At 71.5% G+C, this 53,595-nt stretch carries 58 protein-coding genes (2 of these 58 only partly in view); 30 read left to right on the top strand and 28 right to left on the bottom strand.

Annotated features, from left to right (window positions below):
- Window positions 1-747 carry the 5' portion of a ribosome small subunit-dependent GTPase A gene (rsgA, locus tag ACZ61C_RS38615; protein ID WP_465312873.1) on the bottom strand. Its footprint begins 276 nt before the window's first position, so 747 of the gene's 1,023 nt are visible here — the first part of the coding sequence; its start codon is at window positions 745-747; its stop codon lies beyond the left edge, outside the window.
- Between the two features lie 105 nt (window positions 748-852).
- Here rsgA and ACZ61C_RS38610 point away from each other — a divergent pair, with 105 nt between their 5' ends.
- From ACZ61C_RS38610 to ACZ61C_RS38600, 3 genes are read left to right on the top strand one after another with little or no spacing between them, the layout of a single operon-like run.
- Complete coding sequence (locus ACZ61C_RS38610) at window positions 853-1,611, top strand: SOS response-associated peptidase (protein ID WP_465312872.1); 759 nt, start codon at window positions 853-855, stop codon at window positions 1,609-1,611.
- The gene (locus tag ACZ61C_RS38605) at window positions 1,608-2,216 is read left to right on the top strand and encodes an alpha/beta hydrolase family protein (protein WP_465312871.1); all 609 of its coding nucleotides are present in this window, start codon (window positions 1,608-1,610) and stop codon (window positions 2,214-2,216) included. Before ACZ61C_RS38610 ends, ACZ61C_RS38605 begins: the two co-directional genes overlap by 4 nt.
- A 10-nt stretch (window positions 2,217-2,226) precedes the next feature.
- Window positions 2,227-2,985, top strand: coding sequence for a phosphotransferase (locus ACZ61C_RS38600; RefSeq protein WP_465312870.1), 759 nt, complete (start codon window positions 2,227-2,229; stop codon window positions 2,983-2,985).
- A 9-nt stretch (window positions 2,986-2,994) separates the two neighbouring features.
- Here ACZ61C_RS38600 and ybaK read toward each other — a convergent pair whose 3' ends face one another.
- Window positions 2,995-3,471: a Cys-tRNA(Pro) deacylase gene (gene ybaK, locus ACZ61C_RS38595; RefSeq protein WP_465312869.1), complete on the bottom strand. Its 477-nt coding sequence runs from the start codon at window positions 3,469-3,471 to the stop codon at window positions 2,995-2,997.
- Between the two features lie 194 nt (window positions 3,472-3,665).
- Between ybaK and ACZ61C_RS38590 the strand changes: the two genes are divergently transcribed.
- The gene (locus tag ACZ61C_RS38590; protein WP_465312868.1) at window positions 3,666-4,289 is read left to right on the top strand and encodes a sigma-70 family RNA polymerase sigma factor; all 624 of its coding nucleotides are present in this window, start codon (window positions 3,666-3,668) and stop codon (window positions 4,287-4,289) included.
- Window positions 4,286-4,606: a mycothiol system anti-sigma-R factor gene (gene rsrA / locus ACZ61C_RS38585; protein WP_465312867.1), complete on the top strand. Its 321-nt coding sequence runs from the start codon at window positions 4,286-4,288 to the stop codon at window positions 4,604-4,606. The genes ACZ61C_RS38590 and rsrA overlap by 4 nt, the downstream gene beginning before the upstream one ends.
- Before the next feature lie 63 nt (window positions 4,607-4,669).
- On the opposite strand, the gene ACZ61C_RS38580 is transcribed toward rsrA, so the two are convergent.
- Entirely contained in the window at window positions 4,670-4,744 is a 75-nt protein-coding gene (locus ACZ61C_RS38580; protein ID WP_370444718.1) for a 50S ribosomal protein bL37, read from the bottom strand.
- 101 nt (window positions 4,745-4,845) lie between these two features.
- Here ACZ61C_RS38580 and ACZ61C_RS38575 point away from each other — a divergent pair, with 101 nt between their 5' ends.
- Together ACZ61C_RS38575 and ACZ61C_RS38570 are read left to right on the top strand one after the other, a co-directional pair.
- The gene (locus ACZ61C_RS38575) at window positions 4,846-5,058 is read left to right on the top strand and encodes a biotin/lipoyl-binding carrier protein (RefSeq protein WP_465312866.1); all 213 of its coding nucleotides are present in this window, start codon (window positions 4,846-4,848) and stop codon (window positions 5,056-5,058) included.
- Between the two features lie 2 nt (window positions 5,059-5,060).
- On the top strand, window positions 5,061-6,581 hold the full coding sequence (locus tag ACZ61C_RS38570) for a sensor histidine kinase (RefSeq protein WP_465312865.1): 1,521 nt from the start codon (window positions 5,061-5,063) through the stop codon (window positions 6,579-6,581).
- A 304-nt stretch (window positions 6,582-6,885) separates the two neighbouring features.
- Here the strand turns inward: ACZ61C_RS38570 and ACZ61C_RS38565 are convergent, their stop codons facing one another.
- Together ACZ61C_RS38565 and ACZ61C_RS38560 are read right to left on the bottom strand one after the other, a co-directional pair.
- Window positions 6,886-7,140: a WhiB family transcriptional regulator gene (locus ACZ61C_RS38565; RefSeq protein ID WP_072481920.1), complete on the bottom strand. Its 255-nt coding sequence runs from the start codon at window positions 7,138-7,140 to the stop codon at window positions 6,886-6,888.
- Between the two features lie 275 nt (window positions 7,141-7,415).
- Window positions 7,416-8,405: a diacylglycerol/lipid kinase family protein gene (locus ACZ61C_RS38560; RefSeq protein WP_465312864.1), complete on the bottom strand. Its 990-nt coding sequence runs from the start codon at window positions 8,403-8,405 to the stop codon at window positions 7,416-7,418.
- A 312-nt stretch (window positions 8,406-8,717) separates the two neighbouring features.
- Here ACZ61C_RS38560 and ACZ61C_RS38555 point away from each other — a divergent pair, with 312 nt between their 5' ends.
- Entirely contained in the window at window positions 8,718-9,188 is a 471-nt protein-coding gene (locus tag ACZ61C_RS38555) for a hypothetical protein (protein ID WP_465312863.1), read from the top strand.
- 156 nt (window positions 9,189-9,344) lie between these two features.
- Here ACZ61C_RS38555 and ACZ61C_RS38550 read toward each other — a convergent pair whose 3' ends face one another.
- Together ACZ61C_RS38550 and ACZ61C_RS38545 are read right to left on the bottom strand one after the other, a co-directional pair.
- Window positions 9,345-9,827, bottom strand: a complete 483-nt coding sequence (locus ACZ61C_RS38550; protein ID WP_465312861.1) for a GNAT family N-acetyltransferase — start codon at window positions 9,825-9,827, stop codon at window positions 9,345-9,347.
- Window positions 9,828-9,829: 2 nt separating this feature from the next.
- The gene (locus ACZ61C_RS38545) at window positions 9,830-10,420 is read right to left on the bottom strand and encodes an acid phosphatase (protein WP_465312859.1); all 591 of its coding nucleotides are present in this window, start codon (window positions 10,418-10,420) and stop codon (window positions 9,830-9,832) included.
- A gap of 83 nt (window positions 10,421-10,503) precedes the next feature.
- Between ACZ61C_RS38545 and ACZ61C_RS38540 the strand changes: the two genes are divergently transcribed.
- Complete coding sequence (locus ACZ61C_RS38540) at window positions 10,504-10,977, top strand: hotdog fold domain-containing protein (RefSeq protein ID WP_465312858.1); 474 nt, start codon at window positions 10,504-10,506, stop codon at window positions 10,975-10,977.
- Here the strand turns inward: ACZ61C_RS38540 and ACZ61C_RS38535 are convergent.
- Entirely contained in the window at window positions 10,974-11,642 is a 669-nt protein-coding gene (locus ACZ61C_RS38535) for a hypothetical protein (protein ID WP_465312857.1), read from the bottom strand. The two genes, ACZ61C_RS38540 and ACZ61C_RS38535, sit on opposite strands and share 4 nt — an antisense overlap.
- 135 nt (window positions 11,643-11,777) lie before the next feature.
- On the opposite strand from ACZ61C_RS38535, the gene ACZ61C_RS38530 reads away from it, so the two are divergent.
- A complete protein-coding gene (locus tag ACZ61C_RS38530; RefSeq protein WP_465312856.1) occupies window positions 11,778-13,388 on the top strand; it encodes a GMC oxidoreductase in 1,611 nt (536 codons plus the stop codon).
- Here ACZ61C_RS38530 and ACZ61C_RS38525 read toward each other — a convergent pair.
- The 3 genes from ACZ61C_RS38525 to ACZ61C_RS38515 form a co-directional block, all read right to left on the bottom strand.
- On the bottom strand, window positions 13,378-13,812 hold the full coding sequence (locus ACZ61C_RS38525) for a MarR family winged helix-turn-helix transcriptional regulator (RefSeq protein ID WP_465312854.1): 435 nt from the start codon (window positions 13,810-13,812) through the stop codon (window positions 13,378-13,380). The genes ACZ61C_RS38530 and ACZ61C_RS38525 overlap by 11 nt on opposite strands.
- On the bottom strand, window positions 13,809-14,234 hold the full coding sequence (locus ACZ61C_RS38520) for an SRPBCC family protein (protein ID WP_465312853.1): 426 nt from the start codon (window positions 14,232-14,234) through the stop codon (window positions 13,809-13,811). Before ACZ61C_RS38520 ends, ACZ61C_RS38525 begins: the two co-directional genes overlap by 4 nt.
- A gap of 64 nt (window positions 14,235-14,298) precedes the next feature.
- Window positions 14,299-14,904 carry a dTDP-4-dehydrorhamnose 3,5-epimerase family protein gene (locus ACZ61C_RS38515; protein ID WP_465312852.1) on the bottom strand — a complete coding sequence of 202 codons (606 nt, stop codon included), beginning with the start codon at window positions 14,902-14,904 and terminating at the stop codon, window positions 14,299-14,301.
- 374 nt (window positions 14,905-15,278) lie between these two features.
- Between ACZ61C_RS38515 and ACZ61C_RS38510 the strand changes: the two genes are divergently transcribed.
- Window positions 15,279-16,460, top strand: coding sequence for an NAD(P)-dependent malic enzyme (locus ACZ61C_RS38510; protein WP_465312851.1), 1,182 nt, complete (start codon window positions 15,279-15,281; stop codon window positions 16,458-16,460).
- 86 nt (window positions 16,461-16,546) lie between these two features.
- On the opposite strand, the gene ACZ61C_RS38505 is transcribed toward ACZ61C_RS38510, so the two are convergent.
- Window positions 16,547-17,953: a bis-aminopropyl spermidine synthase family protein gene (locus tag ACZ61C_RS38505; protein ID WP_465312850.1), complete on the bottom strand. Its 1,407-nt coding sequence runs from the start codon at window positions 17,951-17,953 to the stop codon at window positions 16,547-16,549.
- A gap of 93 nt (window positions 17,954-18,046) precedes the next feature.
- Here ACZ61C_RS38505 and ACZ61C_RS38500 point away from each other — a divergent pair, with 93 nt between their 5' ends.
- Genes ACZ61C_RS38500 through ACZ61C_RS38485 form a run of 4 tightly spaced genes read left to right on the top strand, consistent with a single transcriptional unit; the run spans window position 18,047 to window position 21,385 of the window.
- Window positions 18,047-19,132, top strand: coding sequence for an ABC transporter ATP-binding protein (locus tag ACZ61C_RS38500; RefSeq protein ID WP_465312849.1), 1,086 nt, complete (start codon window positions 18,047-18,049; stop codon window positions 19,130-19,132).
- A complete protein-coding gene (locus ACZ61C_RS38495) occupies window positions 19,129-19,812 on the top strand; it encodes an ABC transporter permease (RefSeq protein WP_465312847.1) in 684 nt (227 codons plus the stop codon). Before ACZ61C_RS38500 ends, ACZ61C_RS38495 begins: the two co-directional genes overlap by 4 nt.
- A complete protein-coding gene (locus ACZ61C_RS38490; RefSeq protein WP_465312846.1) occupies window positions 19,809-20,501 on the top strand; it encodes an ABC transporter permease in 693 nt (230 codons plus the stop codon). The genes ACZ61C_RS38495 and ACZ61C_RS38490 overlap by 4 nt, the downstream gene beginning before the upstream one ends.
- On the top strand, window positions 20,498-21,385 hold the full coding sequence (locus ACZ61C_RS38485; protein ID WP_465312845.1) for an ABC transporter substrate-binding protein: 888 nt from the start codon (window positions 20,498-20,500) through the stop codon (window positions 21,383-21,385). Before ACZ61C_RS38490 ends, ACZ61C_RS38485 begins: the two co-directional genes overlap by 4 nt.
- Here ACZ61C_RS38485 and ACZ61C_RS38480 read toward each other — a convergent pair.
- Complete coding sequence (locus tag ACZ61C_RS38480) at window positions 21,382-21,900, bottom strand: GNAT family N-acetyltransferase (protein WP_465312844.1); 519 nt, start codon at window positions 21,898-21,900, stop codon at window positions 21,382-21,384. The two genes, ACZ61C_RS38485 and ACZ61C_RS38480, sit on opposite strands and share 4 nt — an antisense overlap.
- Before the next feature lie 111 nt (window positions 21,901-22,011).
- On the opposite strand from ACZ61C_RS38480, the gene ACZ61C_RS38475 reads away from it, so the two are divergent.
- Window positions 22,012-22,689 (top strand): hypothetical protein, encoded by a 678-nt coding sequence (locus ACZ61C_RS38475; RefSeq protein ID WP_465312843.1) that lies wholly within the window; start codon window positions 22,012-22,014, stop codon window positions 22,687-22,689.
- 54 nt (window positions 22,690-22,743) lie between these two features.
- On the opposite strand, the gene ACZ61C_RS38470 is transcribed toward ACZ61C_RS38475, so the two are convergent.
- Window positions 22,744-26,460 carry a multifunctional oxoglutarate decarboxylase/oxoglutarate dehydrogenase thiamine pyrophosphate-binding subunit/dihydrolipoyllysine-residue succinyltransferase subunit gene (locus ACZ61C_RS38470; protein WP_465312842.1) on the bottom strand — a complete coding sequence of 1,239 codons (3,717 nt, stop codon included), beginning with the start codon at window positions 26,458-26,460 and terminating at the stop codon, window positions 22,744-22,746.
- A 258-nt stretch (window positions 26,461-26,718) separates the two neighbouring features.
- On the opposite strand from ACZ61C_RS38470, the gene ACZ61C_RS38465 reads away from it, so the two are divergent.
- Window positions 26,719-26,991, top strand: coding sequence for a hypothetical protein (locus tag ACZ61C_RS38465; RefSeq protein ID WP_465312841.1), 273 nt, complete (start codon window positions 26,719-26,721; stop codon window positions 26,989-26,991).
- Here the strand turns inward: ACZ61C_RS38465 and ACZ61C_RS38460 are convergent.
- The 4 genes from ACZ61C_RS38460 to ACZ61C_RS38445 form a co-directional block, all read right to left on the bottom strand.
- Window positions 26,988-27,533: a DUF4291 family protein gene (locus ACZ61C_RS38460; protein ID WP_465312887.1), complete on the bottom strand. Its 546-nt coding sequence runs from the start codon at window positions 27,531-27,533 to the stop codon at window positions 26,988-26,990. The genes ACZ61C_RS38465 and ACZ61C_RS38460 overlap by 4 nt on opposite strands.
- An 86-nt stretch (window positions 27,534-27,619) precedes the next feature.
- Window positions 27,620-31,363 carry an ABC transporter ATP-binding protein gene (locus tag ACZ61C_RS38455; RefSeq protein WP_465312840.1) on the bottom strand — a complete coding sequence of 1,248 codons (3,744 nt, stop codon included), beginning with the start codon at window positions 31,361-31,363 and terminating at the stop codon, window positions 27,620-27,622.
- Between the two features lie 96 nt (window positions 31,364-31,459).
- Entirely contained in the window at window positions 31,460-32,347 is an 888-nt protein-coding gene (locus ACZ61C_RS38450) for an ABC transporter permease subunit (protein ID WP_465312839.1), read from the bottom strand.
- Entirely contained in the window at window positions 32,347-33,402 is a 1,056-nt protein-coding gene (locus ACZ61C_RS38445; RefSeq protein WP_465312838.1) for an ABC transporter ATP-binding protein, read from the bottom strand. The genes ACZ61C_RS38450 and ACZ61C_RS38445 overlap by 1 nt, the downstream gene beginning before the upstream one ends.
- 459 nt (window positions 33,403-33,861) lie before the next feature.
- Between ACZ61C_RS38445 and ACZ61C_RS38440 the strand changes: the two genes are divergently transcribed.
- Genes ACZ61C_RS38440 through ACZ61C_RS38430 form a run of 3 tightly spaced genes read left to right on the top strand, consistent with a single transcriptional unit; the run spans window position 33,862 to window position 37,030 of the window.
- Window positions 33,862-34,527, top strand: a complete 666-nt coding sequence (locus ACZ61C_RS38440; protein WP_465312837.1) for a response regulator transcription factor — start codon at window positions 33,862-33,864, stop codon at window positions 34,525-34,527.
- Window positions 34,520-35,872 (top strand): sensor histidine kinase, encoded by a 1,353-nt coding sequence (locus ACZ61C_RS38435; protein ID WP_465312836.1) that lies wholly within the window; start codon window positions 34,520-34,522, stop codon window positions 35,870-35,872. Before ACZ61C_RS38440 ends, ACZ61C_RS38435 begins: the two co-directional genes overlap by 8 nt.
- 45 nt (window positions 35,873-35,917) lie before the next feature.
- Window positions 35,918-37,030, top strand: coding sequence for an acyltransferase family protein (locus tag ACZ61C_RS38430; protein ID WP_465312835.1), 1,113 nt, complete (start codon window positions 35,918-35,920; stop codon window positions 37,028-37,030).
- A 1-nt stretch (window position 37,031) separates the two neighbouring features.
- Here ACZ61C_RS38430 and ald read toward each other — a convergent pair whose 3' ends face one another.
- A complete protein-coding gene (ald, locus tag ACZ61C_RS38425) occupies window positions 37,032-38,147 on the bottom strand; it encodes an alanine dehydrogenase (protein ID WP_465312834.1) in 1,116 nt (371 codons plus the stop codon).
- A 173-nt stretch (window positions 38,148-38,320) separates the two neighbouring features.
- Between ald and ACZ61C_RS38420 the strand changes: the two genes are divergently transcribed.
- Entirely contained in the window at window positions 38,321-39,259 is a 939-nt protein-coding gene (locus tag ACZ61C_RS38420) for a zinc-binding dehydrogenase (RefSeq protein WP_465312833.1), read from the top strand.
- A gap of 1 nt (window position 39,260) precedes the next feature.
- Here ACZ61C_RS38420 and ACZ61C_RS38415 read toward each other — a convergent pair whose 3' ends face one another.
- Window positions 39,261-39,866 carry a GNAT family N-acetyltransferase gene (locus tag ACZ61C_RS38415; RefSeq protein ID WP_465312832.1) on the bottom strand — a complete coding sequence of 202 codons (606 nt, stop codon included), beginning with the start codon at window positions 39,864-39,866 and terminating at the stop codon, window positions 39,261-39,263.
- Between the two features lie 36 nt (window positions 39,867-39,902).
- Entirely contained in the window at window positions 39,903-41,459 is a 1,557-nt protein-coding gene (locus ACZ61C_RS38410; protein WP_465312831.1) for a PucR family transcriptional regulator, read from the bottom strand.
- A 50-nt stretch (window positions 41,460-41,509) separates the two neighbouring features.
- Between ACZ61C_RS38410 and ACZ61C_RS38405 the strand changes: the two genes are divergently transcribed.
- Window positions 41,510-42,130, top strand: coding sequence for a class I SAM-dependent methyltransferase (locus tag ACZ61C_RS38405; protein WP_465312830.1), 621 nt, complete (start codon window positions 41,510-41,512; stop codon window positions 42,128-42,130).
- Here the strand turns inward: ACZ61C_RS38405 and ACZ61C_RS38400 are convergent.
- Together ACZ61C_RS38400 and ACZ61C_RS38395 are read right to left on the bottom strand one after the other, a co-directional pair.
- The gene (locus ACZ61C_RS38400) at window positions 42,127-42,564 is read right to left on the bottom strand and encodes a VOC family protein (RefSeq protein ID WP_465312829.1); all 438 of its coding nucleotides are present in this window, start codon (window positions 42,562-42,564) and stop codon (window positions 42,127-42,129) included. The genes ACZ61C_RS38405 and ACZ61C_RS38400 overlap by 4 nt on opposite strands.
- Window positions 42,561-42,890, bottom strand: a complete 330-nt coding sequence (locus ACZ61C_RS38395) for a PadR family transcriptional regulator (protein WP_465312828.1) — start codon at window positions 42,888-42,890, stop codon at window positions 42,561-42,563. Before ACZ61C_RS38395 ends, ACZ61C_RS38400 begins: the two co-directional genes overlap by 4 nt.
- Before the next feature lie 58 nt (window positions 42,891-42,948).
- Here ACZ61C_RS38395 and ACZ61C_RS38390 point away from each other — a divergent pair, with 58 nt between their 5' ends.
- Window positions 42,949-43,263, top strand: a complete 315-nt coding sequence (locus tag ACZ61C_RS38390) for a VOC family protein (protein WP_465312827.1) — start codon at window positions 42,949-42,951, stop codon at window positions 43,261-43,263.
- Between the two features lie 5 nt (window positions 43,264-43,268).
- Here the strand turns inward: ACZ61C_RS38390 and rdmE are convergent, their stop codons facing one another.
- Window positions 43,269-44,813, bottom strand: a complete 1,545-nt coding sequence (gene rdmE / locus ACZ61C_RS38385) for an aklavinone 12-hydroxylase RdmE (RefSeq protein ID WP_465312826.1) — start codon at window positions 44,811-44,813, stop codon at window positions 43,269-43,271.
- A gap of 162 nt (window positions 44,814-44,975) precedes the next feature.
- On the opposite strand from rdmE, the gene ACZ61C_RS38380 reads away from it, so the two are divergent.
- From ACZ61C_RS38380 to ACZ61C_RS38365, 4 genes are all read left to right on the top strand, one after another.
- Window positions 44,976-46,286 (top strand): bifunctional o-acetylhomoserine/o-acetylserine sulfhydrylase, encoded by a 1,311-nt coding sequence (locus ACZ61C_RS38380; RefSeq protein ID WP_465312825.1) that lies wholly within the window; start codon window positions 44,976-44,978, stop codon window positions 46,284-46,286.
- Window positions 46,283-47,398 (top strand): homoserine O-acetyltransferase MetX, encoded by a 1,116-nt coding sequence (metX, locus tag ACZ61C_RS38375; protein ID WP_465312824.1) that lies wholly within the window; start codon window positions 46,283-46,285, stop codon window positions 47,396-47,398. The genes ACZ61C_RS38380 and metX overlap by 4 nt, the downstream gene beginning before the upstream one ends.
- 64 nt (window positions 47,399-47,462) lie before the next feature.
- The gene (locus tag ACZ61C_RS38370) at window positions 47,463-47,873 is read left to right on the top strand and encodes a DUF2306 domain-containing protein (RefSeq protein WP_465312823.1); all 411 of its coding nucleotides are present in this window, start codon (window positions 47,463-47,465) and stop codon (window positions 47,871-47,873) included.
- A complete protein-coding gene (locus tag ACZ61C_RS38365; protein WP_465312822.1) occupies window positions 47,873-48,127 on the top strand; it encodes a hypothetical protein in 255 nt (84 codons plus the stop codon). Before ACZ61C_RS38370 ends, ACZ61C_RS38365 begins: the two co-directional genes overlap by 1 nt.
- On the opposite strand, the gene ACZ61C_RS38360 is transcribed toward ACZ61C_RS38365, so the two are convergent.
- A complete protein-coding gene (locus ACZ61C_RS38360; RefSeq protein ID WP_465312821.1) occupies window positions 48,055-48,273 on the bottom strand; it encodes a hypothetical protein in 219 nt (72 codons plus the stop codon). The two genes, ACZ61C_RS38365 and ACZ61C_RS38360, sit on opposite strands and share 73 nt — an antisense overlap.
- A 13-nt stretch (window positions 48,274-48,286) precedes the next feature.
- The gene (locus tag ACZ61C_RS38355; protein ID WP_465312820.1) at window positions 48,287-49,165 is read right to left on the bottom strand and encodes an AurF N-oxygenase family protein; all 879 of its coding nucleotides are present in this window, start codon (window positions 49,163-49,165) and stop codon (window positions 48,287-48,289) included.
- Window positions 49,166-49,244: 79 nt separating this feature from the next.
- On the opposite strand from ACZ61C_RS38355, the gene ACZ61C_RS38350 reads away from it, so the two are divergent.
- Entirely contained in the window at window positions 49,245-49,874 is a 630-nt protein-coding gene (locus ACZ61C_RS38350) for a TetR/AcrR family transcriptional regulator (protein ID WP_465312819.1), read from the top strand.
- On the opposite strand, the gene ACZ61C_RS38345 is transcribed toward ACZ61C_RS38350, so the two are convergent.
- Both ACZ61C_RS38345 and ACZ61C_RS38340 read right to left on the bottom strand, forming a co-directional pair.
- Entirely contained in the window at window positions 49,871-50,368 is a 498-nt protein-coding gene (locus tag ACZ61C_RS38345) for a hypothetical protein (RefSeq protein ID WP_364728160.1), read from the bottom strand. The two genes, ACZ61C_RS38350 and ACZ61C_RS38345, sit on opposite strands and share 4 nt — an antisense overlap.
- A 46-nt stretch (window positions 50,369-50,414) precedes the next feature.
- Window positions 50,415-51,005, bottom strand: coding sequence for an SACE_7040 family transcriptional regulator (locus ACZ61C_RS38340; RefSeq protein WP_465312818.1), 591 nt, complete (start codon window positions 51,003-51,005; stop codon window positions 50,415-50,417).
- A gap of 139 nt (window positions 51,006-51,144) precedes the next feature.
- Between ACZ61C_RS38340 and ACZ61C_RS38335 the strand changes: the two genes are divergently transcribed.
- Together ACZ61C_RS38335 and ACZ61C_RS38330 are read left to right on the top strand one after the other, a co-directional pair.
- Window positions 51,145-52,587 carry a hypothetical protein gene (locus ACZ61C_RS38335; RefSeq protein WP_465312817.1) on the top strand — a complete coding sequence of 481 codons (1,443 nt, stop codon included), beginning with the start codon at window positions 51,145-51,147 and terminating at the stop codon, window positions 52,585-52,587.
- Between the two features lie 147 nt (window positions 52,588-52,734).
- A protein-coding gene (locus tag ACZ61C_RS38330) for a protein kinase domain-containing protein (RefSeq protein ID WP_465312816.1) crosses the window boundary here: on the top strand, window positions 52,735-53,595 show its 5' portion. It continues 408 nt past the right edge of the window; the window shows 861 of its 1,269 coding nt (coding positions 1-861); its start codon is at window positions 52,735-52,737; the stop codon falls past the right edge of the window.

The following is a 53,595-nucleotide window of genomic DNA, read 5'->3' as shown; positions in this document are numbered from 1 at the left end:
GAGCGGCAGCGCCACCGCGGCGACGGACGTGTGCCGCCCCTTGCCGACCGCGCTCACCACGCCGGTGGCCAGCTCGGCGTCCGGCACCAGGCGGTTGACCAGCGTGGACTTGCCGACGCCGGAGTGCCCGACCAGCGCCGTCACGCGGTCCTTCAGCATCTCCGCGAGGCCCTCGGGCGCTTCGTCGTAGCGGGTCACGATCGCCGGGATGTCGAGGCCCGCGTAGCCCGCGAGGAGCTCGTCCGGGCTGGCCAGGTCGGCTTTCGTCAGGCACAGCACCGGCTCGACGCCGCCCGCGTAGCAGGCGACGATGCAGCGGTCGATGAAGCCGGTGCGCGGCGGCGGGTCGGCGAGCGCGGTGACGATCAGGAGGCGTTCGGCGTTGGCGACGACCAGCCGTTCGTACGGGTCGGTGTCGTCGGCCGTGCGCAGGAGGGAGCTGCTGCGCTCGTCGACGCGGATGATGCGCGCGAGCGTGTCCGGCTTGCCGGAGACGTCACCGACGATCCCGACGCGGTCACCGACCACCACCGGCGTCCGGCCCAGCTCGCGGGCCCGCATCGCGGTGATCACCCGTCCGGGGTCGGCGTTGACCGCGCAGGTCCAGCGGCCGCGGTCCTTGCCGATGACCATGGCGTTGACGGCGTCGGCGTGCTCGGGACGGCGCTTGCTGCGGGGCCGGGTGCCCTTGCCGGGGCGCACGCGGACGTCGGACTCGTCCAGCTTGCTCCAGTCGTTGCGCGCCAACCCGTCGTCCTCTCGTGCACCGGTGCCCACCCGAATGATCCCACGCCGCTCGCCACGGCCCTGGCCTGCGTGTAACGATGGCGTTCCCGGTACCCGGAGGTGACCATGTGCGGCCGCTATGCCGCGACGAAGGACCCGGCGAAGCTGATCGAGGAGTTCGACGCGATCGACCTCACCGAAGGCCACGCGCGCGCCGACCACAACGTCGCGCCGACGAAGACCGTGGTCACGGTCGTCCAGCGGCACCCGCGTGACGACGAGGGCCAGGTGCTTGAGGACGAGCCCGCCGAGCGCTCGCTGCGGATGATGAAGTGGGGCCTGGTGCCGTTCTGGGCCAAGGACCCGTCGGTCGGCTCGCGGATGATCAACACGCGCGCCGAGACGGCCGCCGAGAAGCCCGCCTTCCGCCGCGCGCTCGTGTCGCGACGCTGCCTGGTGCCCGCCGACGGCTGGTTCGAGTGGCGCCGCACCGGCAAGGAGAAGGAGCCGTTCTACATGACGGAGCCGGACGGCTCCTCGATCGCGTTCGGCGGGATCTGGGAGAGCTGGCACCCGAAGGACGACAAGGACGCGTCGCCGCTGATCACCTTCTCGATCATCACGACCGACTCCGCCGGGCAGCTCACCGACGTCCACCACCGGATGCCGCTGATCGTGCCGAAGGCGCACTGGGACGGCTGGCTGGACCCGGACCGCGAAGACGTCAAGGACCTGCTGGTGCCGACGCCAGACGACATCGTGTCGTCGCTGGAGCTGCGGCCGATCTCGAGCCGGGTGAACAACGTCCGCAACAACGGCCCGGAGCTGCTGGAGCGCGTCGACCCGGCGCAAGAGGGCGCGTTGTTCGACGTGCCGAAGTCATGACCGCCCTCGCGATCGAAACCGCGTACGGCCCGGCCCGGGTCTACCTGCACTGCGCCGAGGAAGGGGTGGCGGTGCTCATGCTCGGCCACGGCGCGGGCGGCCGCCTCGGCGCGGCGGACCTGGTCGCGGTGACGCGCGCGGCGCAGGGCGCCGGCGTGCACGTGGCGCTGGTCGAGCAGCCGTACCGGGTGGCCGGCCGCCGCGCGCCGGCCCCGGCGAACCAGCTGGACACGGCGTGGCTGACGATCGCGGACGAGCTGTCGGAGCGCTTCGACTCCCTGCCGCTCGTGTTCGGCGGCCGCTCCTCGGGCGCCCGCGTCGCCTGCCGGACGGCGGCGGCCGGGCAGGCGGTGGCGGTGCTGTGCCTGGCGTTCCCCGAGCACCCGCCGGGCCGCCCGGAGAAGACGCGCCAACCGGAGCTGGACGCGGTCGAGGTCCCGGTGCTGGTCCTGCAGGGCGAGAGCGACCCGTTCGGCCGCCCGAAGGCGGGCCCGCACCACGAGATCGTCCTGGTCGACGGCGACCACAGCCTGTCGAAGGACCTGGACACGGTGGCACGGGCGGCGACGGAGTGGCTGTCGCGGGTGCTGCGCCCGCTCGGCTGAGGCCTCGGTCGTGGAGGAGATCCCGCTCACCGGCGGAAACGTGAGCGCCGGCGTGGTCCGGGTGGGGGACACCGTGCGCCGGCCGGCCGGGCCGTGGACACCGTCGGTGCACGCCCTGCTCGAGCACCTGCACTCGGCCGGCTTCGGCGGCGCGCCCCGGCCGCTGGGCCTGGACGAGCGCGGCCGCGAGGTGCTCGAGTTCATCCCGGGGGAGGTGCCGTGGCCCGGCCGGATCGACCTGCTGGAACCGGACGCGGCGGTGGTCGCGGTAGGCCGCCTGGTCCGCGGCTTCCACGACGCGGTCGCCGGCTTCGTGCCGCCGCCGGGGGCGTCGTGGCAGGTGCTCATCCCCGCGAACGGCGCCGAGATCATCGCCCACCACGACCTCGCGCCGTGGAACCTGGTGGCCGGCCCCCGCTGGGCGTTCATCGACTGGGACACCGCGGCGCCCGGCACCCGGCTGTGGGACCTCGCGTACCCGGCGAACGACTTCGCCCTGCTGGCCGGCGGGGTGGCACCGGCCGAAGCGGCCCGGCGGATGCGGCTGCTCGCCGACGCCTACGACCTGGCCGAAGCCCAGCGCTGTGAGCTGGTGAGCCTGCTGGGCCCGCGCGCCCGCGCGATGCACGACTTCCTGGCCGCGCAGGCTGCCGCGGGGACCGAGCCTTGGCTCCGGCTTTGGAACGAGGGCCACGGCACGCACTGGCGCCGCCGTGCCGACTACCTCGAGCAGCGCCGTGACGTCTGGCTGCGTGCGCTGCTCGCGTGAAACCTCAGGTCAGGCCGCGATCGGCGCCACAACAGCGCCGGTCAGCCGGATCAGATCCACCGGGGCCAGCTCCACCTCGAGCCCCCGCCGCCCGGCCGAGCAGAACACCGTCTCGAACTTCTCCGCCGACTGGTCGATCACCACCGGCAGCCGGCTCCGGTGGCCCAGTGGCGAGATCCCGCCGAGCACGTACCCCGTCGCCCGCTGGGCCGCCGCCGGGTCGGCCATCTTGGCCCTCTTGCCGCCCGCCGCGGCCGCCAGCGCCTTCAGGTCCAGCTGGCCCGTGACCGGGACCACGCCCACCGTCAACCGGCCGTCGACCTCGGCCACCAGGGTCTTGAACACCCTCGCGCGGTCGAGACCCAGGGCCTCCACCGCCTCCAGGCCGAACGACTCCGCGCGCGGGTCGTGGTCGTACGCGTGCAGCGTGTGCGCCACCTTCTGCTTGGTCAACGCCGCGGTCGCCGGGGTGCCCTTGCCAGCCATGGGACGGAAGTCTAGGGAATGTCCACTGCACCCGATCGGTTGTACGGGACGTGACCACCACCCTTGCCACCACACGCTCTCGCAGCCGTCGCCGCCCCGAGGCACCGGCGAACCGCGGTGTGCCCGGCCCCCGCGTAAACTCGACGTCGCCGTATGCGCGCACGCGCGTCGACGCCGAGCGGGAAGGGAACGGTTTGCCGAGCACGCAGAACTCAGCGCCGGAAGAAGCGACCGAGGCGGAGCGCGCCGAGCGCTTCGAACGGGACGCCATGCCGTTGCTCGACCAGCTGTACTCGGCCGCGATGCGGATGACCCGCAACCCCGCTGACGCCGAGGACCTGGTCCAGGAGACCTACCTGAAGGCGTACGCCGCCTTCGCGTCCTTCAAGGCCGGCACGAACCTCAAGGCCTGGATGTACCGCATCCTGACCAACACCTACATCAACGGTTACCGCAAGCGGCAGCGGCAGCCGGTGCAGCAGCCCACCGAGGAGATCACCGACTGGCAGATCGCCAAGGCGGAGAGCCACACCTCGAGCGGGCTGCGGTCGGCCGAGGTCGAGGCGATGGACAACCTGCCCGACACCGACGTCAAGGCCGCCCTGCAGAAGCTGCCCGAGGAGTTCCGGCTGGCCGTCTACCTGGCCGACGTCGAGGGCTTCGCGTACAAGGAGATCGCCGAGATCATGGACACCCCCATCGGCACCGTGATGTCCCGCCTGCACCGCGGCCGCGCCCAGCTGCGCGACCTGCTCGCCGACGTCGCGACCGAGCGCGGGTTCATCCGTGGCGCCAAGGAAGAGGTGGCCGGGCGATGAACGAAATGTGCGAAGGCGCGTCCGACAAGGTCCGCTGCGAAGAGGCGCTCGCCGACATCTACCTGCTCCTCGACCGGGAGTGCAGCGCCGAGCGCGACGCCGCGCTGCGCGCCCACATCGAGGACTGCCCGCCGTGCCTCGAGGAGTACGGCATCGACGAGCACATCAAGCAGCTCCTGGCCCGCAAGTGCGGCGGTGACCACGCCCCGGCCGAGCTGAAGAGCCGGCTGCGCGCGTCGATCCGCCAGACCGTCGCCACGCGCGGCGGCGTGACGGTCGAACGCACCGAGATCACCCTCGAGCAGCGTTCCGAATAGCGCCTGAGCACGACGAAGGCCCCCGCACCTGGAGTGTGGGGGCCTTTGCGTGCCGGCGCCGGCTCAGGAGTTGGGCTTGCCGCCGTGGTTCGCGGCGTTCTTCTTCCGGCTGCGACGCTTGCGAGCGCGCTTCGACATGTTCACTCCTCGTCGTCAAAGCTGGTCAACCTCTCAAGTGTGTCATGACGTCCCGTTCTGGTTGGATGGGGCTGGTCCGGTGGCGCACGAGGAGGGTGTTGATGGCCGAGATCAGGGCCGAAATGGTCGGCACCGTGCTCCAGGTCGTCGCCGAGCCGGGCGCCGCGCTGAACGCCGGGGACACCGTGCTGATCCTGGAGTCGATGAAGATGGAGCTGCCCGCCGTGAGTGCGAAGGCGGGCACGCTGACCAGCCTCGCCGTCGCGAAGGGTGACCGGGTCCAGCAGGGCGACGTGCTCGGGACGGTCGAGTAACCGTGTCGACGCTCGCCGAACTGCTCGCCGACAACACCGGCCTCCCCGGGGAGGCGGCGGACCACCTCCAGACCGTCGTCGCCGAGTGGCAGCTGCTGGCCGACCTGTCGTTCGCGGACTTCCTGCTCTGGGTCCCGGTGACCGAGGAGCTGCAACCGGACGGCGGTGACTTCGTCTGCGTCGCGCACGCGCGGCCGACCACGGCGCCCACCGCGCACCCGGAGGACGTCGTCGGCACGCGGTTCACGGTCGAGGAGCACCCGCAGCTGGCCAAGGCCATGCGCGAGGAGCGCATCTGCCGCGAGGAGGACCCGCACTGGTACCGCGACCTGCCGATGCGGCGCGAAGCGATCCCGGTGCGTTTCCACGACGACGTCGTCGCCGTGATGAGCCGCGAGACGAACCTGGCCGCGCCGCGGGTGCCCTCGCCGCTGGAGATCGCGTACTTGGGCAGTGCCGGCGACCTGTGCCAGATGATCGTCGACGGCACGTTCCCGCCGAGCGGCTCCAACGCGACCGACACGCACACCTCGCCGCGGGTGGGGGACGGGCTGATCCGGCTCGACTCGAGCGGCACGGTCGTGTTCGCCAGCCCGAACGGCCTGTCCGCCTACCACCGGATGGGGCACGAGTCCGACCTGGTCGGGACGCGCCTGGCGCCGTTGACGCGGTCGTTGATCCGCGACCCGTTCGACGCGACCGAGGTGTCCCACCGGATCATCGAGGCCCTCGACGGGAAGCCGTCGAGCCGCACCGAAGCCGATTCACGCCGGGGCGCGGTGGTGCTGTTCCGCGCGCTGCCGCTGCGGCCGGCGGGGCAGGCGGCCGGCGCGCTGGTGCTGGTCCGCGACGTCACCGAGGTCAAGCGCCGCGACCGCGCGCTGCTGTCGAAGGACGCGACGATCCGGGAGATCCACCACCGGGTGAAGAACAACCTCCAGACGGTGGCGGCGCTGCTGCGCCTGCAGTCCCGGCGGACGTCGTCGGAGGAGGCGCGGCTCGCGCTCGCCGAGTCGGTGCGCCGGGTGACGTCGATCGCGCTGGTGCACGAGGCGCTGTCCATCTCCGTGGACGAGCGGGTCGACCTCGACAAGCTGCTCGACAACGTGCTGCCGATGGTCGGCGAGGTCGCCACCGCGGAGTCGCAGGTCGGGCTGTCGCGGAAGGGCTCGTTCGGGGTGGTCGTCGCGGAGATCGCGACCCCGCTGGTGATGGTGCTGGCCGAGCTGGTGCAGAACGCCATCGAGCACGCCTTCCCGGCGGGCCGCTCGGGCAAGGTCGAGCTGATCGTGGAGCGCTCGGCGCGCTGGCTGGACGTCGTCATCCGCGACAACGGCCGCGGCCTGCCGTCCGGGTTTTCGCTGGAGCGGTCGGACGGCCTGGGCCTGCAGATCGTGCGGACGCTCGTGGAGTCGGAGCTGCGCGGCTCGCTGTCGCTGCGGAAGGTGCGCGCCGAGGAGTCGTCGACCCGGGTGTCCGGGACCGAAGCCGCGCTGCGCATCCCTCTTTCGCGTCGCCTTTAGACAGTCGCGTTTGGACTCACGCGCCGCCGGGCAATCCCGGGGCGGTGGACGTGATCGGGTGCGGATCGCGGGAGGACATACGTTGAAGGCCCGGCACGTTGTTCTCGTGTGCCGGGCCGTTCAACGTCTCGCGGGAGGACTTGAAGTCCTGGTGAGGTTTCAGCGCACCCGTTGCCAGGTGGTTTCACCTCGGTTGTTAAGCTCGAACCGGGTAGGTATCACCCCAGACGGCGTGGGCACAACAAATGCCCGCCGGGTGAAGTTCCTTCGTGGTTCGGGGTAAAGCTGGTGCTTCGTGGAACTATCAGGCGTTGGTACGCGTGCCGATGTGCGTACGGCGGCGCTTGAGCGCGCGTCGCTCGTCCTCGCTCATGCCGCCCCACACGCCCGCGTCCTGGCCGCTGGCCAGAGCCCAGGCCAAGCAGTCGGAAGCGACGGTGCAGCGGTGGCACACGGCCTTCGCCTGAGCTACCTGCGACAGAGCAGGACCGCTGGTTCCCACCGGGAAGAACAGCTCGGGGTCCTCGTCTCGGCAGGCCGCGTCGTGGCGCCAGTCCATGTTCGTGAGCTCCTTCGTATGGCGCGGGAGGACCGCGCCACAGTCGTTTTATGGCGGTCATGTTTCCGGGTGCTTGTGAATGCTTTCACGAAGCACCGTGTTCGACAAGGGTTTCTTGAAGATCGGTGAGTCAGGTCACCCGGCCGAGCGACCCCTCTGACCTGCGGTTTCTCTCCGAAACAGCCGCCCGAAGGGAAGGCTGATGCGGTGAGTGGAGCTTCTGCGTCGACGAACGGCAGCTTGCACTTTGCCGCAGGCGATCAGCGGTCCCGTCGTCACACGATCACTGTGAGTGCGTCGGGGACGCTGAAGAACTCCACCCTGGTCCGCTGGCCGACGAGGTCGCCGTCCACCTGGAAGTTTACCGGTTCAGCTGCGTCGATGCGGATCATCGGCAGGTCGTCGTGACGCACGAGACGGTTGCCCTTTTGGTTGCTCTTCGTAGCCAAAGCACGGCGTACATGCTTGAACACCGTGGGCAACCCCAGACCGTTCAACGCGAACAAACCCAGTCCCGTCTCGAACGAGCAATCCGGGTTGAGGTGGACCGGACGCTCGCCCAGGTAGCTCCACGGATCGGTGTTCGACACGAAAGCGGTCAGCGCCTCGGCGGGTTCCTCACCCGGGACGCGGATCGTGAGGGCCGGCCGGCCCAGCGGCGGCCGGAAGTAGGAGCGGACGGCGGCCCGCATGTAGAGGCCGGCGGTCGTCTGCTTGCCCCGGCGCTTGGCGACGCGGCCGACGACGTCGGCGTCCCAGCCGAGGCCGGAGTTGAAGGTGAACCAGTGGCCGTCGGCCAGGCCGAGCCCTACGCGGCGCGAGCGGTCGTTCTCCAGCGCGTTGAGCAGCTGGTGGGTCGCCTCGACGGGATCCGCGGAGATGCCGAGGGCGCGCGCGAACACGTTGGCCGAGCCACCGGGCACGACACCCAGGGCCGGGACGCGCCCGATCTGGGTGGGATCGCCGTCCAACCCTCTTGCGGGGGTCCGGGTGGCGAAGCCCCCGGCCCGGGGCGAAGCCCCGGATGGCACAGCGTCGGCCAGCAGGCCGTTGACGACCTCGTTGACCGTGCCGTCGCCGCCGTGGGCCACGACCAGGTCGATCCCGTCGCGCGCGGCCGAGCGCGCGACGGCCATGGCGTGCCCGCGGTAGTCCGTCTCGACGACGTCGAGCTTGACCTGGCTGGCGAGCGCGTGCGCCAAGACGTCCCGGCCACCGGCGGTGGTCGAGGTGGCCTGGGGGTTCACGACGAGGATTGCGCGCACTACCGCAGGGTAGGTGACTTCCGGCGGCCCGAGAACCTTCCGGCGCCGCATGGTGACGGGCGCAACCCTGGGAACAGCACCTTCGCGACCCTGTGCCCGGCGGTCCTCCTTCACGTGCGAGTGTCCCCGCTCGTCGTGACAAGTGCACCCGGGCCGACCGCCCGCTCATCGACGACACCTGAATTCTCAGCGCCCGGGCGGTCCCGGGAAAACGGCCGACCGGGTGGCATACGATCAAAATGGCTCACGCACGGTGACTCGCCCTGGTCGGGTCCACTGTGCTCCCGCAAAGGACCCCGGAAGGCCGCCGCAGTGAAGCTCTCGCCCGCTCCCCGTGAGGTCCGGCTGGCCGGCGCGGTCACCGCGGTGCCGTCGCTCGCCCTGCTGGTGTTCGGGGTGGTGGTGCTGGTGGACGGCCTGGGCACGCCGACGCTGCCGGGCAACAACGTCTTCGTCCTCGCCGGCACCTACATCGTGGTGGCGCTGGCGTTCCTGGCCGCGTCGGCCGGGCTCGTGCTGGGCCACACGGCCGCGCGTTCGCCGGGGGTCGTGATCGCGCTGATCCTGATCGGGCTCGGCTGGTACCTGCTCGGGCCGTCCGGCCAGCCGCTCTGGGGGGTGCCGGTCGCGCTGTTCGGCGTCGCCGTCCTGGTGCTGCTGTTCCGGGCGCCGTCCCGGGCCTGGGCGCTGGGCCTGCGCGAGGGCGAGACCGAGTCGGAAGCGGCCGAGCGCGGCGGCCTCGCGGGCCGCCGGGCCGAGCGCGAAGGCCACGAAGAGGACTGACCCGGCGTGCTCCGGCCCGCAACTCGCGTGACTAAGGCCGGAACTCGCGTGATTGGGCCCGTAACTCGCGTGATCAGAGCCGGAACTCGCGAGTTCCGGCCTCAATCACGCCGGATCCGGTTCTGATCACGCGAGTTACGGCTCTGATCACGGGGGTTACGCCTGGGCGGCCAGGGCCTGCAGGGGTGCGTCGGTGAGGCGGTTGACCGTCCACTCGTCCATCGGGACCGCGCCGAGGGCCTTGTAGAACTCCGTTGCCGGGTTCCAGTCCAGGACGGACCACTCGAGCCGCGCGTAGCCGTTCGCGACGCACTCGGCCGCCAAGGCTGCCAGCAGCGCCTTGCCCAGGCCGGAGCCGCGGTGGGCCGGGAGGACGAACAGGTCCTCCAGGTAGATCCCGTGCACCCCCCGCCACGTCGAGAAGTTGAGGAACCAGATCGTGAAGCCGGCGATCTCGCCGTCCACCTCGGCGACGTGCCCGAAGACCTTCGGCGCGTCGCCGAACAACGCCTCGTGCAGCTGCTCGGTGGTCAGGTGGCAGTCGTCCGGGGCGCGTTCGTACTCGGCCAGCGCGTAGGCCAGGTCGACGGCGGCCTCGACGTCGTCGGGGCGGATCCGGCGGATGCGGTTGTCGGGCACGGTCAGTCCTCCAGGGCGGGCGGCAGGTTGAGGTGTTCGATCTGGGGTTCGCCGCGTTCGTCGCCGAGCACCGCGATGCCGGCCGCGTCTAGGCCGAAGTGGACACCGGCGGTGGCGGTCAGGCCGACCCAGCGGGCCACCAGCACCCGGCTGAAGTGCCCGTGCCCGACCAGGATCACGTCGCCGGCTTCGGTGTCGCGGCGGGCGCGATCGAGGACGCGGTCCGCGCGGGCCGAGACCTCCGAAGCGCTTTCGCCGCCGGGGATCGGGTGTGTCCACACTGTCCAGCCCGGCACGGTTTCCCGGATCTGCGGGGTGGTGATGCCCTCGTACTCGCCGTAGTCCCACTCCGCGAGGTCCTCGGTGACGTCGTCGACGCGCAGCCCGGCCAGCGCGGCCGTCCGCAGCGCTCGGGTGCGCGGGCTCGACAGCACCAGCGACGGGCCGCCGAGCAGGCTCCGGAGCGTGCCGCCGGCGGCGAGCGCCTGGCCTTCGCCGGCGGGGGTGAGGGGGATGTCGGTGCGGCCGGTGTGCCGTCCGTTCACCGACCATTCGGTCTGGCCGTGCCGGAGGAGGAAGAGACGGTTCGCCACAGGGGCGAATATATCCGGGGGTTTGCCGGGCGGCCGGACGTCTGCTTAGCTACTGAGCAGTAGCTTAGCTGGAGGAGAACCGCATGTCCGAGACGCCGACGTTCGCGCTGTGGCACAAGCTGGCCGCGAAGCCGGGCGGGAAACAGCTGTTCAGCGCCGCGATGTGCCTGCGCGTGCCGTACTTCCGCACGGTGCTGCCCTCGGTGCGCGAGCTGCGGCCCGGGCACTGCGAGGTCAGCGCGCCGAAGTGGTGGGGTGTTTACAACCACATCGGCACGTTCCACGCGATCGCGGCCTGCAACCTCGCCGAGATCGCGATGGGCATGCTCGCCGAAGCGACGGTCCCGCCGACGCACCGCTGGCTGCCGAAGGGCATGACCGTCGAGTACGTCGCGAAGGCGGAGACGAGCCTGCGCGCGGTCGCGTCGGTGCCGGAGCTGCCGGAGTTCGGCGACGAAGGCTTCGAGCTCCCGGTCCCGGTGACCATTTCGGACACGAACGGCCGGGCCGTGGTCACCGGGACGATCACCATCTGGGTGACGCCGAAGAAGCGTTAGAGCGGCTTGTACCGCACGTACGTCGTCTGGTGGAACGTGTTCTCGCCTGCCGGCGACGGCAGGCCCAGCTGCCGGTCGGCGAGCCGGCCGAGCGCGCCGCAGCCCTGCGTGGCGGGCAGCTTCAGGTCCGGGTCGACCACGCCGAAGTGGAACGTCGGCGGGTCCTGCGAGAGCACCGTGGGCGGCACCGCCGGGTCGTCGTGCACGATGGTGTGCAGCGGCTTCACGGCCGTCCCGATGCTGCAGTCCTTGCGCAGCAACGGGTGCCGCAGCACGGCGTAGACGTCGAGCTCGCCGCGCCGCTCGTCGGTGCTCTGGAAGTCCGAAAAACCGCCGTACCGCAGCTGGATCGTCGCGCCCGCCAGGCCGGGGACGCGCACCGGCGCGTGCCGCAGGGCCCCGAAGGTCTGCGCGTACTGGCCGTTCACCCGGCCCTCGCTGAACGTCAGCCGAAGCTCGCCGAGCGGGATCTCCCGGCCGCCGATCGTCAGTTTTCCTTGGGAGACAAAGGCTTCGCAGCGCCACGTGCCCGGGTCGGCGTTCGGCGGCGGTGCCGGGCAGTCCGCGAAATCGAACGTCGGCAGCTCGTCGGCGGACGCCGTCCCGGGCGCGACCCCCAGTGCGGCCACGGCGACCGCGGCCACCCCCAGTGCGAGAAGTTTCATGCGGTGAGCTTGCTCGCACCGCGCGGCGCGGACATCCGGGATCGCCCCCAGGGGAAGACCCGAAATTTCCCTCGACCGGGTGAAACACGTTCTGATTAGTTAACACTGTTCACTGAACTGGGTCATGATCGGCGCATGTCTGCTTTCTCCCGCCGCCGGTTCCTCGGCCTCGCCGCCCTCAACTCCGCCGCCGCCCTCGGGCTGACCACGGTCTCGACGCTGCCCGCGACCGCCGCGCCACTGCCGGAGTACTCCCCGGCCGTGGTCGTCGGCACCGGCTACGGCGCCGCCGTCACGGCGTTGCGGCTCGGCGAGGCAGGCGTGGCGACGCTGATGCTCGAAATGGGCAGGCTGTGGACCACCCCGGGCGCCGACGGCAAGGTCTTCTGCCCGATGCTCACCCCGGACGAGCGCGCGATGTGGTTCAAGGACCGCACCGAGGCGCCGCTCGCGTCGTTCCTCTGGCTCGACCTGGCCAACCGCGACATCGGGCGCTTCGCCGGTGTTCTCGACCGAGTGAACTACGGAGACATGGCGGTGTATCTCGGTCGCGGGGTCGGCGGCGGCTCCCTGGTCAACGGCGCGATGGCGGTGACGCCGAAGCGGTCCTACTTCGAGGAGATCCTGCCGTCGGTCGACGCCGCCGAGATGTACGGCAAGTACTTCCCTCGGGCGAACGCCGCGCTCGGTGTCAACGTCGTCGACCCGCGGTGGTTCGAGACCTGCCGGTCGTACCAGTACGCCCGCGTCTCGCGGAAGGCCGCGCGCAAGGCCGGGTTCGGCACGGTGTTCGTGCCCAGCGTGTACGACATGGACTACCTGCGGCGGGAGGAGGCGGGCACGGTCCCGCGCTCGGCCGACGCGTCCGAAGTCATCTACGGCAACAACCACGGCAAGCGCTCGCTCGACAAGTCCTACCTCGCCGCCGCGCTCGGCACCGGCCGGGTGACCATCAAGACGCTGCACGAGGTGCGCGAGATCATCCACCAGCCCGACGGCGCGTACACGCTGGTCGTGCGCGAGAGCGACGAGCGCGGCACGGTGCTCGCGACCCGGCACGTCACCACGAAGCATCTGTTCCTCGGCGCCGGCAGCCTCGGTTCGACGGAGCTGCTGGTGCGCGCCCGCGACACCGGGCGGCTGCCGGAGCTGCCCGAGGCCGTCGGGCAGGGGTGGGGCACCAACGGCAACGTCATGTGCGGCCGCGCCAACCACGTCTGGGACACCACCGGCAGCCTGCAGTCCGGCATGCCCGCGCTCGGCATCGACAACCGGTCCGACCCGGTGCACCCCGCGTTCGCCGAGATCGCGCCGGTGCCCGCCGGGATCGAGACCTGGGTCAGCCTCTACCTGGCGATCACGAAGAACCCCGAACGCGGGCACTTCACCTACGACGCCGCGAGCGACTCGGCGAAGCTGCGCTGGACGGCGTCGCAGGGCCAGCCGTCGATCGACGCCGCCAAGGCGTTGTTCGACAAGGTCAACCGGGCGAACAGGACGATCTACCGCCACGACCTGTTCGGCGACACCCGCCCGTTCGAGAACCGCTTCACCTACCACCCGCTGGGCGGGCTGGTGCTCGGCGAGGCGACCGACGGCTACGGCCGCGTCAAGGGCTACCGGAACCTGTACGTCACGGACGGCTCGCTCATCCCGGGCAGCACCGGCGTCAACCCGTTCGTGACGATCACCGCGCTGGCCGAGCGCAACATCGAGCGGGTGCTCGCCGAGGACTTCAGGGGCTGAGCTTCGCCAGCGAGCCGACAAAGCCGTCGTCGGTGGCGGCGAAGAACTCGGCGTCGGCCGCTTCGACGTCCTTCAGCGCCTTCGCGACCAGGGCTAGGCCCGCTTCGGTGACTTCGAGGCGCTTCGCGCGGGCGTCCGCCGGGTCGTCGGTGCGGGCGAGCAGGCCGCGTTCGGCGAGCTTGCGGACGACCTGGCTGGTCATCATCGTGTCGGTCCCGGCCTGCCCGGCCAGCTGCCGCTGGGTGGGTGGCTCACCCGAGCGGGTGAGCCACCACGTCGTCGTGAGCAGCACGAACTGGACGTGCGTGAGGTCGTGCGGGGCCAGCGCGGCCCGCATCGCCCGCTGCCAGGCCAGCGTCACGCGCCACAGCAGGAAGCCGGGGCTGCGCTCGGGGCCGGGCAGGCGGGACTCCGGGGCGGTCATACCCGCGAGGATGCCGCATGGGTCGTCTCGGCCAGGCGGGCCAGTGCGCGCATGGCGTCCGGGGTGTCTTCGGTCACCTGCTCGCCGAAGCCCTCGGGCCCGTCGACCGTGACGCGGTAGGTGATCCGCGTGCCGCCGTCGACCTCGGTCAGGACGTGCTCGAACCGCAGGTGCGCGTCCGGCAGCCGGGTCTCGTCGGTGAAGCTCCGGCCCTCGGTGACCTCGGTCAACGTGAACGGGATCGGCGGCAGGCCGTCCATCGTCATGGTGCCGCTCGTGCCGGCGGCGAAGGGGCCGTCGACGACCACCGAGCGGACGCCCGCGTCCCACTCCGGCCAGCGGGCGGTGCCGGCCCAGAGCGGCCAGATCGCGGCGGCGGGCGCGGTGGACGTCTCGGTGTGCTCGTACTCGAAAAGTGTCATGCGAGCAGACTATATGCGCGCTTACTAAATCTGCAAGCTCGAAGTTCGCGCAGCTCGGCGATGATCAGTGCGCCGAACGCAGCTTGTCGTAGTAGGCGACGCAGTCTTCGTACAGCGGGAGCAGGCCCTGCTCGCGGGCCTCGGCCAGCGTGGGCGCGGCGCGGTCCTTGTCCGACAGGACCGGATCGATGTCCGTGGGCCAGGGCAGGCCCAGCACGGGGTCGAGCGGGGTGATCCCGTGCTCGCCGCCCGGGTTGTACGGCTCCGAGCAGAGGTACGCCATCACCGTGTCGTCCTCGAGGGCGAAGATGCCGTGGCCGAGGCCCTCGGCGAGGTAGACGGCGCGGTGCTCGCGGGAGTCGACGAGGACGCTGTCCCAGGAGCCGAACGCCGGTGAGCCGACGCGGAGGTCGACGATGACGTCGAGGAACGACCCGCGCGGGCAGTAGACGTACTTGCCCTGGCCGGGCGGCGTGTCGGCGAAGTGGATGCCGCGGATGGTGCCGCGGCGGGACACGCTCTCGTTGGACTGGCCCAGCCGCAGCGGGTGGCCGGCCGCCTCGCGGAAGACGTCCTCCTGGAAGGGGGCGAGGAAGTGGCCACGGTCGTCGGGGAAGACCCGGGGGGAGAACACGTAGGCGTCCGGGATGTTCAGCCGGCGGAATTGCATGGCCCCAGCTTATCCGGTGCCATAAAAACCGGACAGACGTCTTGGGAATTGCCGGAAATACGCGCCGGTGTGACATCAACCGCACCGAGGGGTCCACCGCGCGGGCGGACCTGTCACAATGATTGGACCGCCGCGTCCGCGGCCATCGCCAGACCCACGGCACCGATGGCCGACGTGACGCCTCGCCGACAGGCCGGCGCTACCGCGCTGGGCTGCCGTGCCGGAGGAGTCAGCCCGTCAGTTGGGTGCGCCTTCGCTCCCGCTGTTGTGGTCCCCCGCTCGCAGGCCCAGGAGTAATTCCAGTGACCCACGTCCATACCGCGAGTTCCGTCATTCCTACTGGAGGAATCACGGAACCGACGACAGGAAACCCCATGAGCGACCCCACCGGCGCCGTCGCGCCGGTCACCGACGAAGAGATCTTCACCGGGCACGAGGGCGGCAAGCTCTCGGTGGCGGCCACCCGGCCGATTTCCAGCCCGCGTGACCTTTCGATCGCGTACACCCCCGGGGTGGCGAAGGTGAGCCGCGCCATCGCCGAGGACGCCGCGAAGGCCAAGCGGTACACGTGGGCGGACCGGCTCGTCGTCGTGGTGAGCGACGGGACGGCCGTGCTCGGCCTGGGTGACATCGGCGCGAGCGCGTCGCTGCCGGTCATGGAGGGCAAGTCGGTGCTCTTCAAGACCTTCGGCGGCCTCGACTCGATCCCGCTGGTGCTGGACACCACCGACGTCGACGAGATCGTCGAGACGCTGGTGCGGCTGCGGCCGTCCTTCGGCGCGGTCAACCTCGAGGACGTCTCCGCGCCGCGGTGCTTCGAGCTGGAGGACAAGCTCAAGGAGGCGCTCGACTGCCCGGTCATGCACGACGACCAGCACGGCACGGCGATCGTCACGCTGGCCGCGCTGCGCGGCGCCAACCTGGTCCTCGACCGGGCGATCGCCGACCAGCGCGTCGTCGTCTCCGGCGCCGGCGCGGCGGGGGTCGCCTGCGCGCGGATCCTGCAGGAGGCCGGCATCGGCGACGTCACCGTGCTCGACTCGCGCGGCATCATCCACACCGACCGGGACGGCCTGAACCCGATCAAGCAGCGGCTGGCTTCGACGACGAACAAGGCGGGCCTCCGCGGCGGCCTCGCCGAGGCGCTCGAAGGCGCGGACGTGTTCCTCGGCCTGTCCGGCGCGACGATCGAGGAGTCGCTGCTGGGCCGGATGGCGGGCGGCGGCATCGTGTTCGCGCTGTCCAACCCGGACCCGGAGGTGCACCCGGACGTCGCCGCGCGCTACGCGTCGATCGTGGCCACCGGGCGCAGCGACTTCCCGAACCAGATCAACAACGTGCTGGCGTTCCCCGGCGTCTTCCGCGGCGCGCTCGACTCCGGCGCGCGGGCGATCACGGAGAACATGAAGCTGGCGGCCGCCGAGGCGATCGTCTCGGTCGCGACCGACGACCTGGGCCCGGACCGCATCGTCCCCTCGCCGCTCGACCCGCGCGTCGCGCCCGAGGTGGCGGCCGCGGTGGCGAAGGCAGCGGAGACCGACGGCGTCACGGCCTGACCACGTTCGAAAGCCGCACTTTCACGTGAAAGTGCCGCTTTGAACCGCAAAGCCGCACTTTCACGTGAAAGTGCGGCTTTGCGGTTTCAGTCCAGCAGGGCGGGGAGGCGGTGGCGGGGGACGTCGACCAGGCGCAGGTCCCGCAGGTCTTCGGGGACGTCCAGGGCGACGTTCGCCAGCCGGGCGTGGGCGCGGGTGAGCACCTCGCTCTGGTGCTCCACCGCGTCCGCGACCACCACCGCGTGCCGGTTGTCCGGGGTGCTGCGCCGGTACCGCAGCGCGTACTTGTCGCGGACCAGCGCGGCGAGAGCTTCCTGCGCGGCTTGGGAAGCCAGGTCCGGGTGCGCGTTCGGCAGCAGCAGCGCGAGCCTGCGGGCGTTCGTGCCCAGCAGGGTGCGCAGCAGCCACGGGCCCGGGTCCGCCGAGAGGTCCATCGCCACCGCGTCACCCTCGGGGCCGGAGATCGACCAGTCCACCGGGCGCGACTCGAACGAGAGCCCGTCCGCGGTCGCGATCTCCTTCAGCTTCTCCAGCAGCGCCGGTTTTGTGCCGGCGGCCTCGACCGACTGCGGCCCGTGCGTGTAGATCGTCTTGCCGCTGCGGACCTTCTTGGCCTTCGCCGTCGGCTGGCAGACGTACAGGTCCGCCGCGCTGCCGATCGCCTGCGCGCCGAAGTAGGAGTTGAAGCCCGGCAGGATCGCCTCGAACGTCAGCCCGAGCGTGGCCAGTGACCGCTGAACCTGCGCGCCCAGCGCCGGGTGCCGCGGGCTGTAGCCGTACGCGAACAGCAGCCGTCCCTCGCTCGGCTCCCGCAGCGCCTGCACCCCGCGCGCGGCGAACAGGCCCATGCCTTCCGGCGTGTACGGCGGATCGCTGAACACCAGGTCGAAGCCGTTCACCGCCGGCGGCAGGCCGACGCGCAGGTCGGCGTGCGCGGTCCGGATCTCGCGCTCGCCGCGGTCGTCCAGGTAGGCGAGGACCCGCTCGTCGAGGTCGACGACGGTCAGCGACGCCGCCGGGCAGACCGCCCGCACCGCCAGCGACGTCAGGTCGTGGTCACCGAGGAACAGCAGCCGCGCCGACGCGAGGTCGTAGCGCGCGTCCAGCCACAGCGCGCGGCGCAGGACGGTCTCCGGCGTGGCCTGGACGTGGTCGAGCGCGGCCAGCGGCGGCGGCACCTCGGCCACCCACTCGGCGACCTTCGGCAGCAGCTCGTGCGTCGCGACGGCTTCGTCGAGCGGGTCGGCGTAACCCGGCGCGCTGTACTGCAGGTACGACGCCGCGACGCCGGGGGAGATCCGCAGCCGGTCGCCGCTGCGGTCGAGGTCGTCACCCAAAGCGGCGAGGACGTCTTCGACGCTGCGCCGGGGCGCCGTGCTCAGCCGGACCAGCTCGCCGAGGTCGTGGTCGCCGGTGCGCAGCAGGTCGATGACGCGGTGCAGCGGGCGGACGCCGACGCCGTGCTTGGCGAGGACGTCGTCGAGGGAGTTCACGTCCTCAGAGCGTAGTCACCACCTGCCGGAACAGCGTGCCAACCACCGCCGACTCGGCTACGGTCGATTGGACCTGACATGGGGAGTGGGCAAGTGACGATCGAATTCCGCGACGCGACCAAGCAGTATCCCGATGGGACGGTCGCCGTCGACAAGCTGAACCTGACGGTCGAGGACGGCACGATCACCGTGTTCGTCGGTCCGTCCGGCTGCGGCAAGACGACGTCGCTGCGGATGATCAACCGGATGATCGAGCCCACCGGCGGCCAGGTGCTGCTCGACGGCAAGGACGTCGCCGAGGGCGACCCCGCGCTGCTGCGCCGCGGCATCGGCTACGTCATCCAGCACGCCGGGCTCTTTCCACATAGGACGGTGCTGGACAACATCGCCACCGTGCCCCTGCTGTCCGGCTGGGACAAGGCGAAGGCGCGCAAGCGGGCGGCCGAGCTGCTCGAGACCATCGGCCTGCCGGTCGAGCTCGGCAAGCGGTACCCGGCCCAGCTCTCGGGCGGCCAGCAGCAGCGCGTCGGCGTCGCCCGCGCGCTCGCCGCGGACTCGCCGGTGCTGCTGATGGACGAGCCGTTCTCCGCCGTCGACCCGATCGTGCGCGAGGACCTCCAGAACGAGCTGCTGCGGCTGCAGTCCCAGCTGGGCAAGACCATCGTGTTCGTCACGCACGACATCGACGAGGCCGTCCGGCTCGGCGACAAGGTCGCGGTGCTGCGCGTCGGCGGCAAGCTCGCCCAGTACGGCACCCCCGCCGACGTGCTGCGGCACCCGGTGGACGACTTCGTCGCGTCGTTCGTCGGCCGCGACCGCGGTTACCGCGGCCTGTCCTTCCTCTCCGCCGAAGGTGTCGAGATCAAGGAGATCGAGCTGGTCGAGATCGGGGCGACGGTGCCGGCGAGCGACGGCTGGCGGCTCGGGGTCAACGCCGACAAGCAGCCCCGCGGCTGGCTGCCGCCGAACTCCACAGTGGACGGCGCACTGTCCGAAGAAGACCTCGTCGCCGGCGGCTCGCTGTGGATCCACGGCACGCCGATCCGCGGCGCGCTCGACGCCGCGCTGTCGTCCCCGGCCAGCCTCGGCGTGGTCGTCGACGAAGACCACCGCGTGCTCGGCGGTGTCGTCGCCAGACAGGTCCTGGACGTGATCGAGGCGACGCCCCAGGCCTCATGAGCTTCTTCGACGAGCTCGGGCGGTACCTGGGCAGCGGCAACAACCGCGAACAGATCCTCGGTGACCTCGGTGACCACGTCTACCTCGCACTGCTGCCGCTGGTCATCGGCATCGTGCTGGCGATCGCGGCCGGCTGGCTCGGGCACCGCTGGGCGCCCGCCCGGTCGGTGCTCATGGTGCTGGCCAACCTGCTCTACACGATCCCGTCGCTCGCGCTGTTCGTCGTCATCCCCGGTCTGATCGGGTCGAAGATCCTGGACAGCGTCAACGTCGTCGTCGCGCTGACGATCTACACCACGGCGCTGCTGGTCCGCCCGGTGCTCGACGCGCTGGACGCCGTGCCGCCGCCGGTGACCGCCGCGGCGACGGCGGTCGGCTACAAGCCGGCGCGGCTCTTCTTCGCCGTCGAACTGCCGCTGTCGGTGCCGGTGCTCGCGGCCGGCGTGCGGGTGGCGTCGGTGAGCAACATCAGCCTGGTCAGCGTCGGCGCGCTGATCGGCACCGGCGGCCTCGGCGTGCTCTTCACCGACGGCTTCCAGCGTGAGTACTTCTCGCCGATCGTCGTCGGCATCGTGCTGACGCTGGTACTGGCCCTGGTCGTCGACCTGGTCCTGGTGGGGATCCGGAACCTGCTGACACCTTGGGAACGGGCCGGGAACGCGGGGGTGGCCGTCGCATGATCACCGATCTCTTCCACTGGTTCGGCGACCCGGCGCACTGGTCCGGCCCGGACGGCATCCCGCAGCGGCTGCTGGAGCACCTCGGGTACACGGTGCTGGCGCTCGTGATCGCGTTGGTGATCGCTGTCCCGTTAGGACTGTTCGTCGGTCACACCGGACGCGGCGGCGTCGCGCTGGTGAGCGTGGGCAACGCGATTCGCGCACTGCCGACGCTCGGGCTCGTCACGTTCTTGTTCCTGCTCTTCACCGAAAGCGTCACCTCGACGATCATCGGGCTCGTGGTGCTGGCCGTGCCGCCGATCCTGGCCGGCACGTACGCCGGGCTGCAGGCGACCGACCACGGCGTCGTCGACGCCGCCCAGGGCATCGGGATGACGGGCTGGCAGCGGCTCTGGAAGGTCGAGGTGCCGATCTCGCTGCCGCTCGTGCTCGGCGGGATCCGCAACGCCGTGCTGCAGCTCGTGGCGACGGCCGCGGTGGCCGCGTACGTCGGACTCGGTGGCTTGGGCCGGTTCCTGCTCGACGGACTGGCCATTTTGGACTATTCCGAGGTGATCGCCGGCGCGTTGCTGACGACGGTGCTCGCGATCGTGCTCGACGTCCTGTTCGCGCTGCTGAACCGCGCGCTGGTGCCGCGTGGTGTCCGCCTCGCGGCCGCGGCGGCGACCGGCAAGAAGGTGACGGCATGAAGCGCCTCGGTCTTGTGGTGGCCGCCCTGGTTCTGGTGGCCGGCTGTGGCAACCCGCTGGCGGGCGGCGGCGAGGGTGGGTCCAACGGGGACATCATCATCGGCGCGTCCGACGTCGGCGAAAGCCTTTTGCTGGCCCAGATCTACGCCGGCGCGCTGAAGAACGCGGGCGCGACGAACGTCACCGTGCGGCCGCCGGTCGGCAGCCGCGAGGTCGTCGTCAAGGCGCTGCAGGACAAGTCGCTGTCGGTGGTGCCGGACTACAGCGGGAACCTGTTGCGGTACTTCGACAAGAACACTTCCGCGACGACGTCCCAGGACGTGTACGCGCAGCTTCGCCAGAAGATCCCGGCGGGTTTCGAAGTGCTTGACCAGGCGCCGGCCGAGGACAAGGACCTGCTGGTCGTCGGAGCGCAGCTGGCTTCGTCGGGCATCAAGACGTTCTCGGACCTGGGGAAGCGCTGTGGCGAGCTGGTGTTCGGCGGGCCGGGCCAGTGGAGCAGCCGCTGGAAGGACCAGATCAAGAAGCTCTACGGCTGCGAGTTCAAGGAGATCCGCACGACGGACACCGGCGGTCCGGTGACGGTGGCGGCCCTGAAGTCGGGTGACGTCCAGGTGGCGGACCTGTTCAGCACGTCGTCGACGATCCAGGCGAACGGGTTCGTGCCGCTGGTCGACGACAAGAACATGTTCCCGGCGCAGAACATCGTGCCGCTGGTGGCCAAGGGGACGCTGTCGCCTTCCGAGACGGCCGCGTTGAACCGCGTCTCGGCGGCGCTGACAACCGAGCAGCTGACCCGGTTGAACGTCGAGTTCACGGAGGAGAAGCGGAACCCGCTGGATATCGCCGAGGACTTCTTGGCGCGCAACAACCTGAAGTCCTAGATCCGTGAGAAGGCCGGTGCGTACTCGAACGCGCCCGACTGCGTCGGCTTGTAGCCCGTCAACGCCCGAGCCTGGAAGTGCTTGCCCCAGCTCGGGTCCGGCGCGGTGATCGAGAGCGTCGACGCCGTCACGAAGCCGAATCGCGGGTAGTAGACGTCGCTGCCGAGCAGGACCACCACGCCGTGGCCGAGGGCGTCCGCTGCGGCGAGGACCGCGTGCATCAGGGCCGAGCCGACACCCGTCGCCTGGTGTGCGGGCAGCACTCCGAGCGGGCCGAGCCCGACCGCCGACGTCGTGTCGTCGCCGACCCGGGCCCGGCTGCAGCACACGTGCCCGACCAGCTCGCCGTCGCGCAGCGCCACCAGGGACAGCGCGTCGACCAGGTCGCCGTCGGCGCGCAGCTCGTCCACCAGAGGCGCCTCCACCGGTGTCACGCCGGGTTCGCGCCGGAACGCCTCGCTGTGGATCCAGTGGATCGTGGCCCGGTCGGCGGGGGTTTCGCGGCGGATCAGCATGGTCGTCACCTTGCCGCGAACCGGCGAAAGAGGGAAATCGATTCCGGACCGTCCGGGTGGTTTGTCCCGAAACGCCAGCTCTGGCGCAGCGTTTGGCCTAATGTCCGGATCGTGCAGCAAGGACCCTATTATCCGCAGTATCCCAGCTACCCGCCGCCGAAGCCCGGCGGGAAGACCGCGCTGATCGTCGTCCTGGTCGTGGCCGGCGTCCTCGTGCTGGCCGGCGCCGGTGTCGGCGCGTTCTTCCTGCTGACACCCGGGAACGAGAAGCGGTCTCTGCCGGCGCCCACGACGTCACCCGCCGGCGAGCCGGACAAGTACACCTCGCTGCCGCGGTGCCCGGCGGTCGGCAGCCGGATGAACGGCCTGCCGCCGCTGGTGCGTGACGCTCCGCCGGAGCCCGGCAGCTCCTCGGACGACGAGCTCGAGCTGATGCAGCTGAGCTGCTCCTGGATGAAGTCCGGGTCCTCGTCCGGGCAGGTGACGATGTACCTGTCGAAGTCGGTGGAGCCCGGCTCGGGCGCGGGCACCCGGTACGCCGCGGCGGGGTACGACAACGCTGTCGAGGACGGCGGCAAGCCGATCGCCGCCGGGATCGGGCAGGCGACGAAGGCCGCGGACACCGACCCGCACGGCAGCGACAGCCTGCAGTGCGGCGTGCGGTTCTACCAGGGCAACGTCGACGTGATCGTGCTCGTCCAGGCGGCCGACGAGCAGGACCGGAACGTGGACCGCTGCCGGCGCAACGCGCACAAGCTGGCGGAAGCGGCGTCGCAGTCACTCGGCTGAGAACGGCGAAGGCCCCCGCACCATCGTGCGGGGGCCTTCGCCGTGGTCAAGCGATCAGTCGAACGCCTTCGAGATCAGCGCCTTCTGCTCCACCTCGTGCACCTTCGACGAGCCGGCCGACGGCGCCGCCATCGGGCGGCGCGACACGACCTGCAGGCCCGAGAGCAGCTCCGGGAACTTCCGGGGCAGGTTCAGGCCGAAGAACGGCCACGCGCCCTGGTTTTCCGGCTCCTCCTGCACCCACGCGACCTCGGTCGCGTTCGTGTAGCGCTCCAGCGCCGCCACCAGCTTCCGCTTCGGCAGCGGGTAGTACTGCTCGATCCGCACGATCGCGACGTCGTGCGCCTCGCGCTTGGTCCGCTCCGCGACGAGCTCCCAGTACAGCTTCCCGGAGGTCAGCAGCACCTTGCGGATGTTCGCCGGGTCCGGCGTCACGTCGTCGATGACCGACATGAACCGGCTCTGGCCGGTGAAGTCGCTCGTCGCCGACGTCGCGGCCTTGTTGCGCAGCATCGACTTCGGCGTGAAGACGACCAGCGGGCGCTGGATGCCGTCGAGGGCGTGGCGGCGCAGCAGGTGGAAGTAGTTCGCCGGGGTGGACGGCACCGCCACCGTCATCGAGCCCTCCGCGCACAGCGAGAGGAACCGCTCGATGCGGCCGGACGTGTGGTCCGGGCCCTGGCCCTCGTGGCCGTGCGGCAGCAGCAGCACGACGTCCGAGCGCTGGCCCCACTTGGCCTCGCCCGAGGAGATGTACTCGTCGATGACGGTCTGCGCGCCGTTGACGAAGTCACCGAACTGCGCTTCCCACATGACCAGCGACTCGGGGTTGGCGACCGAGTAGCCGTACTCGAAGCCGACGGCCGCGTACTCCGACAGCGCGGAGTCGTAGATCATCACGCGGCCCTGGCCCTCGGCCAGGTTCTGCAGCGGCGAGTACTCCTGGCCCGTCTTGCGGTCGATGAACACCGAGTGCCGCTGGGTGAACGTGCCGCGGCGGGAGTCCTGGCCGGACAGCCGCACCAGGCGGTCCTCCATCGCCAGCGACCCGAACGCGAGCAGCTCGCCGAACGCCCAGTCGATGTCGCCTTCGCGGGACATCTTGTGGCGGCGCTCCATGACCGGCTTGACGCGCGGGTGCGGCGTGAAGCCCTCGGGCACGTTCACGAACGCGTCGCCGATGTGCTCCAGCGTCTCGGTGGTGATCGCCGTCGCCACCTTGGCCGGGACCTGCTGCTCCTCCTCGACCGAGGGGCTCGCCTTCGCCGGGTGCTTCTCCAGCTCCCGGACCTCGTTGAAGACGTGCTCCAGCTGGCTCGAGAAGTCGCGCAGCGCGGCTTCGGCCTCTTCGACGGAGATGTCACCGCGGCCGATCAGCGACTCGGTGTAGGTCTTCCGCACCGAACGCTTCGTGTCGATGATGTCGTACATCGCCGGCTGCGTCATCGAGGGGTCGTCACCCTCGTTGTGGCCTCGGCGGCGGTAGCAGATCAGGTCGATGACGACGTCCTTGTGGAACGCCTGCCGGTACTCGACGGCCAGCTTGGCCACCCAGTGCGCGGCCTCCGGGTCGTCACCGTTCACGTGGAAGATCGGCGAGCCGATCATCTTCGCGACGTCGGTGGCGTACTGCGACGAGCGCGAGTGCTCCGGCGCGGTCGTGAAGCCGACCTGGTTGTTGACGATCACGTGCACGGTGCCGCCGGTGCGGTACCCGCGCAGCAGCGACAGGTTCAGCGTTTCGGCGACGACGCCCTGGCCCGCGAAGGCCGCGTCGCCGTGCATCAGGACCGGCAGCACGGTGTAGCCCTCGCCGCCCTTGTCCAGGAGGTCCTGCTTCGCGCGGACGATACCCTCGAGGACCGGGTCGACGGTCTCCAGGTGCGACGGGTTCGCCGTCAGCGACACCTTCGTCTCGCCGTCGCCGAACATCCGGAAGTACTTGCCCTCGGCGCCGAGGTGGTACTTCACGTCACCGGAGCCGTGCGCCTGGCCCGGGTCGAGGTTGCCCTCGAACTCCTGGAAGATCTGGCTGATCGGCTTGCCGACGATGTTGGCCAGCACGTTCAGCCGGCCGCGGTGCGGCATGCCGATGACAACCTCGTCGAGCTCGTGCTCGGCGGCCTTGTCCAGCAGCGTGTCGAGCAGCGGGATCGCCGTCTCGCCGCCCTCGAGCGAGAACCGCTTCTGGCCGACGTACTTGGTCTGCAGGAACGTCTCGAACGCCTCGGCGGCGTTCAGCTTCGAGAGCACGTACTTCTGGACCGCGGGGTCCGGCTTCTCGTGCGGGATCTCGACGCGCTCCTGGATCCAGCGGCGCTCCTCGGGGTCGAGGATGTGCGTGTACTCGATGCCGACCGTGCGGCAGTACGAGTTGCGCAGCACGCCCAGGATGTCGCGCAGCTTCATCCGCTCCTGGCCGGCGAAACCGCCGACCGGGAACTCGCGGTCGAGGTCCCAGAGCGTCAGGCCGTGGGACAGGACGTCCAGGTCGGCGTGGCTGCGCTGGCGGTAGTTCAGCGGGTCGGTGTCGGCCATCAGGTGGCCGCGCATCCGGAACGCGTCGATCAGCTCGATCACGCGGGCGGTCTTGTCGACCGGGCCCTCGGGGATGTCGGCGACCCAGCGGATCGGCTCGTACGGCAGGCGCAGGCTGGTGAAGACGTCGTCGTAGAAGCCGTCTTCGCCGAGCAGCAGCTGGTGGATGCGCTTGAGGAACTCGCCGGACTCCGCACCCTGGATGATGCGGTGGTCATACGTCGAGGTCAGCGTCATGATCTTGCTGATGCCGAGGTCGACCAGCGTCTTCTCGCTGGTGCCCTCGAACGCCGCCGGGTACTGCATGGCGCCGACGCCGATGATCGCGCCCTGGCCGGCCTGCAGGCGCGGCACCGAGTGGTTGGTGCCGATGCCGCCCGGGTTGGTCAGCGAGATCGTGGTGCCGGCGAAGTCGTCCGCGGTGAGCTTGTTGTTGCGGGCCTTCTTGACGACGTCCTCGTAGGCCTGCCAGAACTGCAGGAACGACATGTCCTCGGTGCTCTTGACCGAGGCCACGACGAGGTTGCGCGAGCCGTCCTTGCCCTTCATGTCGATGGCGAGCCCGAAGTTGACGTGCTCCGGCGTGATCGCGAACGGCTTGCCGTCGATCTGCTGGTAGTGCCGGTTCATGTTCGGGTAGTTCTTCAGCGCCCGCACCATCGCGTAGCCGATGAGGTGCGTGAAGGAGATCTTGCCGCCGCGGGTGCGCTTGAGGTGGTTGTTGATGACGATGCGGTTGTCGGCCATCAGCTTCGCCGGGACCGCGCGCACGCTGGTCGCGGTGGGGACGCTCAGCGAGGCGTCCATGTTCTTCGCGATGGCGGCCGCGGCGCCGCGCAGCTGCTTCGACTCCGGCTCGTCCTTGGCCTGCGGCTTCGCGTCCGTCTTGGCCTCGGCCTTCGGCGCGGCCTTGGCGGCCGGCTTCGGGGCGGCCTTCGCGGGCGCCGCCTTCGCGGGCGCGGCCGGCGTCGACGTCTGCTTGGCCGCGGACTCCGCGTTCTGCACCGCCTTCGACGACGGCGCCGACGCCTGGCCGTTGGTCGCGGGCTTGGCGTCGGCCTTCTGCCGGGCGTTGTCCGCCTTGGCCTGGGCGCTCTGCGTCGGCTTGAAGTCCGCGAAGAAGTCGTGCCACGCGGCATCGACTGAGCTGGGGTCTGCGAGGAACTGGTCGTACATCTCTTCGACCAGCCACTCGTTGGGGCCGAACTGTGACGCAGGGCTGCTGCTGGACACGGCTTGGGCTCGCCTCTATCCGTCTCGATCTCGATCTTGAATCCGTTGATGCGCCTACCAGGCTAACCCCCTCGGTGACGCCGATGTGATGGAACCGGCCTGTGTGAGGCGTGGCGCACTAGGGGATCGGTCACTGACTCGATCAAGATGTGCTAAGGGAACCTTAAGCCCTGGACCCGGTACAGGGTTTCGAGGGGTTTCAGGCGGGGTTCGCGCCGTCGCCCGCGGGTGTTCACCGGCGCGGGTTCTCCTGGGTGGATGTGGCTGGTCGAATGTCCGTCGTTCTGGGACCAGGGGCTGGTCCGGCCCCTGGTCACCGAGTCCGGCACGGTCGTGCTGATGTGCGACTCGTGCGAAGCGGTCTGGCCGACGCTGGCCGACTTCGAGGAGATGGAGCACGTGTCGCCGGACGAGCCGGACTGGCTGGTCGGCGCCGGGGTGCACGTCCGGCCGGGCACGGTCCGGTGGGCTTCGCAGCCGGACGTCGAGGCGGCCGGGATGGGCTCCCTGAAGTGGCGGGCGCTGCCTTAGCCCGCGGCGCCGACGGCCTTCGCGAGGCTCGGTGACAGCGGGTACGGCGGCTCGTGGGGCACCAGCTTCACGGCCTTGTGCAGCTGGTCGGTGGCCAGGAGGCCCGAGATGTCACGCAGCACGGGCGTCACGTCGGTGATGGCGGTGATCCACTCCTCGGCGTAGCGGTCGGTGGCTTCGCCGGTCAGGCCGAGCCGGATCGCGGCGAAGTCGAGCGCCGTGTGGTCGAGGTCTCGCTCCGCGTCCCACTGAACGAGCACCGGGCCGCCGTCGGCCGACCGGGCGAGGGCCTGCTCGAAGCCGTCGCGGGTGAGGTCGACGGCCAGGATCCGCTCCTGGCCGGGCTTGCTCCCGTAGCCGGTCGAGGAGGCCACCCAGCGGAACGACGGCACGAGCCACGTCGTGCCGCCCCGCTCCGCGAACGTCTGCTTCGCGAGCGCGGCGTCGGCGACCGCGGGTGAGCAGGCCTGGTAGACCCGGACGGTCGTCTCGGTCTGCGCGGCGCGGACCTGCCGGTCGGGGACCCGCTTCTCTTCGAACATCCCGCCATGCTCCCAGCGCGGGGTGACCTCGGCCACGCGTCGACCCCGGATCCGGCGTGATTGGCGACGAAAGTCGGGTGACCGGATCAGCCGAGGGACCACAGGCGGGCGTAGTAGCCGTTCGCCGCCAGGAGCTCCTCGTGGGTTCCGGTCTCCACGATCCGGCCGTGGTCCAGGACCACGATGCGGTCCGCGCGGGACGCCGTCGCGAGGCGGTGGGCGACCACGAACGTCGTGCGGCGGCGGGCCAGGTGCTCCGTCGCGCGCAGGACCGCGGCCTCCGTGGACGGGTCCAGGGCCGCCGTCGCCTCGTCGAGCAGGAGGACGTCCGGGTCGACCAGTTCAGCCCGGGCCAGGGCCACGAGCTGGCGCTGCCCGGCCGACAGCGACCGCCCGCGTTCGCCCACCGGCTGCAGGAACCCGGCCGACAGGGCAGCGACGCCGTCGAACGCGCCCACCGCCCGGACCGCCGCCTCCACCTCGGCGTCGGACGCCGACGGCCGCCCGTAGCGGACGTTGTCGGCCACCGTGCCCGAGAACAGGTGCGCCTCCTGCGGCACCACGCCCATCCGGCGCCGCAGCCCGGCCAGCTCGTACTCGCGCACGTCCGTGCCGTCGACCCGGACCTCGCCGCCGGTGGCGTCGTAGAAGCGCGCCACCAGCTTCACCGCCGTCGACTTCCCGGCGCCGGTCGCGCCGACCAGCGCGATCGTCTCGCCGGCCGCGACGTCCAGCGAGAACTCCGCCAGCGCCTTGCTCTCCGCGCCGGCGTAGGAGAACTCGACCTCCTTGAACGAAACCTCGCCGCGCAACCGCTCCGGCACCGCCACGGCGTTGTCCGCCGCGGGCACCGACGTCGGCGTCCGCAGCAGGTCGCCGATCCGGTCCAGGCCGACGCGCGCCTGCTGGTAGCCGTCGAACACCGACGACAGCTGCTGGATCGGAGAGAAGAACTGCTGCAGGTACAGCAGGAACGCGAGCAGCACCCCGGCCGACAGCGTGCCCGCCGAGACGCGGTTCGCGCCGGCCACCAGCACCGTGGTCATCGCGAGGTCGGACATCAGCGCGACCAGCGGGAAGTACGTCGCGACGTACCGCTGCGCCCGCAGCCGCGAGCGCCGGTAGTCGTCACTGCGCGAGGCGAACGCCGCCGCGGAACGGTCTTCGCGCGTGTACGCCTGCGCGACGCGCAGCCCGCTGACGTTCTCCTGCATGTCCGCGTTCACGACGCTGACCCGTTCGCGGGCCTCGTTGTACGCCTTCGACGCCGCGCGCCGGAAGATCACCGTGGCCACCACCAGCACCGGCACCATCGCGAGCGCGAACAGCGCCAGCCCGGCGTCGGTGACCAGCAGCGCGGCCGTGATGCCGGCCAGCGTCAGCGCGCTGACGACCGCCGTGGCGAGCCCGGTCTGCAGGAACGTGGAGAGCGCGTCGACGTCCGTGGTCATCCGGGTCATGATCTTCCCGGACAGCTCCCGCTCGTAGTAGTCGAGCCCGAGCCGTTGCAGGTGCGCGTAGCTGCGGACGCGCAGCGCGTACAGCACCGTCTCGCCGACCCGTGAGGTCAGGCGCGTCTGCGCGAACACCACCAGCCAGTCGGCCGCGATCACCGCCGCGCCGATCCCGGCGGCGAGCCAGATCATCCACTCGACACCGGTGCGGACGCCGTGGTCGACGCCGAACTGGTAGAGCCCCGGCAGCGCGATCGACGCCGCCGCGTCCGCCGCCACCAGCCCGATCACCAGCAGCAGGGGCCAGCGGACCGGGCGCAGCAGCCGGGCCAGCCGGAACCGCGGGTCGGGCGCGGTGACGTCCACATCGGACAGCCGCGGCTCGTCGGTGGCGGCCGGGAGCCGTCGCACGCCCTCGATCAGCTCCGGGGTCGGCGGCACGTCGAGGCCGCCGCCCCCGCCGACGAACCCGCTGCTGTTCGGGTCGCCGCTGCGCCGGCGCGCCGCCTCGGCCAGGTCCTCGACCTCGTCGCGCTCGGCTCGCGGCCAGAGCGACGGCGTCACCCCGGCCGGGCCGCAGTCGAGGCCTTCGCAGCGGTGCTTCTCCTCGACGTCGTCACCCGGGCCGGCGATCAGCTCGCGGAACAGCGGGCAGCGCGCCATCAGCTCGGCCTCGGTGCCGACGTCGACGACGTGGCCCTCGTCCAGCACCGCGATCCGGTCGGCCAGTGCCAGGGTGGAACGCCGGTGCGCGATCAGCAGGGTCGTGCGGCTCGCGGTGACCGAGCGCAGGGTGTCGTGGATCGCCGCCTCGGTGACGGTGTCGATGGCCGACGTCGCGTCGTCCAGGACGAGGATCCGCGGGTCGGTGATCAGGGCGCGCGCCAGCCCGAGCCGCTGCCGCTGCCCGCCCGAGAGCGTCAGCCCGCGCTCGCCGACCAGCGTCTCGTAGCCCTCCGGCAGGGCGCGGATGAACTGGTCCGCCTCGGCCGCGCGCGCCGCGGCGACGATCTCCTCGTCGCTCGCGTCCGGGCGGCCGTACGCGATGTTGTCCCGGATCGAGGAGGAGAACAGGAACGCCTCTTCGAAGACCACGCCGATGGCCTGGCGCAGCTGCCGCAGGGGCACGTCCCGGACGTCGAGGCCGCCGACCCGCACCGAGCCCGCGTGGACGTCGTAGAAGCGGGGCAGCAGCAACGAGATCGTCGACTTCCCCGACCCCGCGGTGCCGACCAGCGCGAGGGTCTCGCCCGGGTTCGCGGTGACCGAAAGCCCGTCCAGCACCGGTTCGCTGCGGGTGTACCCGAAGCGGACGCCGTCGAGCTCCACACCCAGCGGCCCCTCCGGCAGCGGCCGCGCGTCGGGAGCGTCGACGACCTCGGGCTGCGCGTCGATCAGCTCGTACACGCGCTCGGCGCCGGCGCGGGTCAGCTGGGCCTGCACGACCAGGCCGGACAGCATCCGGGCCGGGCCGATCAGGGTCGCGAGGTAGGTCGCGAACGCGAGGAAGGTGCCGAGCGTGATCGAGCCGTTCAGCGCGAGGACACCGCCGATGCCGAGCACGGCGACCTGGCCGGCGGCGGGCAGGGCCGCGGTGGTCGCCGTCGGGACCGCGGACAGCTTCGCCGCGCGAAGCCGCTCCCCGAACAACTTGCGCGCGGTCTTCTCGAGCCGGCCCACTTCCCGCGTCTCCTGGCCGAAGCCCTTGACCACGCGAACGCCGGTGACGGTCTCCTCGACCTGCTGCGCCACATCGGCCGCGCGCTGCTGCGCCGACCACGTCGCCGGGAAGAGGCGCTTGCGGCTGCGCGTCACGATGATGCCGACCGCGGGCGTGACGACCAGCGCGATCAGCGTCAGCACCGGCGACATCCACAGCATCGCGACGAACGACAGCAGCGCGAAGATCACCGAGCCGAACGAGAGCGGGATCTGCATCAGGATCCCGGTGACCAGCTGCAGGTCCGAAATGGCGCGCGAGACGACCTGGCCGGTGCGCAGCGCGTCCTGCTTTCCGCCGTCCAGCCGCGAAACCGCGTTGAACACCCGCTGGCGCAGGTCGTGCTGGACGTCCAGCGCGAGCTTCCCGCCGAAGTACCGGCGCAGGAACGCGGTGCCGAACGCCACCAGCTGCAACGTCACCAGCAAGGCCGCGATCCCGGGCAGGGCGCCGGTCTGCCCCGCCACCGCGTCGTCCACCGCCGAGCGCACGAGCAGCGGGCTCGCGGCCTGCACACCGACGCTGAGCACGGCGGCGGTCAGCGACAGCACGACGATCGCGCGGTGCTCCCAGGCCGCGGCGGACAGCCTGCGGACCCAGCCGACGGTCTCGGCAGGTGGGAGCTCTTGACGGGAGCGGGGCGGAGCGAGGGTCACGTTGTCACAGTAAGCGCCGGCACCGACAAAATATTTCCCCGAACGCGCGGAAGGCCACCTCGAGCAGCTCGAGGTGGCCTTCCGGAGACGCCGGGACTACGTGATGTCGCGGCGCTGGTTGCCCGCCCAGCCGAGGCCGAAGAACAGCATCGTCCAGGCGAAGAAGATCAGCGCCGAGGCCCACCACGAGAGCACGCCGGGCGCGCTCGCCGTGTACTGCAGGAGCAGCTGCGCGCCGGAGTCGACGCTGGCGGGCAGGTTGAGCGAGTTGAAGCCGAACGCGTCCGCCGCGATGCCGCCGACGATCCCGTTCGCGGTGCCGTTCGGCAGGATCCCGCCCAGGATGCTGACGTCACCCCAGAGCCAGAACACGATGACCAGGACGTTTTCCACGATCAGGAACCAGATGATGAACAGCACCACCGCGAGCGGCACGTTGCGCAGCACCGCGCCGAACCCGATGCCGAACAACGTCACCAGCACCGACGCGAGGATCGTCCCGCCGAGCGCGGCCAGCCACTGGCCCGTGCTGGGCCACCGGCCCGAGTCGACCGAGGCCATCACCGCGGCCGCCGAGACGCCGAAGCTGATCAGGCCGTAGATCGCGCCCCACGCGACGTAGGTCAGCATCTTCGCGGTCAGCGCGGAGATCCGGTTCGGGGCGGTGAGGAACGTCGTGGTGATCGTCTTGCTGCGGTACTCGCCGGCCAGCGCGAAGATGCCGAAGAGGCCGGGCACGAGCTGCGCGATGTTCACGCCGTGCGCGATCGCGAGCAGGCCCACCGGCACCTTGGCCGGGTCGAGCCCGATCGTCTCGCTGACCTGGCGCGCGTCGTCCGAGCCGAGGAAGTCGGCGAAGTCGTTGGTGATCTTGCCCCAGACGAACGTCAGCCAGAACGCCACCAGCGCCAGCGGGATGATCAGCACCCACCAGGTGTTCAGCGAGAGCGTCTTGCGGAACTCCGCCTTGATCAGGTTGCCCATCACTGCTGCGGACCTCCCCAGTACTGCTGCTGCTGCGGACCCGAGGGCGGGCCCTGCTGGTACTGCTGCGGACCGGACGGCGGCCCCTGGTACCCGGGCGGCGGGCCCTGGTACTGCGGCTGCGGCGGGTACCCCGCCGGCCCGCCGGCGAACTGACCCTGCGTCAGCTGGAAGAACATCCGCTCCAGGTCGGCGTGCTCCTCCTGCATCCCGTACACGGCGATCCCGGCCTTCGCGGCCAGGTCACCGATCTGCTGGACGCTCGACCCGGCCACGGCGACCCGGCCGTCCGGCGTCGGCGACACCTGCTGGATGCCGTTCTCCTGCAACGCCTTCACCAGCGCCGCCGGGTCGGCCGGCTGCACCAGCACCCGCGACTGCTGACCCTTGCGCAGCTGGTCGAGCGAGCCGTAGTAGCGCGTGACGCCCTGGCTGATGATCACGACCTGGTCGATCAGCTGCTCGACCTCGTTGAGCAGGTGGCTCGAGACCAGGACCGTCCGCCGCTGCTCCCGCGCGTAGGACCGCAGGAAGTTGCGCAGCCACAGGATGCCTTCGGGGTCGAGGCCGTTCGTCGGCTCGTCCAGCACCAGGACCTGCGGGTCACCCAGCAACGCCGTCGCCAGCGCCAGCCGCTGCCGCATGCCGAGCGAGAAGCCGCCGGCCTTCCGGTCCGCGGCGCTGCCCAGGCCCACCAGGCCGAGCACGTCGTCCGCCCGCTGGTCCGGCACCCCGAGGGCCGCCGCGTACACCCGCAGGTGGTTGCGCGCGGTCCGGCTCGGGTGGAACCCCTCGTTCTCCAGCACCGAGCCCACGACCCGCGCCGGGTTCCCGAGCTGCGAGTGCGGCCGCCCGTTGATCGTCGCCGTCCCGGAGGTCGGCGTCACCAGCCCGAGCAGCATCCGCAACGTCGTCGTCTTCCCGGCGCCGTTCGGGCCCAGGAAGCCCGTCACCGAACCCGGTTCAACCGTGAAGCTCAGGTTCTGCACCGCGTTGACCGGGCCGAACTGCTTGCTCAGGTTCTGCACCACAATCCGGCCACTGCCGTCGTGCATACCGTCCCCTAACGTTCCCGCTGATGGGGCGTCATCCTGCCCTACCCGCGCCGCCCGCGCGCAGGGAACGCTCGAACCGGTGGAGAGCGACTTTCGTCACGTTCCGCGACCGGTCCGTGGCGGCGCCGGAAGCGGTGCCGGGGCCGTGACCTGAGGATTCAAGGACGGGTGCGGTGACCGGGGTGGACCGGCTCGGCAAAAAATTCGTTCGACTTGCCGACCCGGTGGCGCAAACCCGGCCGAAGCCCTCTAAGCTAGTAACCGGCGGCCCGCTCCCAATGACCCCCAGGTTGGTTGAGCGGGTCGCCCTAGCTTTTTTTGGGCTTCGCCCTCGAACCAGCTCATCCCTGTTGCCCGGGGGCCGAGCCCCCGGACCCCCACGGTGCCTTCGTCGCGGCTTCCAGCGTGGTCCGTCTGCTCCGGGGCCGTTCTGACCTCCCGGTGTGCGATCGTGGCTCGATGCGGATCTTGCTCGTCGAGGACGAACGGCGGCTGGCCGAGGCGCTGCGGGCCGGGCTGAGCGCCGAGGGGTATGCCGTCGACGTCGCCCACAACGGGCGGGACGCTCTCTGGTACGCCGGGGAGCACCCCTACTCCGCGATCATCCTCGACATCATGCTGCCGGGCCTGAACGGCTACCGCGTCTGCCGGCGGCTGCGCGACCAGGGCGACAGCACCCCCATCCTGATGCTCACCGCCAAGGACGGCGAGGACGACGAGATCGAGGCCCTCGACACCGGCGCCGATGACTTCCTCCCCAAGCCCTTCTCCTACGGCGTCCTCCTTTCCCGGCTGCGCGCGCTCATCCGCCGGGGCGGCGCCACCCGGGCGGGGGTCCTCAAACTGGGTGATCTCGAGCTCGACCAGGCCGGCCGGACCTGCCGACGCGGCGCCGCCGACGTCACCCTCACCGGCAAGGAGTTCGCCCTCCTCGCCTACCTCATGCACCGCCCCGGCCAGGTGGTCACCAAGGCCGAGCTGCTCGACAACCTCTGGGACTTCGCCGCCTCCGCGACCGCCAACCTCGTCGAGGTCCACGTCAGCGCGTTGCGCCGGAAGCTCGGGAGCGAGACCATCCGGACCGTCCGTGGCGCTGGGTACCTCGTGGTGGCTTCCGGTGCGTAGGTTCTTCCGCTCGACCCGCTTCCGGGTGGCGTTGACGGCGTTCGCCGCCTCCGCCGTCGCGCTCGGCGCGGTGTCCGTGTGGTTCGTGTTCCAGGCGGAGGGCCGCCTCCGCAACGCCGCCACACAGCTCGCCGACGCCCACGCCGACGCGGTCGTCCAGCTCCTGAACACCGGCGCCCGGCCCGCCGACCTGCCGCTGCTCGTCCGTGACTCGATCTACGAGGTCACCGACCGCGCGGGCAAGCGCGTGGCGGCCTGCCCGGCTCTGCTCGACGCGACATTGGCCGCCTATGACGCCGATGTCACGCTCTCGCCGTCCGGGTTCGACCGCGCCGGCCAGGACTCCGTCCCGTGCGCTCCCGAGCTGGCCGACCTCGACGAGGACATCGTCCTGCACGTCGTCCACGCCGACAGCGGCGACAGCGCGTACGACGTCTACGCCGGCGTAGCGATCGACCCCGAGGGCCAGGCCGCGGTCGACTCCGTCCGGACGGTTTTGACGGCCGGCGTCCCCGCGGTCGCGCTGCTGATCGGCGTGATCGCGTGGCTCGCCGTCCGCCGGTCGCTGCGGCCGGTCGAGGCCATCCGCGGCGAGGTCGCGGAGATCGGCGCGCACGACCTGAGCCGCCGGGTGCCGGCCCCGCGCAGCGGCGACGAGATCGCGCGCCTCGCCGGGACGATGAACACCATGCTCGCGCGGCTCGACGAGGCCGTGACGCGCCAGAGCCGGTTCACCTCCGACGCGTCGCACGAGCTGCGCACCCCGCTCGCGTCGCTGCGGACGCAGCTCGAAGTGCTGCTGGCCCACCCCGACCGGCTCGACTGGCGGCAGTCCTGCGAGAACGCGCTGCTCGACGTCACGCGGCTGCAGGACCTCGTCGCCGACCTGGTGCTGCTCGGGAAGCTGGACCACGCGGGCCCGGACCGGCTCGAGCCGGTGGCACTGTCCGAAGTGGTCGAAGCGGCCGCCGCCGGCCGGGCGGAGATCGAGGTCGCCGGGACGCCGGTGGTGCACGGCCACCGGTCGCGCCTGGAGCGGCTCGTCCGCAACCTCGTCGACAACGCCGAACGGCACGCCGACTCCCGGGTGGCCGTCACGGTGTCCACTGTGGACGGCCAAGTCGTGCTGACGGTCACCGACGACGGTCCCGGCATCCCGGCCGAAGACCGCGAGCGCGTCTTCGACCGCTTCGTCCGCCTCGACGACGCCCGCGCCCGCGACGAGGGCGGTTCGGGCCTCGGCCTGGCGATCGTCGCGGACATCGCCCGCGCGCACGGCGGCACGGCGTCGGTCGAAGAGGGCAGCCGGTTCGTCGTCCGGCTTCCGGAGCTGAAGACGTCTTAAGCTCGCTTCAGGTCCGGTTCAGCGTCCGCGGCCGACGCTGCGGTCATGATCAATCGTCCCTGGTGGCGGCCGCTCGGCCACGCCGAGTACCTGGCGTCGTCGTGGTTCCCCGGCCTCACCGGCCTGCGCGCGCTCGCCGCGCTGGCCGTCGTCTTCTTCCACTACGGCGGCCCGGTCGTCGACCGGCTGCAGGGGTGGATCGCCGTGCAGCTGTTCTTCGTGCTGTCCGGTTTCCTCATCACCACGCTGGCGCTGCGCGAAGAAGACCGCACCGGCAGCATCTTCCTGCGCGACTTCTCCGTCCGCCGCGTCTTCCGGATCATGCCGGTGTACTTCCTGCTGCTCGGCCTGACGGCGCTGGCAGTGACGTTAACCGGCGTTTACCAGAGCAGCCGGCTCGCCGACGCGATGCCGTTCTACCTGACCTTCCTCAACGAGGTCGTCGACTTCAACACGCCGTACCCGACGTCGTGGTCGCTCGGGGTGGAGGAGAAGTTCTACCTCGTCTGGCCCGCTCTGCTCGTGCTGACGGCGCGCACCGGCAAGACCGCGCTGCGCCTGCTGATCGGCGCCGGCGCGCTGGGCGTCGTGCTCGGGGTGCTGCCGCTCGCGCCCGCACACCAGTGGGCGAGCCTCTCGGTGCACTACGGCTCGCTGGTCGTCGGCTGCCTGCTCGCGCTGGCGCTGCACCACCCGCGCGGGTTCGCGGTGCTGCGGCCGCTGACCAGCCCGGCCGTGGCGGCCGGCGTGGCGCTCGGCTTCTGCGTGCTGCAGCTCTCGGTCAAGCCGCTCGGGCAGTCCTTCGGCGGCCACTGGCAGTTCGTCGTCCCGGTGTACGCCGGGGGATCGGCGTTGCTGCTCGTGGCGGCGATCTCGCAGGGCCCGGTCCGGCGGCTGCTCGCGAGCCGTCCGCTGAAGTTCGTCGGCGACCGGTCCTACGCGCTCTACCTCGCGCAAATGGGCGCGGCGGGCGTGACCGGGCTCCTGCTGCCGACGGGGCTCGGCAAGGCCGTCGCGACTTCCGCCGTCGCGCTGCTCTTCGCGTGCGGCCTGCGGAGGTGGGTCGAGCTGCCCGCCATCGCGTACGGGCGCCGGCTGCTGCGGAAAGGGGAGCGGGCCCCTGCCGGAGAACGACAGGGGCCCGCTCGGGTGAGGTAGGTCAGGCGAGGACGGTGTCCAGCGGCGTGTGCGGCAGGTCGTGCGCGACCGCGACCGGGCCGTTGGTCAGGGCGCCGGCGTGGGTGTTGAGGCCCTTGGCCAGCGCGGCGTCGGCCTGCAGCGCGGCCTTCCAGCCGTGCTCCGCCAGCTGCACCGCGTAGGGCAGCGTCACGTTCGTGAGGCCGTAGGTCGACGTCCGGGGCACCGCGCCCGGCATGTTCGCGACGCAGTAGAAGACGGACTCGTGCACGGTGTAGGTCGGGTCGTCGTGCGTGGTCGGGCGCGAGTCGGCGAAGCAGCCGCCCTGGTCGATCGCGATGTCGACGAGCACACTGCCGGACTTCATGCGCGCGACGAGCTCGTTCGAGACCAGCTTCGGCGCCTTCGCGCCCGGCACCAGCACCGCGCCGACGACCATGTCGGCCTGCAGCACGGACTCCTCGACCGACAGCCGGTTCGACGTCACCGTGCGGATGCGGCCGCCGAAGTCGTTGTCGATCTGGCGGAGACGGTCGACGTTCGTGTCGAGGATCTCGACGTCCGAGCCGAGGCCCAGTGCGACGCGGGCCGCGTTCAGGCCGGCGACCCCGCCGCCGATGACGACGACGCGCGCCGGGTGCACGCCGGGGATGCCGCCGGGCAGGACACCGCGCCCGCCGCTCGGCTTCATCAGCGAGAACGCGCCGACCTGCGGGGCCAGCCGGCCCGCGACCTCGGACATCGGGGCGAGCAGCGGCAGCGCGCCGTTCGCGGTCTGCACGGTCTCGTACGCGATCGCGGTGGTGCCGGCGGCGAGCAGCGCGTCGGTCAGCGGCCGGTCGGCGGCGATGTGCAGGTAGGTGAAAAGGACCTGGTCGGCGCGCAGCCGGGGGTACTCCTCGGCGATCGGCTCCTTGACCTTGAGCACCAGCTCGCCCTCGGCCCAGGTCTCGTCGGCGGTGGCGAGGATCTTCGCGCCGGCGGCGACGTACTCCTCGTCGGTGATGGACGAGCCCACCCCGGCGCCGGTCTCGACGAAGACGTCGTGCCCGCGGCCGACCAGCTCGTGCACCCCGGCCGGGGTCAGCGCGACCCGGTACTCATGCTTCTTGATTTCACGGGGAACGGCGATACGCACGGTCGGCCTCCTGGGTCGGTCTGCGTCCGGATTTCGGTGCGGTGGTGCCACTCACGGTGAACCACCCGGACGGCGGTGTCATCGTGCTGAGCGAACATTTCTTTGCCGCATTCATGGTTCCGCGCGGACAAGGTCGTTGACTTCGACCGCGCTGGAGGTTGCAACGTGCAGGCATGAGAGCTGTGTGGTTGCGGGAGTTCGGCGGGCCGGAAGCGCTGGAGCCGGGGGACGCGCCGGACCCCGTCCCCGGGCCCGGCCAGGTGCTGGTGGAGGTGACGTTCGCGAACATCACGTTCGTCGAGACCCAGACGCGCGCCGGGACGGGACCGTTCCGTCCGGTGCTGCCGGTCGTCCCCGGCAACGGCGTCGGCGGCGTGATCAGCTCCGTCGGCCCGGGGGTGGATCCAGAGCTGGCGGGGCAGCGAGTGGTCACCGCGACCGGCGGTTCCGGCGGGTACGCGCAGCGCGTCGCGGTCGACGCGGCGGCGGTCTTCCCGGTGCCCGACGCGCTCGCGCTCGACGTGGCGGTGGCGGTGCTCGCGGACGGCCGCACCGCGACTGGACTGGTGCACACGACCAGGGTGCGCCCCGGCGATCGTGTCCTGGTCGAAGCGGCGGCGGGCGGTGTCGGCAGCCTGCTGGTGCAGCTCGCGAAGGCGGCGGGCGCCGAGGTGGTCGGCGCCGCGGGAGGTCCGGCGAAGCTGGGGCAGGTGCGCGAGCTCGGCGCGGACGTCGCCGTCGACTACCGCAGCCCGGACTGGACCGCGGGGATCGGCGAGCTCGACGTCGTCTTCGACGGCGTGGGCGGCGCGATCGGCACGGCGGCGTTCGGCCTGCTGCGCCGCGGCGGCCGGATGGCGATGTACGGCCTCGCGGGTGGCGCGTGGGCCGAAGTGCCCGAAGAGGAAGCCGCGGCCCGCAGGGTTTCCCTGGTCCGCTCGCTCGGCGGGCCGGCGGAGATGCGCGCGTTCACGGAGTCGGCGCTGGCCGAAGCCGCGGCAGGCCGGCTGACACCGGTGATCGGCCAGTGCTTCCCGCTCGAAAAGGCGGCCGACGCCCACGCGGCCATCGAGTCCCGCACCACGCTGGGGAAAACGCTGCTGGTCGTGTGAGCTAGCCGGTCGGGTGGGTCAGGTAGACGCGGTCCGCGGCGCCGGACTCGACCGGCTCCCAGCCGAGCTTCTCGTAGAAGCGCAGGGCGCCGGCGTTCTCGGGGTTGACGGCGAGGTGGCACGACTTCGCCCCGGCCGCCGCGACCGAGGCGAGGAACGTGTAGATCAGCGCCCGCCCGTGGCCCGCGCCGCGTTGTCCGGCGAGCAGGTTGACGTGCAGGTGCGCCGGGTGCGCCGCCAGCTCGGGCCGGAGCTGCCGCTCGGGGTGGAACATCGTGTCGAGCCGCCGCTCCTCCTCAGTGCGCGGCGGCTCCGGCGGCGGCTGGTAGCGCTCGCGCAGCTTCGGCAGCCACTGCTCCTGGTAAGCGGCGACCAACTTCGCCGTGTCGGCCGTGCCGATCACGTACCCGGCCACGCGCCCGCCGTCGTCGAGCACGTAGGCGTGTTCAGGTTCGAAGAAGAGGTACGGCCCGGCGGCGGTGTCGGGCACGAGGTCGTCGGTGCGGTACCGCCCGCGCACCCCCGCGCCGGCGGCCGCGGTGTCGACGCAGATGGCATAGACGGCGGCCCGGTCGCGGTCGCGGTAGGGCCGGATCTCAGTGGTCAACGCGAGGCCTCCAGGGTCTTGATCACCACTGTGCCGTCAGCTCCAGCGCAGCGCCACCAGCTGCGTGAGCAGCGCCAGCCGCACGTCGGGGTCGTCGAGGTCCAGCGGCACCAGCTCCAGCAGCTTCCGCATCCGGTAGCGCAGGGTGTTGGGGTGGATCCGCAGCTCCCGCGCCGCCGCGCGCGGGTCGCCGGGGTGCCGCAGCCACTCGTACAGAGTCTCGACGTAACCGGCCTTCGCTGCTTCGTCGTGCACGCGCAGCATGCCCAGCGGGCCGAGCTCCGCGACCTTCGCCGCAGCGGCCGCCGTTGCGCCGCGGTGGAGCGTCAACGCCGTCCAGGCCTCGTCGAAGGTGATGACGCGCTCGTCCAGGATCTCCGCGCGCAGCAGGCCGAGAGCTTCGTCGGCCTGCACACGGGACGCCGAAAGGTCCCCGATCTCGCCGGGCGCGCCTGCCGCGGCGCGCGGAGCTCCGCTACGACGAGACGGTCCCGTCGCGACGAGAGCGTCGCGCAGCTCCGCCCAGCCGCCGGGGCCCGGGCGGTCCGGGACCACGGCGTAGAGCAGCCCGCCGAGCTCGGTCGCCACCGGGCGGCGGCCGATGCCTTGGGAGATCCGCTCGAGCAGCGCGAGCCGCAGACCTTCCGCGTCGCGCCCGTCGCCGCCGGTGACCTCGATGACGACCACGCGGTGCGGCTCGTCGGACAGGTCCAGCTCGGCCATCGCTTTGCGCGGGTTCGCGCGGCCCTCGAGCACTCCGCGCAGCAGCTCTGCGGACGCGCGGCGCTGCGCGTCGGTGTGCGCGCGCCGGCGCAGCAGGTGCAGCGCGACGACGGGGGCGGCGTCGGCGAAGGCGGCCGCGCGCTCGTCGGACACCGGCCCGGCGACCACCGCCCACATCGAGCCGAGCAGCTCGCCGCCCATCCGGATCGGGACGATCAGCCGCGGCAGCGTGCCGTCGCGCTGGGCGGGCACGAAGATCGTCTGCCGGCCACGCGACAGCTCCCGGAACACCCCGCGCGAGCGGAACCGCGCGAGCACGTCGTCGGGGATGCGGCGGCCCATGATCGTGGCGACGCGCGCCGGGTCGGTGAGGTCCTGGCGCGCGGAGTAGGCGAGCACGCGCGAGTTGGTGTCTTCGATGGTCACCGGCGCGTCGACGACGCTCGCGACCGCGTCGGCCAGCCGGAACAGGTCACCCGAGCCGGGATCGAGGTCTTCGGACTCGTCGGCGAGCGCGTCGAGGACGGTCCGCAGCAGCCACACGAGCTGCGCCCAGGACGTCGCCGCGTGTACCTGGATGAGCGCGATCCCGCTGGCCTTCGCGGCCCGTTTCACGGCCGGCTTCCCGGCGACGGGCGGCTTCAGCAGCACCGCGGCGGCGCCCTGTCCGGCGCTCTGCTTCACCAGCTCGGCGGCGTCCTCGGGCCCGGTCGTGGCGACGCCGAGCACGAGGTCCCCGGCGGCCAGGGTGACGGCCCCGCCGGGCTCGGCGATGACCACGTCGGCGACCGCGGGTGAGTCGTCGGGCACCTGGAGCGCGTGGAGCAGCGTCGGCCCCACCCGGTCGACGACACTGCGTACCGACACCACGGCGTCATTCTCGCCGAGAAACTCCTGGACGGCTCGGTAGGGTCGAGCGCGTGACCGATGCGCGGGGGATCGTCGAATCCGGCTACGACAGCTCCGCGGAGCGCTACCTCGAGTGGAGCGCGCGGATCCCGGACGACGCACGGCTGCGGCTCCTCGGCGAACTGACCGACCGGCTCGCGGACGGCGCCGCGGTGCTCGACCTCGGCTGCGGAGCCGGCGTCCCGTGCACCGCGCTGCTCGCCGAGCGGCACGACGTCGTCGGTGTCGACTTGTCGGCAACGCAGCTCGCTCTCGCGCGGCGAAACGTCCCGGGCGCGCGGTTCGAGAAGGGCGACATGACCGGGGTGACCTTCCCGGACGCGAGCTTCGACGCCGTCACGGCGTTCTACTCGGTGCTGCACGTCCCGCGCGACGAGCAGGGCGCTTTGTTCACGCGCATCTCCCGCTGGCTCCGGCCGGGCGGCTGGTTCCTCGCCGCGCTGGGCTGCAGCGAGTCCGACGGCGTCGAGGCCGACTGGCTCGGCACGCCGATGTTCTTCAGCAGCCACGCGCCGGAGGTTAACCGTCGTTTACTTGCCGCAGCGGGCTTCACGCTGGTCGTCGACGAAGTCGTGACCGTGCACGAGCCGGAGGGTGAAGCCACCTTCCACTGGGTGCTCGGGCGCCGTTAGACCTCGTGCGGTTTGCGCGCGTCGATGTCCTCCGGGGTGTACTGCTCGCGCTTGGTCGTCAGCGCCCAGCGGTGCCCGTCCGGGTCGACGACGCGCCCGTAGCGCTCGCCGAAGAACATCTCGGTCACCGGCGCCTCGACCGTCGCGCCGGCGAAGACCGCCCGGCGGACGAGGTCGTCCGGGTCCGCGGTCTCCAGCGTCAGCAGCAGCGGGGTGCCGCCGATCGTCGACGACGCCAGCGCGTCCAGGGCGGCGATCTCCTGGCTCACCAGCAGCCGCGCGTCGCCGACGGCCAGCTCCACGAACAGCACGGTGCCGTCCGGCAGCACCGTGCGGAACAGCTCCACCGCGCCGAACGCCTTGATGTAGAAGGAAAGCGCCGCGTCGACGTCGCACACGAACAGGTGCGGCACCAGGCCGAGCGGGCGGCTCACGCCGACTCCCGCAGGTTCGCGTCGTCGGCCGCGGCAACCAGGCGTCGCAGGAGCGATGCCTCACGCGAAGCGGCTTCGCGGCCGGCCGGGGTTATCCGGTAATAACGTCGTCGGGAGTCCTCGCCCGGGAGCTCCTCGGCCAGGCCGTCGGCGGCCAGGCGGGTCAGCGTCCGGTAGAGCGTGCCGGGCCCGAGCTGGACTTCTCCGCCGGTCACCTCCGCGACGAACCCCATGATCCCGTACCCGTGCGCGCGCCCGCCCGGCCCGTTCGCCAGGGCCAGGAGCACCTGGAACGCCGCGGGGGTCAGCGGGTTGCCGTCGGCCATGCGGGCAGCCTACACTCCGCCCTGGTTATATCCACGGTGGATATATGGAGGCGGGGTTATGCCCATCCAGGGAGTCAGCAAGGTGGTCGTCGGCGTCGAAGACGACCAGGGCCGGCGCTGGGTCGAGGTCACCGCCCCCAACGGGACGATCCTCGTGCTCAGCGAAAGCCCCGAGGATCGTCGCCGGAGTGACAGGGAGCAGCTGCCGACGTCGAACTTCTTCTTCTACGCCGACGACGTCGAGAAGACCTATGAAGAGCTGTCGGCGAAGGGTGTGGAATTCCCCGCGAAGCCGGAGAAGCAGCCTTGGGGCTGGTGGTCGATGTTCACCGACTCCGAGGGGAACCGCTTCGCGCTGCAGCAGCGCGACTGACGCAGCTAGCGCGACAGGACGGCGTTCAAGGCCCGCCACAGCTCACCCGCGGGGTCCTCGACAGCCTCCCGGGCCCGCCAGGCCACGATGCCGTCCGGGCGCACGAGGGACGCGCCGCCGGCGGTAAGTCCGTACCGCGCGGGGAAGACATCGTCGTCGACGACGTGGCAGTCGAGGCGGACGCCGGTCTCGGCCGCGATGTCGGCCGCGGCCCGCTCCCAGCCGCCGTCGGCGCAGAGCAGCACCCACGAGTGCCCGAGCAGGTCCACAGTGGACGCCAGACCGGGCGCGCGGAAGCCGGGACGGCCGGTCGGCGCGAGCACGTCCTCGACGCGCGCGCCGTCGTCCGGCTCCTCCGAGAGCACCGCCGTCGAACGGTAGCGGAACGCGAGGATGGCCGCCAGGGCGTCCACCGGCTCGGTCAGCCCGGAGACGTCCAGGTCGGGGTGCATCCGCTGCTTCATGTTGTGCAGCGAGGTGTCGATGACCATCCGGGCGATCGGCTTCCGCTCGGCCTCGTAGGTGTCGAGCAGCGCCGGGCCCGCGTCGCCGCGCAGCACCGCCGCGAGCTTCCACGCGATGTCCGCGCCGTCGCCGACGGCCGTGTTGCCGCCCTGCCCGCCGGTCGGCGGGGTCACCTTCGCCGCGTCGCCGGCGAGGAAGACCCGGCCGGACCGGAAGCGGTCGGCCAGCCGCGCGGCGATCTCCCAGGAGCCGACCCAGACGATCGCCGGCTCGAGCTCCGGCAGGTCGGTCGCCGCGCGGATCATCGAGACCAGCCGGTCGTGGCCGAAGTCCGCCGGGCTTTCGCCCTTTTCGGGGGAGTAGTCCGGCGCGAAGACGTACCGGTTCGGCACGTCGGTGTTGACCAGCCCGGCCGTGAAGTCGCCGTGCTGCAGGTAGAAGAGGTCGGTCACGCCGGCCTGGACGCGGTCGCCGAGGTCGGCGTCGAACACGACGCCGAGGCAGTGGCTCAGCGCGTCCATCCCGGTGGTCCCGATGCCGAGCCGGGCCCGGATGCCGCTGCGGCCGCCGTCGGCCGCGACGACGTAGTCCGCGCGCACCACCGTCTCCTCGCCGGAGTCGCGGTGCCGCAGGGTCGCGGTCACGCCGTCGTCGTCCTGGACCAGGCCGGTGAGCTCGGTGCGGAACCGCACGCGCGCGCCGGCCTTCTCGGCGTGCGCCAGCAGGATCGGCTCGACGACGTCCTGCCCGGCCATCCCGGCGGGCATCGTCGTGGCGGCCGAGACGTCGAACTCGCTGCCGTCTTCCATCAGCCGGTGCAGGACGCGCCCGGCGAGGCTCGTCGCGACCGTGATCCGCAGCCCCTGTGACGCTCTCGGGCTCGCCGCCAGCACGTCGCGGTCGATTCCTGCCCAGTGGAACAGCTCCATCGTGCGCCAGTTCTGCCCGGCGGCCCGCGAGTGGACCGACGTTCCGGCGTGCCGTTCGACGGTCAGCACGTCCACTCCCTCCTGCGCCAGGAACAACGACGCCGACAGCCCGCCCAGCCCGGCCCCCACGACCAGGACCTGCACCCGCTCCACCATGTCTACCTCCACGCCTGTGAATCTCCCTTACTAAGTATCTTATCTGAAGAGAGATAACTGAAGCAAGGCGCTAGGCTCTCAGGACGTGGGAACGGTTGGGTACTCCGTTCGGCGCAAGTAGCTTCGAGCCGAACGAACCCCTTGAGCCGCAAGGAGAAACCGATGAGCGCGGACGACACCTCGGCGTGGTCCTTCGAGACCAGGCAGATCCACGCGGGCGCCGCGCCGGATCCCACCACCGGCGCGCGGGCCACGCCGATCTACCAGACGACGTCGTACGTCTTCCGCGACACCCAGCACGGCGCCGACCTGTTCAGCCTCGCCGAGCCGGGCAACATCTACACGCGGATCATGAACCCGACCCAGGACGTGCTGGAGCAGCGCGTCGCGGCGCTCGAAGGGGGTGTCGCGGCCCTGGCGTTCGCCTCCGGCTCCGCCGCGACCACGGCGGCGATCCTGAACCTCGCGGGCGCGGGTGACCACTTCGTGTCCAGCCAGTCGCTCTACGGCGGCACCTACAACCTCTTCCACTACACGCTGCCGAAGCTCGGCGTCGAGGTCACGTTCATCGACGACCAGGACGACCTCGAGCAGTGGCGCGCCGCCGTCCGGCCGAACACGAAGCTGTTCTTCGCCGAGACGCTGGCGAACCCGGGCAGCAACGTCCTCGACATCCGCGCGGTCGCCGACGCCGCGCACGAGGCCGGCGTCCCGCTGGTCGTCGACAACACCGTGCCGACGCCGTACCTGGTGCGCCCGATCGAGCACGGCGCCGACATCGTCGTCCACTCGGCGACGAAGTACCTCGGCGGCCACGGCACCACGGTGGCCGGCGTGCTGGTCGACGGCGGCACGTTCGACTTCGGCAAGGACCCGGCGAAGTTCCCGGGCTTCACCGAGCCCGACCCGAGCTACCACGGCCTCAAGTACTGGGAGGCGCTCGGCCCGGGCGCGTACGCGGCGAAGGCGCGCGTGCAGATCCTGCGCGACACGGGCGCAGCGATCGCGCCGCTCAACAGCTTCCTGATCCTGCAGGGCATCGAGACGCTGTCGCTGCGCGTCGAGCGGCACGTGCAGAACGCGCAGGCGCTGGCCGAGTGGCTGGAGCAGCGTGACGAGGTCGAGAAGGTGTACTACGCCGGCCTGCCGTCGAGCCCGTTCTACTCCGCTGCGCAGAAGTACCTGCCGCGCGGCGCGGGCGCGGTCCTGTCGTTCGACCTGCGCGGCGGGGTCGAGGCGGGCCGGAAGTTCGTCGACGGCACCGAGCTGCACAGCCAGCTGGTGAACCTCGGCGACGTCCGCAGCCTGATCGTGCACCCGGCGTCGACGACGCACAGCCAGCTCTCGGCGGCGGAGCAGCTCGCCAGCGGCGTGACGCCGGGCCTGGTCCGGATCGCCGTCGGGCTCGAAGGCATCGAGGACCTCAAGGCCGACCTGGAGGCCGGATTCCGGGCGGCCAAGGCGGAACTGTGACGGGTGAGCCCGTCACCGGCGCCTGGCGGATCGGGGATCCGCCGGGCCGCCGGAAGTTCGTCACCGGCCCCGGCGCGCTCGCGCTGGAGGCCGGTGGCGTGCTGCCCGGCTTCACCCTCGCGTACGAAACCTGGGGAACGCCGAACTCCGACGCGTCCAACGCGGTCCTCGTCGAGCACGCCCTGACCGGCGACAGCCACGCGGCCGGGCCGGTCGAGCCGGGCCACCCCAGCGCGGGCTGGTGGGACGGGCTGATCGGGCCCGGGAAGGCGCTGGACACCAGTGAGCTCTTCGTGGTGGTGCCGAACGTGCTCGGCGGGTGCCAGGGGTCGACCGGGCCTTCGTCGGAGCTGGACGGCGAGCCGTGGGGGAGCCGGTTCCCGGTGGTGACCGTGCGGGACCAGGTCGCTTCGGAGGCGGTGCTGGCGGACGCGCTCGGCATCGAGCGCTGGGCGGCCGTCGTGGGCGGGTCGATGGGCGGCATGCGCGCGCTGGAGTGGGCGGTGACGCTGCCCGCGCGGGTGGCGTCGGTGCTGGTCCTGGCTTCGACGGCCCGGGCGTCGGCCGAGCAGATCGCGTGGGCGGCGCCGCAGCTGCACGCGATCCGCGGCGACCGGGACTTCCACGGCGGTGACTACTATTCGGCGGCTTCGGGGCCGGTGCGGGGGCTCGGGGTCGCGCGGCGGATCGCGCACGTCACCTACCGCAGCGAGCCGGAGCTGGCCCAGCGCTTCGGCCGGTCGTACCAGGGCGACGAGGACCCGTTGCGGGGCGGACGGTTCGCTGTCGAGTCCTATTTGGACCATCACGCCGGGAAGCTGGCGGGCCGCTTCGACGCGAACAGCTACCTGGTGCTGACGGAGTCGATGAACACCCACGACGTCGGCCGCGACCGCGGCGGCGTGGCGGCCGCGCTGAGCCGCGTGACGGCCCGCGCGGTGATCGGCGGGGTGGACAGCGACCGGCTGTACCCGCTGTACCAGTCCGCGGAGATCGCGACCGGGATCCCGGGAACGGCCGAGCCGTCGGTGGTTTCCTCGCCGTACGGCCACGACTCGTTCCTCATCGAGACGGCGCAGATCGCGGCGCTGGTGAAGACGCTCCTGAGCTAGTACGTCGGCGTGCGTACGGGCACGCGCCGCTCCCGCGCGGGTCCCGCCGCGGGATCGTGGCGGCATGCGGAAAGCCTGGCTGATGTTCGCCGTCGCGATCGGGTTCGGCGCGGTGCTCACCTACCCGTACCTGGGCCTCGACATCGAGGACAGCCGCCTCGCCGTGCGCGACGGCCTGCAGTACGCGGTCCTGGTGGCGCACATCTTCACGGCCGCGGTGGCGCTCGTGCTCGGCCCGCTGCAGTTCGTGCCGAAGGTGCGGGCTCGCCGGCATGTCCACCGGACCATCGGCCGGGTCTACCTCTTCGCCGGGGTGCTGCCGTCGGCGCTGGCGACGATCCCGGTCGCGCTCTGGTCGGGCCGGCTCGTCACGCAGCTCGGCCTGACCACCGCGGGGGTGCTGTGGCTGGTCACCGGCGGCCTCGCGTACCGGGCGGCGCGCCGGCGTGACTTCGCCGCGCACCGGGGTGGATGATGCGCAACTACGCGCTGACGTTCCTCGCCGTCACCTCACGCGTCCTCGTGCCGGTGCTCCTGCTGGCGCAGGTCCCGTTCGGCGGCGTCGGCCCGGAGAGCGCGGCCACGCTGATCCCGATCGGCCAGACGCTCGGCTGGGTCGTCAACCTGGCCGTCGTCGAGGTCCTGCTCCGGCGGCGTCAGCGGCCGGTGACCCGTTCTCCCAGGCGCACCAAGCCGTTCGCGACCCGGCGCGACGCGTCGGCGGCGTAGTCGCCGAGCCGCTCGGCGGCCTTGTCGGACAGCTTCGCGACCCGCCAGGCGACGTCGTCCGCCCGCTCGCCCGCTTCGTCGCCCGCCGTGGTGATGCGGTCCGCGAGGCGGCCGGTTCCCGCGGCGAGCAGATCCTTGAGCGCCATGACTTCCCCTCCGCTAGAGCATTCCGGCGCGGCGCCACAGCACCGCGCTGGGGCCGCCGATCAGGTTGTTCTCCCGCAGGAACCGCACGAGCTTCCGCGCGCCGAAGGCCAGCGTCTCCCGCCGGTGCGCGCTGCCCCGCGCGGCCGCCACCGCCGCGCCGGGGTCGATGCCGGCCCGCAGGTACTGCCGCGGCCGCGACAGCAGCCGGGACATCAGCAGCGCGCCGACGGCGACCACGATCCGCGCGAACTCCTTGCGCCACCGGGGCGCGCCGGCCAGCTCGCGGACCAGGTCGTCCCGCGCGTACCGGACGTGCCGCGCCTCTTCGGTGACGTGGATCCGCATCACCGCGCGCACCACCGGCTGCACCGACTCGTCGTCGAGGTGCTCGCGCTGCAGCGCGTCGAAGATCTCCTCGCCGATCAGCGTCGCGACCCACATCGCCGGCCCGTGCAGGATCACCGGGAGCGCCTGCGCGGAGAGCTGCAGCCACCGGTTGTTGCGGTACGGCCGGCCGCCGACGCGCTCGATCAGCGTCGCGAACATCGTGGAGTGCCGGCATTCGTCGGCGATCTCCGTGAGCGCGTAGTGCACGTGCCGGGTGGTCGGGTCCTGGTGGTAGGACGCGCGCAGCAGCATCTGCATCAGGATGATCTCGAACCAGATCCCGACGCTGACGGTGTTCACCAGCTCCTGGCGCGACAGCTCGATCCGCTGCTCCCGCGTCAGCGTGTCCCACAAGGGAGTGCCGTACAGCGAAACCAGCCGCTCGGGGATGAAGAACTGGTCCTCGTTGAGCGGTGCGGCCCAGTGGACGTCGACGTCCGGGTCGTACGAGAGCCGCGCGCTCGACTTGAGCAGCCTCTCGGCCGTCGCTTCGCGATCACCCATCCGTGCCTCCCTGTGTCCTGAAACACTAGAACGCATGAAACAAGTTCCGTCAAGTTGTAAAGTCGCCTAGGGTTGGGGCATGCGCGACCTCCTGAAACACGCGCTCGAAGCCGAGCTGCCCGGCGACGAGACCGCGGAACGGATCATGGGCGCGGCGCTCACCCAGGCCGAGGACTTCGGGCTGCGCCGGTTCACCGTCGACGACGTCGCGCGCCGCGTCGGCCTTTCGCGGGTGACGATCTACCGCTACTTCCCCAAGAAGGACCAGCTGCTCAGCGCATTGGTCCTGCGAGAGATGAAGCGGTTCCTGACGAAGGTCGACGCCGTGCTGGAGGCGCAGGCGACACCGGAGGAGAAGCTCATCGAGGGGTTGAGCTTCTCCCTGGTGTACCTGCGCGGCCACCGGTTGCTGAACCGGTTGCTGCGCACCGAGCCGGAGCTGATCCTGCCGCACCTGACCGTCCAGGCCGGCGGCCTGTTCGCGGCCGCGCGCGAACGCATCGCGGCGCACTTCCACGCGGAGATCGCCGCCGGGCGGCTCAGCCTGCCCGCCGAGGACATCGACGGGATGGCGGAGCTGCTGATCCGGGTCGTGGTGTCGCTGGTCCTGACACCGGACACGGTGCTCCCGGTGGACGACGACGCCGGCCGCCGCCGGCTCGCGGAGCTCTACCTGGCGCCGATCGTGCGGTCCCTGCGGCCGGCCTAGTCCGAGACGGCTTCCGAGATCCAGGGGGCCACCGGCAGGTCGCGGTCCAGGCACTCCACCGACAGCCGGATCGTCCAGCGCAACGCCTGCAGGACGAGGCTGTCCACCTCGTCGGGCGCCGCGTTGGCGAGGGCGATCTCGACCTGCTCCTGCGCCGCCTCGGTGTTGCCGTGGACCTCCGCGAGCAGCGTCCGCACCGCGGTCCGCACCGGCGGGTCGGCCTGGTCGATCGAGACCTCTTCGCCGTCTTCGTCGAAGACCTGGACCTTGACCGGCGCGCTGCCGCCGTCGCCGAGCGTGGACACCATGGCGCTGCACTCGCCGAACAGCAGCAGCATCAGCGCCTTGGTCTCGTCCGCGCGGGCCTGCGGTTCGACGGCCGTCGGGGCGACCTCGACGAGGGCTTCGGCGTCGTCACCGACGCTCAGCGCGGTCAACGCGCGCTGAGCCTTCTCGACGAGCCGCTCGTTCCAGTCCGGGTCCACGTGCCCCATCAAACACCAGCGACGCCACTCGTGGGGATACCTTGATCCGGGTCGGTCATCCGGCCGCGCGGAGGGCACCCAGCGCGAGCCGGGAGAGCAGTTCCGCGAGTTCTGCGTCACCGAGATGGCGGTTGTACGGTGTCGAGTTGATCAACCCGAACACGGCGTGTGCCGCCGACCGCGCCTGCCGTTCTCCCAGTTCCGGCATGGCTTCGCGAATCGCGCGGACCCACACCTCGACGTACTGGCGCTGCAGCGCGCGCACCTGCTTGCGGTCGGCGTCGGTGAGGTTCGCGAGGTTGCGCTCCTGGACGGTGATCAGCGCGGGGTGCGCGAGCGCGAAGCCGACGTGGAACGCCACGAGCCCGGTCAGCGTGTCGTCCCGCGAGCCGGGCCGGTCCGCCCACGCCGTGCCGCCGTCGAGCAGGTAGCGGCTGATCGAGTTCAGCATCTCGCCGAGGATCGCGTCCTTGCTCCGGAAGTGCCGGTAGAGCGCCGGGCCGGAGATGCCGACCGCGGCGCCGATGTCGTCGATGCCGACACCGTGGAAGCCGTGGTGGGCGAACAGCTCGGCGGCCGCGGCCAGGATCTGTTCACGTCTGCTCGCCTTCTCGCCGTTCACGAGTGGCGTGGGGTTGGCCGGCATCCGGCCATATTACGGCCGGAAGTTAGCGATCGCTAACTTCTCGCGGGTTGTGACGCTGGTCACGACCCGGTGTACCCGGAGTGGATCGCCGGTGGACCTCCCGGAGCGAAGCTGCGGACCGGCACATCGGGAGGCGGCTATGGAGAACGGTGACGGGGTCCGGCGAGCGGTGCTGTACACGCTGTCCGGCGGGTTCGTGTCGGTGGCGTTCGCCCTGCTGGGGGCAGCGGCGGCGGAGGCGAAGACGATCCCGGACGGGGCATCCGGCGCCCCGGCGCCGAAGGACACCGCGCTCAAGGTGGCGAGCGCGGTCCCGGGCATGGGGGTCCTGAAGGCGGCGGACGCGGCGCGGAAGGTGACGGAGTCCGCGGCGGCTCCGCCCAAGAAGAGCACACCGGTGAGGGACGCGGCTGCCAAGGCCGGGTCGTCGGCGAAGAGGGATGCGGCGGTTCGGGTCGCGAGTTCGGTGCCGGGGATGGGCGCGGTGAAGGCGGTGGATGCGGCGCGGAAGGTGTCGTCGTCGGCGAAGGCGGGGCAGTCGGGTTCGTCGAAGTCGTCCTCGTCGAAGTCGTCCTCGAAGAGGGATGCGGCGAAGAGGGACGCCGCGATTCGGGTAGCGAGCGCAGTGCCCGGCATGGGCGCGCTGAAAGCCGTCGACGCCGCGCGGAAGGTGGCGGAGTCAGGTGTGGGCAAGTCGCCGGTGAAGGGGGTGCGTTCTGGCGATCGGGCGGGCAAGGATGTGCGTTCGGCGTTGGCTGCGGCGGGGGCGGTGCCGGGGTTGCGTTCGCTGAATGCGGTGCAGGCTGCGCGGAAGGTGGCGGAGAAGCCGGCGCAGCGGGAACGGGCCGCGCTGGCGGCCGCGAGTGCCGTTCCCGGGCTCGGTGCGCTCAAGGTCGCCGGTGAGGCGGCCGCGCACGCGAAGAGCCAGGGGACCGCCGTGCCCGCCCAGCATCGTGTTCCCACCACCGTCGCGGCGTTCAAGACCGACGACGGGTTGCCCCTGCCGCCGCCGTCGCCGATTCCGTTCACGCCCTTCTGCCACGGGGAAGAGGGGTGTGAACGCGGGCAGACCTGGTTCGCGCAGAAGGTCCTGGAACTCGCCGCCGCCGCGGACAAGTACGGCGTGCACGTCAAGTCGCAGGGGCCCGACGCCGACGGTGAGGTGAAGCCGCCCGATCTTCCCCAGGGCAAGATCATCTCCGCCGAAGGGCACGCGGACATCGACCACGGGACCTGGTCCGCCGGCAACGGGGCCATCGGCGGCGAGTACCACGTCGGGGTGAAGGGCGAGGGGACGGTCAGCGTGAGCAAGGAGCGGGTCGGCGCCGACGCCGAAGTGAAGGCCGGGCTCAGCGTCAGCCTCCCGGAGTACACCCTGCCGCTCGGGCCCGTCACGTTCAAGGCGTCGCCCGAAGCCTGGCTCGGGGTGGGCGCGAAGGCCGGAGCGGGCGTCGAGTTCGCCGAGGACGGGAAGGTCCGGTTCAAGACCAAGCAGGGGGTGGCACCGGGGATCGGCGGCTCGCTGGGCCTGGAGGTCGAGGTCGACCCGAAGGCACTCGAGGACGAGCTCTTCGGACACTGAACGGGGGGAAGGGCATGTCCGACCTCGGGTCGACGTTCGACAGCGAGTGACAACCGCCGTGCTCGCTGCCCGGCGCTGCGGGTGACGACCGACCACGGGTGCGAAACTGGGGGCCGAGGACCCGCCACCAGACAGGACCGCCCCGCGATGACGATCGACCACCCGCTCGACGACCTCGTTCCCGTCGGGGACGGGCCCGTGGCCACGGTGCTCGCCGGGGTCGCCGAAGACGGGCAGAGCGCCTTCGCGCTGAAGGTCTTCCCGGGTCCGTTGCCACGGCGGGTGCGTGCCGAGCTGGAGCGGGAGCTGGCCCGGCTGCGCCCGCTGGCGGCCGGGGCGCCGCTTCTGGTGCCCGATGCCGTCGACGCGCTGCCCGATGGGCGGGTGGCGCTGCGGATGGCCCTCTGCACGCAGTCGCTGACCGAGCTCGTTGCCACTGCTGGGCCGCTGGACGGCGGGGACGTGCTGGCCCTCGGCGAGGCCGTCGCCGTCGCGCTGGTCGCACTGCACGGCGCCGGGATCGTGCACGGCGGGGTGTCCCCGGACAACGTCCTCTTCGGGCCGGAGGGCGAACCGCTGCTCGCCGACGCCGGGACGGTGCTGCGCGAGGCGTTCGCCGCCGACACCGCCGCGCCGGGGTACCGCGCGCCGGAGACCCTTCGCGCGGCGATCACCGACGAGCGGACCGACCTCTACGGCCTGGGCGCGGTGCTCCACTTCGCCCTGACCGGGTTCCCGCCGCACGGGCGGCCGCCGTCCGGCGACCCCGCCGCGCACGTCCTGCGCATCCTCAACGAGCCGGTCCCGCCGCCCGATCGGCCCGATGTCGCCCCGGAGCTGCTCGGCCTGGTCGGGGCGTTGCTGTCGGCCGATCCGGCGGACCGGCCGATCGACGCCTCCTACGTCGCGGAGCGGCTGGCCGCCGCCGCGGCAGCGCCGGTTCCGTCAGCCCCGCCGCCCGAGCGTGCGCTCGTCGCGGTCGCCGGGCCACCGCCGTCCCCGCCGAAG

This window comes from Amycolatopsis sp. NPDC104587 (assembly GCF_055583645.1).
This window is presented reverse-complemented; position numbering and strand designations above follow the sequence as displayed.

Bases quoted from the DNA above. Each gene is read 5' to 3' on its own strand.
- ACZ61C_RS38610 (WP_465312872.1), top strand. From the start codon at position 853: ATGTGCGGCCGCTATGCCGCGACGAAGGACCCGGCGAAGCTGATCGAG.
- ACZ61C_RS38605 (WP_465312871.1), top strand. From the start codon at position 1,608: ATGACCGCCCTCGCGATCGAAACCGCGTACGGCCCGGCCCGGGTCTAC.
- ybaK (WP_465312869.1), bottom strand. From the start codon at position 3,471: ATGGCTGGCAAGGGCACCCCGGCGACCGCGGCGTTGACCAAGCAGAAG.
- rsrA (WP_465312867.1), top strand. From the start codon at position 4,286: ATGAACGAAATGTGCGAAGGCGCGTCCGACAAGGTCCGCTGCGAAGAG.
- ACZ61C_RS38575 (WP_465312866.1), top strand. From the start codon at position 4,846: ATGGCCGAGATCAGGGCCGAAATGGTCGGCACCGTGCTCCAGGTCGTC.
- ACZ61C_RS38565 (WP_072481920.1), bottom strand. From the start codon at position 7,140: ATGGACTGGCGCCACGACGCGGCCTGCCGAGACGAGGACCCCGAGCTG.
- ACZ61C_RS38540 (WP_465312858.1), top strand. From the start codon at position 10,504: ATGTCCGAGACGCCGACGTTCGCGCTGTGGCACAAGCTGGCCGCGAAG.
- ACZ61C_RS38535 (WP_465312857.1), bottom strand. From the start codon at position 11,642: ATGAAACTTCTCGCACTGGGGGTGGCCGCGGTCGCCGTGGCCGCACTG.
- ACZ61C_RS38530 (WP_465312856.1), top strand. From the start codon at position 11,778: ATGTCTGCTTTCTCCCGCCGCCGGTTCCTCGGCCTCGCCGCCCTCAAC.
- ACZ61C_RS38525 (WP_465312854.1), bottom strand. From the start codon at position 13,812: ATGACCGCCCCGGAGTCCCGCCTGCCCGGCCCCGAGCGCAGCCCCGGC.
- ACZ61C_RS38520 (WP_465312853.1), bottom strand. From the start codon at position 14,234: ATGACACTTTTCGAGTACGAGCACACCGAGACGTCCACCGCGCCCGCC.
- ACZ61C_RS38515 (WP_465312852.1), bottom strand. From the start codon at position 14,904: ATGCAATTCCGCCGGCTGAACATCCCGGACGCCTACGTGTTCTCCCCC.
- ACZ61C_RS38510 (WP_465312851.1), top strand. From the start codon at position 15,279: ATGAGCGACCCCACCGGCGCCGTCGCGCCGGTCACCGACGAAGAGATC.
- ACZ61C_RS38495 (WP_465312847.1), top strand. From the start codon at position 19,129: ATGAGCTTCTTCGACGAGCTCGGGCGGTACCTGGGCAGCGGCAACAAC.
- ACZ61C_RS38490 (WP_465312846.1), top strand. From the start codon at position 19,809: ATGATCACCGATCTCTTCCACTGGTTCGGCGACCCGGCGCACTGGTCC.
- ACZ61C_RS38485 (WP_465312845.1), top strand. From the start codon at position 20,498: ATGAAGCGCCTCGGTCTTGTGGTGGCCGCCCTGGTTCTGGTGGCCGGC.
- ACZ61C_RS38480 (WP_465312844.1), bottom strand. From the start codon at position 21,900: ATGCTGATCCGCCGCGAAACCCCCGCCGACCGGGCCACGATCCACTGG.
- ACZ61C_RS38465 (WP_465312841.1), top strand. From the start codon at position 26,719: ATGTGGCTGGTCGAATGTCCGTCGTTCTGGGACCAGGGGCTGGTCCGG.
- ACZ61C_RS38460 (WP_465312887.1), bottom strand. From the start codon at position 27,533: ATGTTCGAAGAGAAGCGGGTCCCCGACCGGCAGGTCCGCGCCGCGCAG.
- ACZ61C_RS38450 (WP_465312839.1), bottom strand. From the start codon at position 32,347: ATGGGCAACCTGATCAAGGCGGAGTTCCGCAAGACGCTCTCGCTGAAC.
- ACZ61C_RS38445 (WP_465312838.1), bottom strand. From the start codon at position 33,402: ATGCACGACGGCAGTGGCCGGATTGTGGTGCAGAACCTGAGCAAGCAG.
- ACZ61C_RS38440 (WP_465312837.1), top strand. From the start codon at position 33,862: ATGCGGATCTTGCTCGTCGAGGACGAACGGCGGCTGGCCGAGGCGCTG.
- ACZ61C_RS38430 (WP_465312835.1), top strand. From the start codon at position 35,918: ATGATCAATCGTCCCTGGTGGCGGCCGCTCGGCCACGCCGAGTACCTG.
- ACZ61C_RS38420 (WP_465312833.1), top strand. From the start codon at position 38,321: ATGAGAGCTGTGTGGTTGCGGGAGTTCGGCGGGCCGGAAGCGCTGGAG.
- ACZ61C_RS38395 (WP_465312828.1), bottom strand. From the start codon at position 42,890: ATGGCCGACGGCAACCCGCTGACCCCCGCGGCGTTCCAGGTGCTCCTG.
- ACZ61C_RS38390 (WP_465312827.1), top strand. From the start codon at position 42,949: ATGCCCATCCAGGGAGTCAGCAAGGTGGTCGTCGGCGTCGAAGACGAC.
- rdmE (WP_465312826.1), bottom strand. From the start codon at position 44,813: ATGGTGGAGCGGGTGCAGGTCCTGGTCGTGGGGGCCGGGCTGGGCGGG.
- ACZ61C_RS38380 (WP_465312825.1), top strand. From the start codon at position 44,976: ATGAGCGCGGACGACACCTCGGCGTGGTCCTTCGAGACCAGGCAGATC.
- ACZ61C_RS38370 (WP_465312823.1), top strand. From the start codon at position 47,463: ATGCGGAAAGCCTGGCTGATGTTCGCCGTCGCGATCGGGTTCGGCGCG.
- ACZ61C_RS38365 (WP_465312822.1), top strand. From the start codon at position 47,873: ATGCGCAACTACGCGCTGACGTTCCTCGCCGTCACCTCACGCGTCCTC.
- ACZ61C_RS38360 (WP_465312821.1), bottom strand. From the start codon at position 48,273: ATGGCGCTCAAGGATCTGCTCGCCGCGGGAACCGGCCGCCTCGCGGAC.
- ACZ61C_RS38355 (WP_465312820.1), bottom strand. From the start codon at position 49,165: ATGGGTGATCGCGAAGCGACGGCCGAGAGGCTGCTCAAGTCGAGCGCG.
- ACZ61C_RS38350 (WP_465312819.1), top strand. From the start codon at position 49,245: ATGCGCGACCTCCTGAAACACGCGCTCGAAGCCGAGCTGCCCGGCGAC.
- ACZ61C_RS38345 (WP_364728160.1), bottom strand. From the start codon at position 50,368: ATGGGGCACGTGGACCCGGACTGGAACGAGCGGCTCGTCGAGAAGGCT.
- ACZ61C_RS38340 (WP_465312818.1), bottom strand. From the start codon at position 51,005: ATGCCGGCCAACCCCACGCCACTCGTGAACGGCGAGAAGGCGAGCAGA.
- ACZ61C_RS38335 (WP_465312817.1), top strand. From the start codon at position 51,145: ATGGAGAACGGTGACGGGGTCCGGCGAGCGGTGCTGTACACGCTGTCC.